This is a genomic window from Paenibacillus sp. J22P277 (genome assembly GCF_059383675.1).
This window is the reverse complement of the sequence record NZ_JBXENS010000003.1, coordinates 864,021-921,691: the sequence shown is the minus strand read 5'-3', so window position 1 is coordinate 921,691 and position 57,671 is coordinate 864,021. Positions and strand designations below refer to the sequence as shown.

Annotated in this window: 46 protein-coding genes and 2 tRNA genes (2 of these 48 cut by a window edge); 42 read left to right on the top strand and 6 right to left on the bottom strand. The window is 59.6% G+C overall.

The window, feature by feature from the left end; all coding sequences use genetic code 11:
- The 6 genes from hisA to AC50YL_RS13085 all read left to right on the top strand — a co-directional run.
- Positions 1–16, top strand: the 3' end of a protein-coding gene (gene hisA / locus AC50YL_RS13110) for a phosphoribosylformimino-5-aminoimidazole carboxamide ribotide isomerase (RefSeq protein WP_494832451.1). It extends 740 nt beyond the left edge of the window; the window shows 16 of its 756 coding nt (coding positions 741–756); its start codon lies off the left edge, out of view; its stop codon occupies positions 14–16.
- 131 nt (positions 17–147) lie between these two features.
- Entirely contained in the window at positions 148–705 is a 558-nt protein-coding gene (locus AC50YL_RS13105; protein WP_494832450.1) for a DEAD/DEAH box helicase family protein, read from the top strand.
- 107 nt (positions 706–812) lie between these two features.
- Positions 813–1,226, top strand: a complete 414-nt coding sequence (locus AC50YL_RS13100; RefSeq protein WP_494832449.1) for a DUF2500 domain-containing protein — start codon at positions 813–815, stop codon at positions 1,224–1,226.
- Positions 1,223–1,522: an antibiotic biosynthesis monooxygenase family protein gene (locus AC50YL_RS13095; protein ID WP_494832448.1), complete on the top strand. Its 300-nt coding sequence runs from the start codon at positions 1,223–1,225 to the stop codon at positions 1,520–1,522. Before AC50YL_RS13100 ends, AC50YL_RS13095 begins: the two co-directional genes overlap by 4 nt.
- A gap of 107 nt (positions 1,523–1,629) precedes the next feature.
- The gene (fdhA, locus tag AC50YL_RS13090) at positions 1,630–2,847 is read left to right on the top strand and encodes a formaldehyde dehydrogenase, glutathione-independent (RefSeq protein ID WP_494832447.1); all 1,218 of its coding nucleotides are present in this window, start codon (positions 1,630–1,632) and stop codon (positions 2,845–2,847) included.
- A 160-nt stretch (positions 2,848–3,007) separates the two neighbouring features.
- The gene (locus tag AC50YL_RS13085) at positions 3,008–3,454 is read left to right on the top strand and encodes a GyrI-like domain-containing protein (RefSeq protein WP_494832446.1); all 447 of its coding nucleotides are present in this window, start codon (positions 3,008–3,010) and stop codon (positions 3,452–3,454) included.
- Positions 3,455–3,584: 130 nt separating this feature from the next.
- Here the strand turns inward: AC50YL_RS13085 and AC50YL_RS13080 are convergent, their stop codons facing one another.
- Positions 3,585–4,223 (bottom strand): GntR family transcriptional regulator, encoded by a 639-nt coding sequence (locus AC50YL_RS13080; protein WP_494832444.1) that lies wholly within the window; start codon positions 4,221–4,223, stop codon positions 3,585–3,587.
- A gap of 438 nt (positions 4,224–4,661) precedes the next feature.
- Between AC50YL_RS13080 and AC50YL_RS13075 the strand changes: the two genes are divergently transcribed.
- The 7 genes from AC50YL_RS13075 (at position 4,662) to queC (ending at position 11,116) form a co-directional block, all read left to right on the top strand.
- Complete coding sequence (locus AC50YL_RS13075; protein ID WP_494832443.1) at positions 4,662–6,275, top strand: type 2 periplasmic-binding domain-containing protein; 1,614 nt, start codon at positions 4,662–4,664, stop codon at positions 6,273–6,275.
- A 45-nt stretch (positions 6,276–6,320) separates the two neighbouring features.
- On the top strand, positions 6,321–7,226 hold the full coding sequence (locus tag AC50YL_RS13070; RefSeq protein ID WP_494832441.1) for an ABC transporter permease: 906 nt from the start codon (positions 6,321–6,323) through the stop codon (positions 7,224–7,226).
- 18 nt (positions 7,227–7,244) lie between these two features.
- Positions 7,245–8,126 carry a carbohydrate ABC transporter permease gene (locus tag AC50YL_RS13065; protein WP_494832440.1) on the top strand — a complete coding sequence of 294 codons (882 nt, stop codon included), beginning with the start codon at positions 7,245–7,247 and terminating at the stop codon, positions 8,124–8,126.
- 226 nt (positions 8,127–8,352) lie between these two features.
- Positions 8,353–9,156: a PhzF family phenazine biosynthesis protein gene (locus tag AC50YL_RS13060; RefSeq protein WP_494832439.1), complete on the top strand. Its 804-nt coding sequence runs from the start codon at positions 8,353–8,355 to the stop codon at positions 9,154–9,156.
- A 77-nt stretch (positions 9,157–9,233) separates the two neighbouring features.
- Positions 9,234–9,716, top strand: coding sequence for a 6-carboxytetrahydropterin synthase QueD (queD, locus tag AC50YL_RS13055; protein ID WP_494832437.1), 483 nt, complete (start codon positions 9,234–9,236; stop codon positions 9,714–9,716).
- On the top strand, positions 9,706–10,416 hold the full coding sequence (locus AC50YL_RS13050) for a 7-carboxy-7-deazaguanine synthase QueE (RefSeq protein WP_494832435.1): 711 nt from the start codon (positions 9,706–9,708) through the stop codon (positions 10,414–10,416). The genes queD and AC50YL_RS13050 overlap by 11 nt, the downstream gene beginning before the upstream one ends.
- A gap of 1 nt (position 10,417) precedes the next feature.
- A complete protein-coding gene (gene queC / locus AC50YL_RS13045) occupies positions 10,418–11,116 on the top strand; it encodes a 7-cyano-7-deazaguanine synthase QueC (RefSeq protein WP_494832434.1) in 699 nt (232 codons plus the stop codon).
- A gap of 87 nt (positions 11,117–11,203) precedes the next feature.
- Here queC and AC50YL_RS13040 read toward each other — a convergent pair whose 3' ends face one another.
- Positions 11,204–12,406 (bottom strand): GGDEF domain-containing protein, encoded by a 1,203-nt coding sequence (locus tag AC50YL_RS13040; RefSeq protein ID WP_494832433.1) that lies wholly within the window; start codon positions 12,404–12,406, stop codon positions 11,204–11,206.
- Positions 12,407–12,553: 147 nt separating this feature from the next.
- Between AC50YL_RS13040 and AC50YL_RS13035 the strand changes: the two genes are divergently transcribed.
- The 3 genes from AC50YL_RS13035 to AC50YL_RS13025 are packed head-to-tail and all read left to right on the top strand — an operon-like array spanning position 12,554 to position 18,395.
- Entirely contained in the window at positions 12,554–13,705 is a 1,152-nt protein-coding gene (locus AC50YL_RS13035; RefSeq protein WP_494832432.1) for a glycosyltransferase family 4 protein, read from the top strand.
- A 2-nt stretch (positions 13,706–13,707) separates the two neighbouring features.
- Entirely contained in the window at positions 13,708–15,051 is a 1,344-nt protein-coding gene (locus tag AC50YL_RS13030; RefSeq protein WP_494832431.1) for a metallophosphoesterase family protein, read from the top strand.
- Positions 15,048–18,395: an AAA family ATPase gene (locus AC50YL_RS13025; RefSeq protein ID WP_494832430.1), complete on the top strand. Its 3,348-nt coding sequence runs from the start codon at positions 15,048–15,050 to the stop codon at positions 18,393–18,395. The genes AC50YL_RS13030 and AC50YL_RS13025 overlap by 4 nt, the downstream gene beginning before the upstream one ends.
- Positions 18,396–18,518: 123 nt before the next feature.
- On the opposite strand, the gene AC50YL_RS13020 is transcribed toward AC50YL_RS13025, so the two are convergent.
- A complete protein-coding gene (locus AC50YL_RS13020) occupies positions 18,519–19,562 on the bottom strand; it encodes a YkvI family membrane protein (protein ID WP_494832429.1) in 1,044 nt (347 codons plus the stop codon).
- Between the two features lie 115 nt (positions 19,563–19,677).
- Here AC50YL_RS13020 and AC50YL_RS13015 point away from each other — a divergent pair, with 115 nt between their 5' ends.
- The gene (locus AC50YL_RS13015; protein ID WP_494832428.1) at positions 19,678–20,964 is read left to right on the top strand and encodes an ArsB/NhaD family transporter; all 1,287 of its coding nucleotides are present in this window, start codon (positions 19,678–19,680) and stop codon (positions 20,962–20,964) included.
- On the opposite strand, the gene AC50YL_RS13010 is transcribed toward AC50YL_RS13015, so the two are convergent.
- Complete coding sequence (locus AC50YL_RS13010; protein ID WP_494832427.1) at positions 20,944–21,663, bottom strand: hypothetical protein; 720 nt, start codon at positions 21,661–21,663, stop codon at positions 20,944–20,946. The genes AC50YL_RS13015 and AC50YL_RS13010 overlap by 21 nt on opposite strands.
- A 189-nt stretch (positions 21,664–21,852) precedes the next feature.
- Here AC50YL_RS13010 and AC50YL_RS13005 point away from each other — a divergent pair, with 189 nt between their 5' ends.
- The 11 genes from AC50YL_RS13005 (at position 21,853) to AC50YL_RS12955 (ending at position 32,707) form a co-directional block, all read left to right on the top strand.
- Complete coding sequence (locus AC50YL_RS13005; protein ID WP_494832425.1) at positions 21,853–22,425, top strand: xanthine phosphoribosyltransferase; 573 nt, start codon at positions 21,853–21,855, stop codon at positions 22,423–22,425.
- A gap of 78 nt (positions 22,426–22,503) precedes the next feature.
- Complete coding sequence (locus tag AC50YL_RS13000; protein WP_494832424.1) at positions 22,504–22,824, top strand: hypothetical protein; 321 nt, start codon at positions 22,504–22,506, stop codon at positions 22,822–22,824.
- Between the two features lie 148 nt (positions 22,825–22,972).
- Entirely contained in the window at positions 22,973–23,182 is a 210-nt protein-coding gene (locus tag AC50YL_RS12995) for a hypothetical protein (RefSeq protein ID WP_494832423.1), read from the top strand.
- A 145-nt stretch (positions 23,183–23,327) separates the two neighbouring features.
- Positions 23,328–23,411 (top strand) — tRNA-Leu (locus tag AC50YL_RS12990).
- A gap of 258 nt (positions 23,412–23,669) precedes the next feature.
- Positions 23,670–25,478, top strand: a complete 1,809-nt coding sequence (locus AC50YL_RS12985; RefSeq protein WP_494832422.1) for a sensor histidine kinase — start codon at positions 23,670–23,672, stop codon at positions 25,476–25,478.
- On the top strand, positions 25,471–27,054 hold the full coding sequence (locus AC50YL_RS12980) for a response regulator (protein ID WP_494832421.1): 1,584 nt from the start codon (positions 25,471–25,473) through the stop codon (positions 27,052–27,054). The genes AC50YL_RS12985 and AC50YL_RS12980 overlap by 8 nt, the downstream gene beginning before the upstream one ends.
- Positions 27,055–27,326: 272 nt before the next feature.
- Complete coding sequence (locus AC50YL_RS12975; protein ID WP_494832420.1) at positions 27,327–28,676, top strand: ABC transporter substrate-binding protein; 1,350 nt, start codon at positions 27,327–27,329, stop codon at positions 28,674–28,676.
- 33 nt (positions 28,677–28,709) lie between these two features.
- The gene (locus AC50YL_RS12970) at positions 28,710–29,591 is read left to right on the top strand and encodes a carbohydrate ABC transporter permease (protein ID WP_494832419.1); all 882 of its coding nucleotides are present in this window, start codon (positions 28,710–28,712) and stop codon (positions 29,589–29,591) included.
- Positions 29,592–29,612: 21 nt separating this feature from the next.
- A complete protein-coding gene (locus AC50YL_RS12965) occupies positions 29,613–30,449 on the top strand; it encodes a carbohydrate ABC transporter permease (RefSeq protein WP_494832418.1) in 837 nt (278 codons plus the stop codon).
- A 62-nt stretch (positions 30,450–30,511) separates the two neighbouring features.
- On the top strand, positions 30,512–31,615 hold the full coding sequence (locus AC50YL_RS12960; protein WP_494832417.1) for a Gfo/Idh/MocA family protein: 1,104 nt from the start codon (positions 30,512–30,514) through the stop codon (positions 31,613–31,615).
- Between the two features lie 249 nt (positions 31,616–31,864).
- The gene (locus AC50YL_RS12955; protein WP_494832415.1) at positions 31,865–32,707 is read left to right on the top strand and encodes a phytanoyl-CoA dioxygenase family protein; all 843 of its coding nucleotides are present in this window, start codon (positions 31,865–31,867) and stop codon (positions 32,705–32,707) included.
- 205 nt (positions 32,708–32,912) lie between these two features.
- Here the strand turns inward: AC50YL_RS12955 and AC50YL_RS12950 are convergent, their stop codons facing one another.
- The gene (locus AC50YL_RS12950) at positions 32,913–34,532 is read right to left on the bottom strand and encodes a response regulator (RefSeq protein ID WP_494832414.1); all 1,620 of its coding nucleotides are present in this window, start codon (positions 34,530–34,532) and stop codon (positions 32,913–32,915) included.
- Entirely contained in the window at positions 34,507–36,348 is a 1,842-nt protein-coding gene (locus AC50YL_RS12945) for a cache domain-containing sensor histidine kinase (protein ID WP_494832412.1), read from the bottom strand. The genes AC50YL_RS12950 and AC50YL_RS12945 overlap by 26 nt, the downstream gene beginning before the upstream one ends.
- Before the next feature lie 64 nt (positions 36,349–36,412).
- Here AC50YL_RS12945 and AC50YL_RS12940 point away from each other — a divergent pair, with 64 nt between their 5' ends.
- The 14 genes from AC50YL_RS12940 to AC50YL_RS12875 form a co-directional block, all read left to right on the top strand.
- The gene (locus tag AC50YL_RS12940) at positions 36,413–37,864 is read left to right on the top strand and encodes an ABC transporter substrate-binding protein (protein WP_494832410.1); all 1,452 of its coding nucleotides are present in this window, start codon (positions 36,413–36,415) and stop codon (positions 37,862–37,864) included.
- A gap of 123 nt (positions 37,865–37,987) precedes the next feature.
- Entirely contained in the window at positions 37,988–43,837 is a 5,850-nt protein-coding gene (locus tag AC50YL_RS12935) for a sugar-binding protein (protein WP_494832409.1), read from the top strand.
- Between the two features lie 192 nt (positions 43,838–44,029).
- Entirely contained in the window at positions 44,030–45,577 is a 1,548-nt protein-coding gene (locus AC50YL_RS12930) for an ABC transporter substrate-binding protein (protein ID WP_494832407.1), read from the top strand.
- Between the two features lie 81 nt (positions 45,578–45,658).
- Positions 45,659–46,582, top strand: coding sequence for an ABC transporter permease (locus AC50YL_RS12925; RefSeq protein ID WP_494832406.1), 924 nt, complete (start codon positions 45,659–45,661; stop codon positions 46,580–46,582).
- Positions 46,583–46,594: 12 nt separating this feature from the next.
- Positions 46,595–47,557 carry a carbohydrate ABC transporter permease gene (locus tag AC50YL_RS12920; protein WP_494832405.1) on the top strand — a complete coding sequence of 321 codons (963 nt, stop codon included), beginning with the start codon at positions 46,595–46,597 and terminating at the stop codon, positions 47,555–47,557.
- Positions 47,558–47,599: 42 nt separating this feature from the next.
- Entirely contained in the window at positions 47,600–49,618 is a 2,019-nt protein-coding gene (locus AC50YL_RS12915) for an MGH1-like glycoside hydrolase domain-containing protein (protein ID WP_494832404.1), read from the top strand.
- Positions 49,619–49,767: 149 nt separating this feature from the next.
- Positions 49,768–49,854 (top strand) — tRNA-Leu (locus AC50YL_RS12910).
- Positions 49,855–50,112: 258 nt separating this feature from the next.
- Complete coding sequence (locus AC50YL_RS12905; protein ID WP_494832402.1) at positions 50,113–51,300, top strand: cytochrome P450; 1,188 nt, start codon at positions 50,113–50,115, stop codon at positions 51,298–51,300.
- A gap of 249 nt (positions 51,301–51,549) precedes the next feature.
- Positions 51,550–52,308, top strand: a complete 759-nt coding sequence (locus AC50YL_RS12900; RefSeq protein WP_494832400.1) for an N-acetylmuramoyl-L-alanine amidase family protein — start codon at positions 51,550–51,552, stop codon at positions 52,306–52,308.
- 110 nt (positions 52,309–52,418) lie between these two features.
- Positions 52,419–53,117: a response regulator transcription factor gene (locus AC50YL_RS12895; RefSeq protein WP_494832398.1), complete on the top strand. Its 699-nt coding sequence runs from the start codon at positions 52,419–52,421 to the stop codon at positions 53,115–53,117.
- A 4-nt stretch (positions 53,118–53,121) separates the two neighbouring features.
- A complete protein-coding gene (locus AC50YL_RS12890) occupies positions 53,122–54,582 on the top strand; it encodes a sensor histidine kinase (RefSeq protein ID WP_494832397.1) in 1,461 nt (486 codons plus the stop codon).
- Positions 54,579–55,736 carry a hypothetical protein gene (locus AC50YL_RS12885; protein ID WP_494832396.1) on the top strand — a complete coding sequence of 386 codons (1,158 nt, stop codon included), beginning with the start codon at positions 54,579–54,581 and terminating at the stop codon, positions 55,734–55,736. Before AC50YL_RS12890 ends, AC50YL_RS12885 begins: the two co-directional genes overlap by 4 nt.
- Before the next feature lie 207 nt (positions 55,737–55,943).
- Positions 55,944–57,416 (top strand): ABC transporter substrate-binding protein, encoded by a 1,473-nt coding sequence (locus AC50YL_RS12880; RefSeq protein ID WP_494832395.1) that lies wholly within the window; start codon positions 55,944–55,946, stop codon positions 57,414–57,416.
- Between the two features lie 24 nt (positions 57,417–57,440).
- Positions 57,441–57,671: the 5' portion of an ABC transporter substrate-binding protein gene (locus tag AC50YL_RS12875; protein WP_494832394.1), read on the top strand. It continues 1,230 nt past the right edge of the window; the window shows 231 of its 1,461 coding nt (coding positions 1–231); the start codon lies at positions 57,441–57,443; its stop codon lies off the right edge, out of view.

Sequence of the window (57,671 nt, the reverse complement as noted above, 5' to 3'; positions counted from 1 at the left end):
CTACTGCAATCGCTAGAAGGATTACGGGGAAGAAGCCAGGCTGCGTTCATGCGCGGGCTGGTATTTTGCCGTGCTTTTTTTGCGGAAAACCATTGCTTATCGGGACAATTGGAGGTATAATCTCCCAAATCAAGGAGGTGAGTGACTATGAAGTTCGTGCTGCTGTTCGGACCGCAGGCGGTCGGGAAAATGACGGTCGGCCATGAGCTCGAGAAGATGACCGGCTTGAAGCTGTTCCATAATCATATGACGATCGAGCTGCTTCATCCGTTCTTCGGCTTCAGCCCGGAGGCATGGCGCTTGACGGATCTTTTTCGCACGGAAATCATCAAAGCGGCGGCGGCGAGCGGAATGGAAGGACTGATTTTTACATACGTATGGGCTTTCAATATGCAAGAGGATTGGGATTACGTCGAGCGGATCTGCGAGATCGTGGAAGCGGGCGGCGGCGAGGTATATTTTGCCGAATTGGAGGCGGACCTGGAGACGAGGCTCGCACGCAACGGGACGCCTCACCGCCTGCTTCATAAGCCGACGAAGCGAAACGTCGAGCAATCGGAGAAGGAGCTGCTCGGCAGCTTGGACAAGCACAGGCTGAACTCCGTTCCCGGCGAAATCGACCGGACGCATTATATGCGCATCGACAACGGCCGGCTGATTCCGGAGGAGACCGCCCGTCGGATCAAAGCGAACTTCCGTCTATAAGTACATAGGGACGGTCTCCATCCATGCCGTATCGCGATGCCGAGTCTGCGGACATCGGAGTCGCCCGCGGCATCACCAGAACAGAAAGCAAAGGAGCACGAGAGCAAATGGGCATGAACGGACCTTCGGATCCCATGTTTACGATCGTTCCGATTATCGTGACGGTCGGCTTCATTATCGTATTCGGATTCATCATTTTCGCCATCGTCAAAGGTATCGCGCAGTGGAGCTCCAACAACAAGAAGCCGGTTCTGACGGTCGACGCCCGCATCGTCGCGAAGCGAACGGACGTCGGTTCGAGCAGGACGAACGGAGACCAACTCTCCTCCGGTTCGCGAACCGATTATTTCGTCACGTTCGAAGTCGAGAGCGGCGACCGCATGGAGCTTGAAGTGAGCGGCCAAGCTTACGGCATGCTGGTCGAAGGGGATGACGGCCGGCTGACCTTTCAAGGCACCCGCTATCAAGGGTTTCAACGTACCGGGGTATCCCGCATCGTAAAGGAGCGTACCGCGCGATGATCCTGGAAACCGCGATATTGCATGTCAAACCGGCGCTCGATCCCTCGTTCGTCGAAAGCTTCAAAGAGGCGTCCGCGATCATCGCTTCCATGCGGGGATACGTGCGGCACGAGCTGCGGCGCTGCGTCGAGCGGGAGCATCAATACTTGCTGCTCGTCTGGTGGGAGACGCTGGAGGACCACACCATCGGATTCCGGATGTCCGCGGAATACGAGGAATGGCGCAGGCTGCTTCATCATTACTACGAACCGTTCCCGGTGGTCGAGCATTATGAGGCGATCCGGCTCGGAGAATAGCGATATTCGACCAAAGAATGGATGGCATTTCCCGCTGGAAGCGATTACAATGAAAGAGTGAATGCTCGTCTTCATTTAATCTACGGTTAAGAGGAGAGGCTGACGAAATGGCAGGAAATCGTGCGGTAGTCTATGTTGAACCCGGTAAAGTCGACGTAAGCGATATTTCGTATCCGGAATTGATCTTGCGCGACGGTCCCGGCGTGAATCCGCTCAATGTTGGCAGAAAATGCGAACATGGCGTCATCCTGAAAGTCATTACGACGAATATCTGCGGAAGCGACCAGCACATGGTCCGCGGACGCACGACCGCCCCGAGCGGGTTGGTGCTCGGACATGAAATTACGGGCGAGGTCATCGAAGTCGGCCGCGACGTGGAATTCATCAAGAAGGGCGATCTCGTGTCCGTGCCGTTCAACATCGCTTGCGGACGCTGCCGCAACTGCAAGGAGCGCAATACCAACGTCTGTTCCAACGTCAATCCGGACCGTCCGGGCTCGGCCTACGGCTATGTGGACATGGGCGGCTGGGTAGGCGGGCAGTCCGAGTATGTCATGGTTCCTTACGCGGACTTCCAATTGCTCAAATTCCCGGATAAAGACCGGGCGATGGAGAAAATCCTCGATCTGACGATGCTGTCGGACATCTTCCCGACCGGGTATCACGGCGCGGTCAGCGCGGGCGTGCGGCCGGGATCGACGGTCTATGTCGCCGGAGCGGGCCCGGTAGGGCTGGCGGCGGCGCATTCCGCGCAGCTGCTCGGCGCGTCGGTCGTCATCGTCGGCGATTTGAACGCCGAGCGCCTGGCGCAGGCGAGAAGCTTCGGCTGCGAGACGGTCAACCTGCGGGAGCATGCGAACCTGGCGGAGCAAATCGATCAAATCCTCGGCGTGCCCGAAGTGGACTGCGCGGTCGACTGCGTCGGCTTCGAAGCGCACGGCCACGGCAAGGCGCATGGCGAAGCGCCGGCTACGGTGCTGAACTCCATCATGGAAGTGACGCGCGCCGGCGGTCGGCTCGGCATTCCGGGGCTCTACGTTACGGGGGACCCGGGCGCGGTCGACGAGGATGCGAAGATCGGCACGCTCAAGATCCGTTTCGGCCTCGGCTGGGCGAAGTCCCATACGTTCGTGACGGGCCAGACGCCGGTCATGCAGTACAATCGCGAGCTGATGAGCGCGATCCTGAGCGGCAGGGCGCAGATCGCCAAAGCGGTGAACGCCACGCTGATCTCGCTCGACGAGGCGCCGGCGGCTTACGGCGAGTTCGATCAAGGCGCGTCCAAGAAATTCGTCATCGACCCGCACGGATCCGTCAGACGCTAATCCAATACCGCATTGTCCGTCGAGGGCAATGCGGTATTTTACTGCTTGCGCGAATTCCTGCCGGGTTTGCCAATAAATGAATACCAAAGCTTCGGGCGTCATGGTACACTGTATTCGGGTCAACCTAAGCATTGACATTCTATGCGGGAGGTCATTCGCGATGAATAATTGCTCCTTGATTACCAAGCCGGCGATCAATATGGTTGGAATCAGCTACTGCGGTCCCTATTCCACGTTTCCGGATGAAGCCATTCATCTGCAGAGTGAGTTTCTCTCCAGGAAGCACGAGATCGAGGGCGAAGTGAAAACGACCGTGCTGTACAGCCCGTATTTCGGCAACGAAGTGTTCGCCACCTACTGGGCATGCTTCGAGGTCCCGCATCTGGAGCAGGTGCCGAAGGGCATGGTCCAGTTCACCGTCCCGCAGCGAACCTACGCCATGGCGGTCTGCACGAACGAACGCATCGGCGAAGGCTATGAGCAGTTGACGGCCTGGATGAACGATCAGAAGCTCTCGAAGCGCGAAAACGCCGTTTCGCTCGAAATTTTTTACATTGACGAACATTTGGATGCGGAACAGGTCGAGCTGCTCATTCCGATCGACTGAGGTAGTCCACAGGAATGAAGCGCGTAAACATAACTGCCCTGCCAGCGGCTGATTTCAGCCGCCGGCGGGCAGTTTTTTTTCGTCGTCTTAGCAGGTACGCGGTTCCGTGCAAACCACTGCCGTGATGCGGCTAATCCACCAAAATGCGTTTGCCGAATTCCAAATGCGAAACCATCGACGCAACGGCTTGATCCGCCTTTCCCGCGGTCATGGCGTCATAAATGTTGACATGATCCTGATAGGACACGCCGATGCGCTTATTATCCTTGCGGAGCACTTTCAGCGCGATCAAGAACAGCTTGTCCTGTAAATTTTCCATCGTCTGCACGATTTCCGCGTTATCGTAAACGGTCGCGAGCAGACGGTGAAACTCGGAATCCGCTTCCGTGAACGCGACATAATCGGCTAGCTCCACGCTTCGGCGCTGCAGCTCAAGGTTCCGCTTCAAGTCGCCAAGCTCTCGGGCATCCCATGCCCTGCCGGATAATTTGCGCACGACATGCGCTTCGATGGCGATGCGAAAATCGAAGAAATCGACGGCCTTCTGCAGGGAGAGCTCCGCCACGATCAGTCCTTTGTTCGGTTTATAGCTGACCAAGCCTTCGACCTCGAGTCGTTCGAGCGCCGCGCGGATCGGCGTACGGCTCATGTCCAGCTTATCCGTAAGCATCTTCTCCGTCAGCGCCTCCCCGGGCTTCGCCTCCCCCCTGATGATCAACCTGCGAATTTCGTCGTACGCGCGTTCCTTCAGTGAAATAGCCGTTACCATTCGTGCACTCCGATCTATGCGCATTTTTGTGTCGTAATTGATGATAGCGCATTCAAGACGGCTTTACAACGAGCGGGAATCGCAGGGGTTGAAAGTAAGTCTTTCAACTCAATTGACAGCGTATAGGTACGGAAATGAATTGTATTTGGATACCTATTGTATACAAAATATTTAAGATAAAATCAAGTATAAATATGACTATTTCGATGATATCGTTGTCGAAAAATATTTTAAAAAATTCGATAGTATTTTAATTGTATACTTATTGTATATTGAAAAACAATGGTGTATGCTTATCCCATTCACAAGTTCGAGGGGGCGAGCGGGGGGCTAATCAACGAATCGGTTCTATTTTGACAGCGCTGTCAAACGGATTGAACGAATGGCTGTACGCAGCGGTAATCCAACAAATTTCATGTGGGAAAAGGGGTAATCACAATGCGCAAGAAGCATGCAGCGGCAACGCTTCTGGCCGCGACGCTCATTCTTGGGACGGCGGCCTGCGGGAACGACAACGGCAATACGGCGAATACGAACGTTTCCAACGATCCGTCCGCAACCGAAGGCCCGATCGATATTCAATTCGGGAGCGGCGCGGATCCGAACGCGGAGTTCATGGCGAACTTGACGAAGAAGACGGGGGAAACCTGGGAAGATAACCGGTGGACCAGATTATATAAAGAAAAACTGGACGTCGTGACGCATTACAAATTGATGTCCCAATTCGCCGATTACAATACGAAATTAAAGCTCGCGATCACGTCGGGCGATCTGCCGGACGTGTTTCCGGTCAACGACAAAACGGATTTGAAGCAGCTAGCCGAAGGCGGAGCGATCTATGAAATGGGCCCGATTTACGATAAGTACGCGTCTCCGCTCCTCAAAAGCATCATCGAAGCCGAGACCAAGAGCATTTTCGACCCCGTGACGTTCGGCGGCAAAATCTACGGCATCCCGCAGAAAATGCCTTCCACGAACGGCTACAGCCATTTGTGGATCCGCGAGGATTGGCTGAAGAAGCTGAATCTGGAGCGTCCCAAGACGATGGACGACGTATACGACATCGCGACGGCGTTCGCCAAGCAGGATCCCGACGGCAACGGCAAGGCGGATACGATCGGTCTCGGCATCAACAAAGACGTGCTCTATTCTTCCCGGGGACTGTTCTGGGGCTACGGCGCTTATCCGGATTTCTGGACCAAGGACGCCGCCGGCAAAGCCGAATACGGAACGGTGCTGCCGGAGATGAAGCAGCCGCTGGAAATGCTCGCCAGGATGTACAAGGAAGGACTATTGGACAAAGAATTCGGCACCAAGGACGAGACGAAGGAAATGGAAAGCGCGGTTTCCGGGAAACTGGGCATGTTCTATGGCCCGCACTGGCTCGCCTACAGCGTGGAGAAGACCTCGGACATCGATAAGAACGCGAAGTGGGTCGCGGTGCCGCTGCCGAGCGAAGGCGGCAATGCCGTGCATATTCCGCTCGAAAACGCCACGGACGGTTATCTGGTCGTGAACAAGAACTTCAAGCATCCGGAGCTGGTCGTCGAGATGCTGAACCTGTACGTGGACTCGATGTTCGGCGAGACGAACCAATTCGATAAGTTCTGGTCGGACGGGGATATCGATTCCATCTGGAACATCGGTCCCGTCCATACGCTGATGCCTTCGCTCGACCTTGTCGGCCACCAAGACATCAAGAAAGCGCTGGCGGACAACACGACGGATCAATTGCAAGGCGTCGCGAAGGGCTTCTACAAGTCCATGCAGGACGGCGTCGTGGGCATGTCCATGATGTTCGGACCGACGGATACGCCGTTCGCCTACGTCGATCAAACCTATCCGGACAGCATCTTGTGGAGCGCGTTCAGCGGGGCGCCGACGCCGACGATGGTCAGCAGCTGGAGCTCGATGGTCGAGATGGAAGCGACGACGATGACCTCCATCATCCAGGGCAAGGAAGACGTGGACAGCGGCTTCGATAAGTTCGTGGACAATTGGAACAAGCTTGGCGGCAAGCAAGTCGTCGAAGAGGTCAACGCGCCGCAATAAGAAGCGATTCGCTTGCCGCGATCAAGAAGAAAGGAGGGAACGCCCATGTTCAAACGATACGGAAACCGGCGGGAGCTTCCGCTGCATCTGATGCTGCTTCCGGGTCTCGTGTTGCTGCTGATCTTCGCCTATGTTCCCATGATGGGCATCATGATCGCATTCCAGCAATTCAACCCGGTAAAAGGGTTGTTCGGGGATCAAAGGTGGCTGGGCTTGGATAATTTCCACACGATCTTCGCCATGCCCAACATCTGGAGGGTCATCGGGAACACGTTTCTGATCGCCGTGATGAAAATCGTTCTCGGCATGGTCGTGCCGATCGTGTTCGCCCTGCTGCTCAACGAAGTGAAACGGGTGATGTTCAAGCGCGTTACCCAGACGATCATCTATTTTCCTTATTTTCTGTCCTGGATCATTCTTAGCGGGATCATGATCGATATCCTGTCCCCCTCGACGGGACTCGTGAACGTCATGCTGTCCTGGGTCGGACTCGGCCCGGTTTACTTCCTCGGCGAGAACAGCTGGTTTCCGTTCACGATGGTCGCTTCGGATGTTTGGAAAAACTTCGGCTTCAACAGCGTCATCTATTTGGCGGCCATTACCAGCATCGATACGACGTTGTACGAGGCTGCGGCCGTGGACGGGGCGAACCGCTGGAAGCAGACCTGGCACGTCACCCTGCCGGGCATGAGGATGATCATCGTGCTCTTGATGGTGCTCAGTCTGGGCAATATTTTCGATGCCGGCTTCGATCAGATCTTTAACCTGTACAGCCCGCAAGTTTACCAGTCCGGCGATATTATCGACACGATGATCTACCGCCTGGGGTTATTGCAATCGCAGTACAGTATTTCGGCCGGGGTCGGACTCATGAAGTCGGGCGTGTCCTTCGTGCTGATCACGGTATCGTACTATCTCGCGTACAAACTGTTCAAGTATCGATTCTTTTAAGGGAAAGGGGTGAAGGGCATGCATGCGAAAGCAACCGTCGGAACCCGGATCTTCAACGTTTTCAATCTGATCGTACTCGCCTTGACCTGCATCGTCTGCCTGGTCCCGTTCATTCATATTCTGTCTTTGTCCTTCAGCGACAAGGCGGCCGTCATGGGAGGGCTCGTCAAGCTGTGGCCCGTAAACTTCACGCTTGATCCGTACCGGTATGTCCTGCAGCGCGATGCGTTCTGGCATGCCTTCGGCATTACGCTGGAACGCGTGGCGATCGGCGCGACCTTGAACGTCCTACTCGTCATCATGCTGGCCTACCCGCTGTCGAAGACGGGAGACAAGCTGCGGATGCGCACGCTGTACGTCTGGATTTTCTTCTTCACGATGCTGTTCAACGGCGGCCTTATTCCGAATTACATCCTCATCAAAGAGCTTCATATGCTGGATTCGGTGTGGTCGCTGGTCCTGCCCGGCGCCGTCGGCGTATTCAATATCGTGCTGCTGCTGAACTTCTTCCGGGAAGTGCCGTCGGAGCTGGAGGACGCGGCCTTCATCGACGGGGCGGGACATTGGCGGACGCTGTGGCAGATCTACGTGCCGATCTCGCTCCCGGCGATCGCGACGATTACGCTGTTCAGCATCGTCGGCCACTGGAACGCCTGGTTTGACGGGATGATCTATATGAAGGTCAGCCATTATCCGCTGCAAACGTACCTGCAGTCGATGGTCATCAAATTCGACTTCAATACGATGTCGCCGGAAGAGGCGAAGCGGCTGGCCAAATTGAACGACAGGTCGATCAAGTCCGCGCAGATGATCGTCGCGGTCATCCCGGTGCTGATGGTCTATCCGTACCTGCAGAAGTATTTCGTAACGGGCATCCGGCTCGGAAGCGTGAAAGGTTAACCGCAAGGCACGACGGAAGCGAACGGATCCGGCGCGGTCATTACCGTGTCAGTCAAGAGAGCCTCGGGCTTGTCCCGGGTCTCTCTTGGCTTTTTTTTGCGGGCAGAAAGGTAGGTAAGCGCCGCGGCATTCTGTAAGTTAGAGCAGAAGATGATACAATAGAAGAAGATATAATAGAGATAGAATAAACGCATGAAACCGGACGAAGACCAAGGAGGAGTGCAAGATGTCGACAGCGATCGCGATCATCGATGCGTTCGCATCCGCGCCGTTTCGCGGCAATCCGGCGGCGGTGTGTTTGCTGGAGGAGGAACGGGACGCCGCATGGATGCAGCAGGTCGCCGCGGAGATGAATTTGTCGGAGACGGCATTCCTGCGCGGCAATGGCGAGGACGGATACGGGCTGCGCTGGTTTACGCCGACGCAGGAGGTGGAGCTGTGCGGGCACGCGACGCTCGCAAGCGCCCATTATTTATGGACGAACGGTTTATTGGCGGTTGATCGGGAGGCACGGTTTCATACGCTGAGCGGCTTTCTGGCCGCAGCTAAGACGGAGGACGGCATCAGGCTGGATTTCCCGGCGGAAATCGCCGAGCCGGTCACGGCGCCGGAGGAACTGATTCAAGGACTGGGCCTCATTCCGCGCTTCACCGGGCGCAATCGCATGGATTATCTCGTGGAGGTCGACAGCGAGGAGACGGTCCGCACGCTTCGGCCCGACTTCGGCTTGCTAGCACGAGCGGACGCGCGCGGGGTCATCGTGACGAGCCGCGGCCGGTCGGGTTCGGAGCCGTCCTATGACTTCGTGTCCCGCGCTTTCTATCCGGCAAGCGGCGTCAATGAGGATCCCGTCACCGGATCGGCCCACTGCGCGCTGGCGCCTTATTGGCAGCGGCGGCTGCGAAAGGACGAATTGAGCGCCTACCAAGCCTCGGCTAGAGGCGGAGCGCTTCGCATCTCCGTACGGGGCGAACGGGTATTCATGACCGGGCAAGCCGTGACCGTCATGACCGGTCAATTATGGGTATAGCAAGATACCGCTAGATACCGTCATGACATTATGCTATAATCGTAAATTGCAGTTGCATATGGAGGAAGGTGTGAAACGTGACGTACGAGATTCCGAAGCAGATCCAGCAGTTCGGCACGGATATCGAAGCGCATCAGCTTCGCTATCATAACCGGCGGGTGCTCGTTTCCAAGGAGTTTACTTTTGACAGCGCGCATCATTTGCATCTTTACGACGGGAAATGCAAGAGCCTCCACGGCCATACGTATAAGCTTCAAACGATTTTGTCCGGAACGACCGATTCGCGCGGACTGACGATCGATTTTGCCGATATGAAACGAATCGCCAAGGAGCGGGTCATCGATAAGCTGGACCATCGTTATTTGAACGAGGTGCTGCCGCCGATGAACACGACGGCGGAAAACATGGTCGTTTGGATGTACGAGCAGATTCATGCCGCGCTGGTCGAAGAAGGCCATTATCCCAACGTGCGCATCGAAGAAATCCGCTTGTGGGAGACGCCGACCAGTTATGCGGCGGTCACGCGGGCATTCATGGAGGCGGACGAGCATGCCGGCTGACCTGAAGGACCCGCAACCGCGTTCCATTCGGTTGCCCATGGTGGAAATTTTCGAAACGGTCGAAGGCGAAGGCACGCGTGCCGGGTTTCCGACCGTTTTTGTACGTTTGTTCGGCTGCAATCTGCGCTGCGTCTGGTGCGACACGAAGTACAGCTATCCGCCGGCCGAAGCGGAATTCACGATGACGGTGGAAGAGATCGCGGCGCAGGTCGAAGAGAAATACAAAGCGGAGCACATTTGCATGACGGGCGGCGAGCCGCTGCTGTACGGCAGCCGCTCCGCCGCCTTGCTGGAAGCGCTCTGCGGCATCGGCCGCATCAAGGACGTGCACGTGGAAACGAACGGCGCGATCGACCTGGCGCCGTTCCTGCGCGACATCCATTCGCCGAAGGCGCGTTACATCATGGATTACAAGCTGCCGGATTCCGGCGAGAACGAAGCGATGCTGCACGCGAATTTCGCGCTGTTGCGGCCGCAGGACGAGGTAAAGTTCGTCATCGCGAGCGATGCGGATTTCGATTATGCCGTGAAGGTGCTCGCCGAGTATCCGACCGAGGCGCTCGCGCTGTTCAGTCCGGTATGGGAGAGCATGCCGCCGGCAAGGCTTGTCGAGAAAATGCTGGCTGCGGGCTTGACGGGGGTCAAGCTGAACATGCAGCTGCACAAAATCATTTGGGATCCGGCCAAGAGAGGTGTTTGAGTTGACGAAAAAAGCGGTCATTATTTTGAGCGGCGGTTTGGACAGTACGACTTGCATGGGGTATGCGAAGGAAGCGGGTTATGAATTGTATCCCCTCTCGTTCGACTACGGCCAGCGCCATGTGATCGAGCTGGAGAACGCGCGCGCCGTCGCCGAATATTACGGCACGGGCGAGCGGCATAAGGTGGTGAAGCTCGGATTCCTGCGCGAGTTCGGCGGCAGCGCGCTGACGGACGACGCGATCGACGTCCCCAAGACGGGCGAGGAGCCGGTGCAGGGCGAGCCGGGCGAAATTCCCGTCACCTACGTGCCAGGCCGCAATCTGCTGTTCTTGTCGATCGCGACATCCTACGCGGAAACGGTCGGCGCGGAAGCGATCTACATCGGCGTGAATGCCCTGGACTACAGCGGATATCCCGACTGCCGGCCCGAATTCATCGCCAAGGTGCAGGAAGTCATGGCCCTGGCGACGAAGGTCGGCGTCGAAGGCAAGCCGATCTCGATCGAAACGCCGCTTATCTACTTGACGAAAGCAGGCATCGTGGCGGAAGGGATGCGGATGGAAGTGCCGTATCACCTTACGACGTCCTGCTATAACGGGGAAGCGGAAGCATGCGGCGAATGCGACAGCTGCCGCCTGCGGCTGAAGGGCTTCGCCGAAGCGGGCTTGACGGATCCGATTCCTTATAAACAGCGATAAGCAAGATAAAAAAGACAGTTTCAACCGGCAACGACGCCTGGCTGAAACTGTCTTTTATTATGCCCCGGAGGCGGATGCGGCAGGCCCTCAGGCCTGCTTGTTCTGCTTCGCGGGAGCACCTTCCGTCGTGCGCGACCGCGTGCGCATGGACGCGTGGAGCGACACCTTGTTCTTGCCCGTCGTCTTGGACTGGTACATCGCTTCGTCGGCTTGGCTGACGACCTCGGCGATGGAGGAGCCTTCGCGCGTCGCGCTGACGCCGACGCTGACGGTCACCATCGTTTCCTTCTCCACGCGGCTGCGGATCGTCTCGGCCACGACCTCCGGCTTCACGCCCGGCGCGGCCACGAGTCCGAGCAGTTCTTCGCCCCCGTATCGCCCGGCCGTGCCGATGCCGGCGGTTTCTTCGCGCAGGATATCCGCCACCTGCTTCAGCACGCCGTCGGCCTTATGATGGCCCTGCGTATCGTTCAGTTTCTTGAAATTGTCGATGTCGCAGAAGATGATCGCGATCCGTTTCGTCTCCCGAAGGAGCTGTTCGGCTTTCTTCGTGAAATGGCGGCGGTTGTAGAGGCTGGTCAGACCGTCCGTGATCGAGGACTGGAACGTCATCAGCAGCCGCTCCAGCACCCATTCGAACAAGAGCAGGAACAAGAGCGTATAATAGACAACCGGCAGCAGATGGCCCAGGATGACAAGCATCGGCACTTTGCCATGAAAGACGTAATTGTCGGCCAAATCGGCAATCTGAGCCGTGAAGTAGACGATCAGGCTCGCGGAATAGCTGAACCGCTGGTCGATGCCGCGCAGATTGAGCAGGATAATGAAATTCAGGATCAGGCCGTAGAAGTCGAGCGCCAGAAAATCGATATGCGCCGCAGCGGCGGCATGCTCCGCGATGGACGGCGTGAAGGCCACTTGACCCGCGGTGACGAGCGCAAGGCCGGCGAACATGAGCAGGAACGGAAAGCCTTTCAATTTGGCCGCCGGGCCGGTATATAATTTCATGAACACAAAGTTTATAATAATAAACGTAAGCAGATCGAGGAAGGCGCGCGCGAGCTGCCAATACGGAGCCGCGGTCCGCTCGGAGCAGGCGACGTAAAGCACCGCGGCGCTCTGGAGCAGCACGACCGCAAGCACGGCGATCAGAAGCAGATACGTGCGATTCCTGCGGTAGCTCTTGTACAGCTTGACCGCCATGAACAGCATCAGGACGAGGATGGTCATCGAACAGGCGGATGCGAAGATTTGGCCGGATAGGCCGGCAAGCCAATGAATGAACGTCATGTTTTCAACCACCTAGGATGAGAGTATGCACATGGTTGATATCGGCCGAAAGCCGTCTTTTCATGAGCTTTACAGAAACATATGTTCTAGTATATCATGATTTTTGCGAGTCGAGAAGCAAAATGCAGTCGTTTGGGAGGGCTTGACATGAATATATTGCAGGCACTTTTTTTCCCCCCGGAGCAGCCGGGCGGCGTGTCCTCCATGGTTCCTTACATTCAAGAGCGGTTCAATAAACTCGGCTGGCCGATGGAATTGTTTTCATTGCCGAGACGGGTCAGAGGCAAGGGACAGGAACCCGTATCTTTCGAGACCTTCGACATCGCGAATTACGAGGGCAATCCCATCATCGATAAATATCTGCAAACCTACCGCGACTACGTCTGGTGGACGAAGCTTCGCATCAAGAAGAGCTACGACGTCATCCACGCGCATCATCCGATATCCGCGCTGGTCATGAAACAGTTGTATCCGGATACGCCGCTCGTGATGACGATCCATTCCAGCTTCGAGCGGGAGCTGATCCTGAACGGCAGAATCGTCGAAGGCGGCATGGAGCATCGGTTCCTGACCGCCGTTTACAAGGAGCTGGAAGCCAAAACGGACCGGATTCTGACGCCTTCGGAGTCGTTTCGGGCGTATCTTCGTCCGTACGTGAACGACGCGGACCGGATTCAAGTCATTCCGAACGGCTTCGACGAGAAGCGCTTCAAGCCGATCTCCCACGAGAACGCGGTCGTGCAGCTGATCACGGTCTGCCGGCTGGTGCCCGCGAAAGGGCTGGATGTGCTGCTCCGCGCCTGCGCGGAACTCAAAGCGCGGGGCCATAATTTCGTGCTTCATATTATCGGAGACGGGCCGAGCCGTCAGGAACTGGAACAGCTGGCGCTGGATCTGAACCTGTACGACGACATTATCTTCTACGGTTACATGCTGCATCCCGAGGAGTTCATGCCGTTCTTCGACGTGTTCGTGCTGCCCTCTCGTGCGGAGGCATTCGGCTCCGTCTTCGCCGAGGCGGCGCTGTGCTGGCTGGCGCTGGTCGGCACGAACGTCGGCGGGATCTCCGAGCAGATCGACGACGGCGTGAACGGCCTGCTGGTCGAGCCCGAGAATCCGACCGCGCTCTGCAACGCGCTGGAGAAGGTCGTGTCCGATCAGGACTACCGGTACAACATGGCCCGCGCGGCGTGGAACAAAGCGAAGAAGGTCTATTCCCTGCAGCGGGTTATCGCGCAGCTGAGGCAGGTCTATACGGAAATCAACCCGAACCCGGTCCTGCCGGAGCAGGGAGAGTAAGCATGGGCGTTAAATTTCGGTTTATTCACGCCGCGGATCTCCATGTCGACAGCCCGTTCCGGGGACTGGCGGAGGTGCCTTCCCATGTGCGCGAAGCGCTTCAGGAAGCGACCTTTCGGGCGGCCGGGCATCTTGTCGATACGGCACTCGCGGAGCAGGCTGATTTTGTCGTGATCGCCGGCGATCTGTACGATTCGGCGGACCGTTCGCTGCGCGCGCAGCTGGCCCTGCAAAAAGAATGGCGGAGGCTGCATGCCGGTGGCGTGCGGCTCTTTGTCATTCATGGCAATCACGACCCGCTCTCGGGCCAGCGGGCGAAGCTGAACTGGCCGGACGGCGTTCATTTCTTCGGGGCCGACCGCGTCGAGCAGGTGCCGGCGTATACGAAGCAAGGAGAGCTGGCGGCTTACATAACGGGCATCTCGTACGGGTCGCGGTCGGTGACCGAGAATCTGGCGGCGGGGTATCGGGCGAGACTGGATGGAAGCTACGAAATCGCGCTGCTGCACGGGAACGTGGACGGGAACGACGGCCATGACCCGTACGCGCCCTGCCGGCTGGACGAGCTGGTCGGCGGAGGCTTTCACTATTGGGCGCTTGGGCATATTCATCAACGTGCGGTATTGAACAGGTACCCGCATGTCGTCTACGCGGGCAACACGCAGGGCAGGCACGCCAAGGAAATGGGCCCGAAAGGCTGCTACGTCGTCGACGTGTCGGCTTCCCACGAAACGGAGCTTGAATTCATGCCGCTCGATACGATTCGCTGGGCGCATCTGCGCACGTCGATCGACGGGATCGCTTCGGAGCAGGCGCTGCTGAACGCCATGGAAGCAGCGGCGTCGGAAGCGGCCGCCGGCTGCGAAGGGCGATCGCTCATGGCGCGCTTCACGCTGATCGGCAGAGGTTCTCTGCATGACGGATTGGGCGATCCCGGACTGCTTCGGGAATTGCTCGAGGGCCTGCGGGAACGAATGGCCGAGAACGGCTGGCAGTCGGGGGCGGGAAGCCCGGACGGCGCTTGGTGCTGGATATCCGGCATCGAAGCCGCGACGGGGGCGGATCTGAATCTGGACGCGCTGGCGGAGGAAGACAGCTTCGTCGGCGAGTTGATCCGGGAGAGCGCGGAAGCCGGGAACCATGAGGCGTCATTCAAGGAACTGCTGGACGAAGCGCTTCAGCCGCTGCTCGGCCATGCCAAACTGCGCAAGCTGACCCGGGCGGCGATAGACAGAAAGGCCGCGGATTGGTATGCCCAGGGCAGGGAGCTGGCTGTCGGCTTGCTCGCGTCCGAGCCGGGCGCGCGCCTCGGAGGCAATCAGGGCCAGGGAGGGGACGGCAGATGAGACTAAGGAAGTTGCATGCGGAAGGCTTCGGCAAGCTGAGCGATTTCGCCTGCGATTTGGACGCGCCGTTCACGGTCGTCTACGGGCCCAACGAAGCCGGAAAGAGCACCATGCTCGGGTTCATCCGCACCATGTTGTTCGGATTCGCCAATAAAGGGAGCTTGACGGAGCGCCTGGAGCCGGTGAACGGAGGCCGTCACGGCGGACGGTTGTTCTTCGACGACGAATCAGGCCGTTCGCATGTCATGGAGAGATTCGGAAACGCCTCGGGCAAGGTGCTGGTCAGGCGCATCGCCGAAGACGGGGCACACGGGGATGTCGGCGAACGCGGAGAAACGCTTACGCAGCCGCAATGGGAGCGAATGTATCTCGGCGGCATAGGAGAGCGGGTCTTCCGCGAGCTGTTCGCCATCACGCTGACGGAGCTGCAGGCGATCGGGATGCTGGAAGGGGACGAGCTGGGCAAGCAGCTGTATCATGCCGGCTGGAACGGCGGAAGCGCGATCGTCGGCGCGGAGAAGCAGCTCCAGGGCGGCATGGACGAGCTGTTCAAGCCGCGGGGCAGCAATCAGCAGATAAGCAAGCTGTTGAAGGCGCTGGACGAGACGGAGGACGAGCTTCGCGGGCTGGAGGACGGGATCGCCGAATTCAACGGGCTTACGTCCGCGATCGAAGCGGCGGAGGACGAACTCGCCGAAGCGGAGCGAAAGCGGGGTCCGCTTCGCGAGACGACGGAACTGCTGGCACGGGCAGTCGATATCCGGCCGACCTGGCTGTCGCGGCTCGCGCTGCTGCAGGAGCTGGAAGGGCTGAGGGATGTTCCGCGCTTGGCGGGGGATGCCCGAGGCCGCTGGGAAGCGCTGGCGGCCGAGCTGAGGCGCGTCCGCGAAGAGCTTCGCGAGGCGGACGAGCTCGCCGCCGTGCTGGACGGCCGGATCGAACGGCTGCACGCCGATCAAGCGCTGCTTGCCCGCAAGACGGATATCGAGACGCTGATGCTGTCCGCGGAGCAGACCGCGGCCGCCCGCCAATCCGTCATCGAGTTGGAGGCGGAGGCCGGCGAGCATGCCGAAGCGGCGAGAAGGCTGCTGCGGCGCATCTCGCCGGCATGGACGGAAGCTTCGCTGCGCGTCTTCCATGCCGGCGTCGCCGACCGGGAGGCGATCCGCGTCCATCGGACGGCGCTGCAGGAAGCGGAGAAGGCGCTGCATTTGGCCGAGGCCGCGCATCGCGCGGCGGCGGAGCGCGAACGGGAAGCGGCCCGGCAGTTGGCGGATCCGGAATCGGAAGCGGGTGACGGGGCTCCGGCCGGTTCAGCCGGACGAGCCTCGGCAGAGCGCGAATGGCATTCGCAAGCCGGCGGCGAAGCGCTGGCGGAGATTTTCCGTCTGCTGCCGGCGACGGCGGACGCGCTGCGCTATGCCGCGCGCCAGTTCGAGGACGCCTGGCGGGAGCTGGAGCTCGCGGAGCTGCGCGAGCGCCACGAGGCCGAGGCGGCGGCGCCGGCAGCGCGCAGCCGAGGCGCCGGCTTTGGCGGCGGCGCCGGTTATTGGGCGGCCGCCGGGGTCTTGGCCGCCGGCGCGGCGGCGCTCGCGGCCGCAGGCATGCCCGCCGCCGCGGCCGCGGCAGGCGCCGCCGCGGCCGCGCTGGCCGCGCCGGCGCTGCTGCGGCTCGCGCGGCGGCGCGAATCCGGCCGCGAGGTCCGCCGCGGCCGTTCCCGCGCCGAGCCGCCGGCGGCGGCCGGGCACGCCGCGGCCGCGGAGCAGCGCGTGCTCGCGGCGCTCGGCGCGCTCGTCGCCGCGCCGGGCGCCGCGCTGCCGCTGCTGGCGCGCGCTGGCGAGCGTCGGCGCGCCGCGGGCAGCGCGGACGCGGCTGCGGCGCCGCGCGAAGCCGCCGCGGCGAGCCACGGGCTGCCGCGGCGCGGCGCTGTGCCCGCCGCCGTCGGCCCGGCGGAGCTGCTCGCGCGGCTGCGCGCCGCGATCGACGCGCGCCAGGACGAGCTCCGCGCGCAGGCGAGCCTTGCCGCGCGCCGCGGAGAGCTCGCGCACGCGCATGCCCGTCTGCGCGCGCAGGAACAAGCCGCCGGCGCCGCGGCGGAGGTCGCGGCGCAAGCGGCCGATGCCGTCGCGGCCGGCTGGCGCGACTGGCTGACGGAACGGACGCTCCCGCCGGCGCTGTCGCCGGAAGCGGCCATGGAGACGCTCGATCTCGCCGAACAGGCGCAGCTTCGCGTCCAAGCGCATGACCGCGCGGCGGACAAGGCCGCGCGGCTGCGAAACGGCATCGCCGCGTTCGAACGGTCGGTCGGCGCGCTTGCGGACGCGTTTCCCGAGCTCGCGTTCCGCGATGGCGGCGACGCCGTCACCGCATTGCGGCTGCTGCAGGCGGAAGCCGACAGACAGGCTGCCGTTCGCGCGGAGCGGGAAGAGCAGCAGAAGAAGCAGGGCGAGCTCGCCATACGCAGGAACAGGCTCGATCATACGCTGTCGGAGCTGGCGACGCAGCAGGAGCATTGGTTCGCGGCGGGCAAGGCCGAAGGCGAACTGGCCTGGCTGAACGCGCTGGAACGATCGGAACGGCTGGCGGAGATCGAACAGGAGCTGTTCCGCCTGAACGCGCTGCTGAGCGCCGGACTGTCGGAGACGGATCAGGCCCGTCTGGAGAGCTGGTACGCCGGCATGGACGAAGCCGCGCTGCGCGGAATGCGTGCGGATGCGCAGCGGGAATGGACGCAGGCCGAACAGGCGCGCGCCGGTTTGTTGGAGAAGCTCGGAAGGAAACGGCAGCGATTGGAGCAGCTGCTCCGGGACCGGGACAGGCAGCGCTTGATCGGCGAACGCGAACAAACCGCCGCCGCCTTGGAGGAGTTGATTGGCAGGTACGCGGTGCTGTCGATCGGATTGACGATGATCAAGCGGACGAAGCGGATCATGGAGGAACAGCGCCAGCCCGGCGTGCTGCGCGAAGCGTCGAGGCTGATGAGCCTGCTGTCCGAGGGACGGTACAAACGGATCTCCATGCCGGAAGGAGAGCGGAAGGTCGCGCTGGAAACGCACGACGGCCGCATCGTGGAGAGCGGTTTTCTGAGCCGGGGAACGGCGGAGCAGCTCTATCTGGCGATGCGGTTCGCGCTTGCGGACGAAGCCGCCGCCTCGCATTCGCTTCCGCTGCTTCTCGACGATCCGTTGGTCAATTTCGATTACGGCCGGCTGCAAGCGGCGGCGGGCGTGCTGAAGGAGCTGGCGGAACGCCGCCAGATCGTGTTCTTCACCTGCCATGCCCATACGAAGGATCTGCTGCTGGAGCGCGTACCGGGCGCGCGGCTGATCCGGCTTTCCGGCTGATGGCTGCATGAACTATATGCTTGATTGTGCTATTTGCATGGATAATTCCGTTCAGGACGAATCATTCCACTCGTTATTGCAAGAAAACTACGCCGGCTCAAGATCCGCCGCCGAGCGAGCGTTTTATCGGCTTCGGATCGGGGGCTTATGGCGGATGAGCAGGATCAGCCAGCCCAGGCTGATCAAGCCGAAAATCGGATAGAGCGTGGAGAGCAGCGGCCCGAAGCCGATCTGGCTCGCGATGTAGCAGGCGCCGAGCGTGAGAATGGTGAGCAGCGTGCGGGACAGCTTCACGCGCTTCTGCAATTGCAGCGTGAGCCCGTAAACGTCCGCGATCAGCGTGGTGAAGATCTCGGCGAAGATCAGAAAAATATAGATCCACTGGATGCCGTGCCCGAGCTCGCGGGCGATCCCGCCCATCGGGATGGCGAACTGCTGGATGCCGGGCATGTAGACCGACAGCGCGATATGGCCGGCGATCAGCATGAAGCCGATGCCGATGCCGCCGACCCACGAGCCGTAGACGATCGCTTTGCGGTCTTCGATCTCGCCTCCGAGCGGTACGAGAACGGCCTGCGCCATGGCCAGGTTGAAGGCGGCGTACAGGAACGGGGAAGCCCATACCGCGAACGGCGAGAAATCGCTCGACAGCACCATCCAGCGGGCCGATCCCGGCGTATGGACCGTATCGATGATGATCAGCACCGTGAACAGCAGCATGACCGGCACGACGATCGAATTGACGGTCAAGATCGCGTTCATGCCCTTGCGCAGCAGCAGGAAGCAGCCGGCGATCGTCAGCAGCAATCCGGATTGATACGAGATATTCCAGTTTTCCGAGAAGATCGCGCCCGCCCCGGCGAGCATGACCGCGCACACGCCGAACAGGATAATTTGCATGAAATGGCTGATCCAGCGCCCGAAGCGTTCGCCGAACAGCACCTGATTGACATCCTCGTACGATTTGGCCTTCACGTCGTTCGAGATCAGCATCATCTTCGTGCCGAGCCATACGAACATGATCGTGGCCAGCAGGATCGTCAATGCGCCCATTACGCCGAAACGGGTAAAAAATTGCAGGATCTCCTGCCCCGTCGCGAACCCCGCGCCGACGACCGTTCCCATATACGTAAATGCGATTTGCATGACTTTATTGATCCGTTTCATCTTTCATTCATTACCTGCCTTTCGTGGACGGCCTATTTTAAGGGTATGTCCGAGCGGGGACAGGCATGACTAATATCCATATCCATTATCCGAGGAAAGCAGTTGATCTTATCTTATGGCTATGGTTTTGGCCATCGGCGTCTTTACGGTTTCGCTTGCGCTGATCATATGGAAGCCGAAAGGGCTTCACGAAGCGCTGACCGCCTTGACCGGTGCGGCGCTGCTGTTCGCCGCGCGCCTGCTGGTGCCCGGCGATGCGGCCTACATCTGGCATTTCGTCTGGGATGCCACCTTCTCGCTTATCGGCATCATGCTGTTTACGTCGCTCCTGGACGCGAACGGCTTCTTCCGCTGGGCGGCGCTCCATATCGTGCGGCGGTTTCACGACCGGCAGCTGCGGCTGTTGATCGGCTTATGCGCGCTTGCGGCGGGCATCACGGTTTTCTTCAATAACGACGGCACGATTCTGATCATGATTCCGATCGTGCTGGAGGTTACCGCGCTGCTGCGGCTGACGCGCAAGGCGAAGATCGCGTTCCTGCTCGGCGTCGGCTTGATGGCGGATACCGCGAGCGCGCCGCTCATGATGAGCAATTTGACGAATATTTTGACCGCGGATTTCTTCGATCTGTCATTCGAGGATTACGCGCGCACGATGCTGCTCCCGGGTCTCGCGGCCATCGTCGCGACGATCGCGGTCACGGCAGGGTACTTCGGCAGAAGCATTCGTTCGGAGGAAAACCGGCTTGAAGCGCCGCATGCCTTTCCGGAGCCGGCCTCGGCGGTCTCGGACCGGAAGCTGTTCCGGCTGTCGTGGCTCATCGTCGGCTTCATGATGGCGGGGTACTTATTTTCGGGGAGACTGGGGATTCCGGTGGCGTTCATCGCGCTTGGCGGAGCGGCCGTTCAGTGGGCGGCGAGCATGGCTTCGGGGATGGGAAACATTCGCGCGACCATTCGGCGAACGCCGTGGTCCATCGTCGTGTTCGCGTTGTCGATGAACCTGATCGTGTACAGCCTGTACCTGCATGGCGCCGTTGATTGGTTTCCGCGCGCGCTGGAGCCGATGACGGACAGCGGTTCGTTCGCGGGCATTCTCGGATCGGGGGCGTTGTTCTCGCTGCTGAGCGCGGGGGTCAATAATTTACCGGCCGTGCTGGTGTCTTCGCTGGCCATTCAGGAATCCGGAGGTCCGCATTACTTGCCGTACGCCAGTCTGCTCGGCACCTCGGTGGGGGCCAAGCTGACGCCGATCGGTTCCCTTGCGACGCTGCTTTGGCTGCAGCTGCTGCGTAAGGGCGGCATCGATATGTCCTGGCGGGAATATGCCAAGTACGGAATGGTGCTTACGCTGCCGATCTTGTTTTGCGCCTTGTTGACCTTATGGCTGGTCGTCGGCTGAGAAGAGCTTGATCGAGAGAATCCGGCTGTTCCGCGGGTCGAGATCGAGCTTCAGCAATGCGCCTTTCGCTTCGTAGGCAAGCACGCTGGACGTATGCGTGTCCGGTTTACCGAGCTTCTTGACGGCGTCCGCTTCGTTATCGCCGATGCGAAGTCCGCCCAAGCCGGCAGCCGCCGTCTTGTCGAACACTTCCACGAACTTCACCGCACCGGCGGAGGTGTAGCCGAGCGCGAAAGCCGCGTATTCCTCGACCGTCAATTTGCCGTCCCCGTCGTCGAGCGCGTAGGTGTCGTTCGGCTTGCCGAGCTTCTTGACGGCCGCCGATCGGGCGTCGCCGATCCCGATCCCGAGCAGCTTGGGCGATTCGGGATGCCAAGCATCCTCGGCTTTGACCGCCGGCGGGGAGGGTTTGCCGGGTTTGCCGCCCGAGGATTCCGTGGTGGCATCGGTGGTCGCGGCGTTAATGCCGGTATCCGGAAGGTTGTCCGTTACCGGAACGACGGAGCCGTCTTTCGTATCATAGGTTTTCTGAGGGCTGTCCGATCGGACGTCAGGGTTATGCGCTTGCGCGGCAGCATCGCCGGCGGCGGCATCGCGTCCGGCCGGACCGGCATAATCCAGCCGGCAGCCCGTAACGGCGATGGCCAACAGCACGGCAGCCGCCGCGATCGCGACATGTTTAGCCTGAAGCGTTTTCATGACGAGATAACCTCCTGCTTAGGCAGTGGAATGATTTTGTAAGGACTTTGTTATATAGTAGACGCAGCGGTTGGAAAAAAGTTGCAGCCGGCGGCGCGATTCGCGTTATTTTTAAACGCCATCGGTTGCGTGAATCCCCTGCCATATGGTAACTTTAACGGAAAAAGATTTTTGGTGGAGGGAACGCGAATGGAACTGTTAAAAGAACGCATTCTGCGCGAAGCGACGGTTATCAATCAAGATGTGCTGAAGCTGGATGCGCTGCTCAATCATCAGGTCGATCCGCAGTTAACGCTGGAGATGGGCAAGGAATTCGCGCGCCTGTTCGCCGAGACGCCAATCACGAAAGTCATCACCGTCGAATCGTCCGGCATTCCGGTCGCGTTCGCGACCGCCATGGCGCTGAACGTTCCGCTCGTGTTCGCGCGCCGCAAGAAGACGCTGATCGCCGATCCGGATTCGTATTCCGAACGCGTCCCTTCGTTTACCAAAGGCATCGTAACGGACATCATGGTTTCCCGTCAATTTCTAACGGAGCAGGATACGGTGCTCTTCATCGACGATATTATCGCCAACGGGGATGCGGCGCGGGGCCTGATCAAAATCATCGACCGTTCCGGCGCGAAGCTGGCCGGTCTCGGCATCGTCGTGGAGAAATCGTTCCAGGCCGGCGCGCGGACGATCCGCGAACAGGGCATCCGGGTGGAATCGCTTGCGAGGATCGCTTCGCTCGAAGGCGGCAAAATCCGCTTCGAAACCTAGGTTCCATAATCAGCATCTTTCCGAGTCACGCGTTTTGACTTATAATGTTCATAAGTACGGATGGGGGAGGCACAAAATATGGCTAATCTATCAGCTGAGTATTTATTGACCAAGTTGTCGGACGCGAAAAACCATTTTGAACGTGCGCTCGATTGTAAGCATACGGAGTTTGATGACTTGTATCCTTATATGATCGAACATCCCCAGTTTTTCTGGTATAAGCGCTACGTCGCTTGGTCGGAGCTTTTGACGATCGTCAAACTGTCGGAAGAGATCGAGATTGACTGGAAGGGCCAATTCACGGAGAAGCAGGCGGATTACATTACAACTCGCGTGATGTCTTCCCGCGTGCTGGACGAATGGTACGAAACGAACGATTCCAAGGAACACGTCAGCTAAATCGGAAACGAACGGGAACCTCAATGCCTGCGCAAGCCGCGGGATTGAGGTTCTTTAAACATGCGGGGGCAAGCCGGGCTGCGTACGGAATGCGGAACCGGCAGTCTACGCAAGGCCGGAATTCAGGAAGAAAAGGGCGGGAAGACGCATGATTACGGATGAACAACTGGATCGCTATCGGATCGAAGGCACGCCGCTTCGCGTCGTCCGCGACAATATCGAAACGAACGACGTGCTCGGGATCGTCGTCGCCTGGGACGCGGAAAGCGTCGTGATTCGCAAACGGAGCCGCAGAGTGGTGAAATTAAGCCGCAGCTACGTCTATGAGCCGGTCACCGCGCCGCGGAGCGAAGTCTAGCGGCCGCGGGACCGCCGATTCGGTTCGCGCGATCGTACGCTATTGTTTGAAAATTTGAACTTTGCGGCTTGTCTTGACTTAGATGGCGGCTGGATGCTACTATAAAAAACGTGATTGCGGCTTAGCCGCGGTCGATCTGCCAGATGCGGTCGTGGCGGAATTGGCAGACGCGCTAGATTCAGGTTCTAGTGGTGTAACAGCCGTGGAGGTTCGAGTCCTCTCGACCGCATATCCTCATCAACAACAAGCTTCCGATCTGCATATTCCGGCAGGTAGGGAGCTTTTTTTCATATCTGCCGCGCTTGCGATTCTGGCAGGCATCCTCCCCAAACGTTGAGCAATAAAGTCGAGTCCCGTTCCTCGGTTCGTTCCATTCTGGTAACGATTTCAGCACGGCAACCCAGACAAGAAGCATATGTAATGTAAGCGCTGTCCCATGCTCGTCCTTCACCGAAAACGATCGCAATCGCAGGGAGGAGATTCGAGAATGAAGCTGTGGTCGCTGCTGGCGCTTCCTTTTCGCCGTTTGCTGATCCGCAACAAAATCATCGTCGTCTACATACCGCTCATCCTTATTCCGCTGTTCGCGCTGGGCTACTTCACCAGCCACTTGTTCACCGATTCCCTGATCGCCATGACGAAGGAAAACGTGCAGGACGAATCGACCTTGATCCTGACCAGAATCGATTCGATGATCCGCAACGCGGAAAGCAGCGCCAATACGATGATGGAGGATTTCAACCATATCTACGAGAATTTCCCCGCTCCCTTGACGCCGTTTCAAGAGAATCAGCTGCGCATCCAAATGCAGGCGCAGTTCAGCGTCGATCTGCTTAATTTTCCCGATATCGATTCAGCCGCCTTCATCGATTCGCGCGGCCAGCTGTATACGTCGTATTTTCCCGCCAGAGACGGGGACCGCAAGGTCTTCGGCAGCGGGCTGATCGCGAAGATCGACGAAATGCCGAGCTATGGCGTCAACAATTGGTTCCCGATGCAGCGGCGGCAGTATCTTGTCACCGATCCGAACGTGCCGGTGCTGTCGATCGGCAAACAGATCATCGATCTGAAGTACGGCCGCTCGCTCGGCATACTTATCGTCAACATCAAGGAGAGCGCGATCTCCGCCGTCTACGACAAAATGGGCGCAAGCGGCAGCGAGCATTTCATGATCATCGACGCTCAAGGAACGGTCGTTTCCTCCCCCGATAAATCGGAGCTTCTGCAGCCGATGCGGGACGAACGACTGCGCGGCTTGATTCAATCGAAGCCGTCGTTCTCGGACATGCTGCGCACGCAGTCGGGCGAGAATCTCGTCACGAGCGCGGCGTACGAAAAGCTCGGCTGGAAGCTGGTCAATATCGTGCCGCAGGCGGCGATTACGGCGGATATTCGCAAAAATATCCGGATGACGGTCCTCATCGGCGCGATCTGCCTGGTGTTCGCGCTGATCGGCGCGGGCCTGCTCTCGCACGTGATCGTCGGACCGCTGCAGCAGCTGGCGAAGGCGATGCGGCGGGTGAAGGAGGTCGATCTGGCTGCGGCGGTTCGAAGCGAGACGGCGGACGAGATCGGCCTGCTGGCGTCCGTGTTCAATTCGATGATCTCGCGCATGAAGGAGCTGCTCCAGCGGGTGGAGGAGGAGCAGCGGAGGAAGAAAGAGTACGAGCTGGCCCTGATTCATGCCCAGATCAAGCCGCATTTCCTGTACAATACGCTCGATCTGATCTACCTGTTGAACGACATGGGCCGCAGCCGCGAGGCGCGGGACACGACCAAATCGCTTGCCGACTTCTATCGCGTCGCGCTCAGCAAGGGCAGCGAAATGATCACGCTCGGCGAGGAGATCAAGAATGCCCGCGATTATCTGACCGTTCAGCATACCAGATACCCGGACGTGTTCGATTTCCGCGTCGAACTGCCGCCGGACGTGCTGCGGGCGATGATTCCCAAGCTGTCGATCCAGCCGATCGCGGAAAATGCGATCTACCACGGGCTGAAGTTGAAAGGGTGTCCCGGTACGCTGCGAATCGGCGGCTACCGCGACGAGCAGACGGTGACGATCGTCGTCGCGGACGACGGCATCGGCATGACGGAGAGCAAGCTGAGCGCGATATGGAACCGGCAATCCGGCGGCGAGCAGCCCGTCTCGTTCGGGATCTACAGCGTGCATGAACGGATTCGGCTGTATTTCGGCGAGGAGTACGGCGTGACGATCAGCAGCGCGGAGGGACGCGGCACCGAAGTTCGCATCCGGCTCCCGCTGGAGAGGCAAAGGAGGGATTGGCATGCATAACGTCATGATCGTGGACGACGAGCCGTTGTTCCGGGAATATTTGCGGACGAAATTCAACTGGGCGGCGCTCGGCATGACGGTCGCATGCGAAGCCCGTCACGGTCTGGAGGCGTTGGAGCTGGCGAAGGCGCACCGGCTGGACATCGCCTTGGTCGATATCAACATGCCTTTCATGGACGGGCTGGCGTTGTCCGAGCAGTTGAAGCTGAGCTATCCGGACATCTCGATCGTGCTCGTGACCGGGCACAATGAATTCGAGTACGCCCGCAGAGCCATCCGCATGGGCGTGAAGGATTATTTGCTCAAGCCCTTCGACGAGGAGGAGTTCGAGGTGACCCTCGGCAAGGTGAAGAGCTTCATGGAGGCGGCGCGCGCGGACCGGACCGGCATGCAGTTCGACCTGCTGCGAGAGAGCTTTCTGCTGAAGCTGATCAGCCGGGACGCGGATAGGAAGCGGGAGGACGTCGAAGCCGCCATGTCCCGGTTCCGCATCCCGGAATCGCCGGGCTGTTATCTCGTGGCCGTCACGGAAATCGATAACATGCAAGCCATTGGCGATGCCGCCGAGCAGTCGCTGTGGAAGCATACGCTGGACAATCTGCTCCGCGATCTCTTGACCGTTCGCGGCGCGCATCATCTGTTTCGCGATGCCGACGGACGGGCGGTCTCGATCGTCGCCTTCGACGACGCCGCGGACGGCGCGGAGTTCGACGGGCAGGCCTTCTCGCGGCTCGGGCAGATGGTGGAGCGGCATTTCAAATTCACGGTCACGGTCGGGATCGGACGTTTGACGAGGGATTTCATGGCGCTGAGCGTCTCCTATCGCGACGCGCTCATGGCGATTCGCGGCAAGCTGACGTCGGGACAGGGCGGCGTCATTTGGTTCGAACGGCTCGGCGAAAGCCCGGAGCGGTTCGAATTCTTCTCGGTGGAGCTGCAGGAAAATCTGATCTACTGCCTGCGAATGAAGGATCGGGACGGCGTCGAGATGCGGCTCGACCAAGCGTTCGCCGATCTCGGCAAAGCGCCGACGACGGTCGATAACGCGCTGACCGGTCTGATGGGACTGGTGTCGCTTATCTTGTCGTTCGCCATCGAATCGGGCGTCGTCATCGGCGACGTGCTGGGTCCGGACTTCGCGCCGTACCGCGAGCTGCGGCAGCTGTCGACCATCGGGCAGTGCAGGGAGTGGATGACCGAGCTGTACCGGCGGGTCATGGAGGCGAGCTTCGGCCAACGCGCTTCGAAGTCCGTCAAGTTGTACGAAGCGGCGAAACGGATCATTCACGAGCGCTTCGCCGATCCGGCACTGTCTGTCGAGACGATCGCCGGCGCGCTGTACATCGATTCGAGCTATTTGCGCAAAATCTTCAGGCGCGAAGGAGGCATGCCGGTGTCCGATTATTTAACCTACGTGCGAATTCAGCGAGCTAAGGAGCTGATCGGCAGGGGAGAGCTGAAGCTGGCCGTGATCGCGGAGCAGGTCGGCTATAACGAGGCAGGCTACTTCAGCAAATGGTTCAAGAAGCATTTCGGCGTCTCGCCGACCGAATACGAGAACCGGAAAAGGCCTTGAACCCGAGCAGGCGGCCGGTGTGCAATCGGATGCCGCGACCGATGCGCTTATCTTGCCAATCGGCCATGCCAGTCGGCGGCGATGACTCGGGCGAGCCGCGCCGCCGCCGCGCCAAGCCGCGAATGACGTTGGCCCGTTTTGCGCGGATATGGCCCGGTTATGACATTCTCTTCGGCGGCGCCGGAAATTTATAATGGGAACGAGCCGATGTAATCGCTTGCAAAAAGTCTCCCGGCTCAATTCGCTTTTCATGGAGAAAGAAGGGGAATGTATTGAGAAAACAACGCTTCACGGTATTCGCTTCGACGGCAGCGGCGCTGCTGATCCTCTCCGCCTGCAGCAGCGGCGGCGGAAACGCGAACAACGCGAACAACGCGGCGACTGCGCCCGAGCCGGCCGAATCGGCAACGAACGACGGCGCAACGGCCCCGGCAGCGGAAGAGCCGGTGAAACTGCGCATTTACGCCGCTTATTTCGACGACGACACGAAGAAGCCATACGACTATGCGGTAGCCGAGCTTAAGAAAGAGATGCCGAACGTCGAGCTGGTGCTCGACCCTTCGATGCAGGACGACGGCCAGAAGCTGCGCACGTACGCCGCTTCGGGCAACATGCCGGATATCTTCCAGGCCGATTACAAGACGATGAAAGCGTTTGCGGCCTCGAAAAACATCGAGCTGCTCGACGACGCGGCGCCGACCGCGCAGTTCAAGAGCGACCTGAATCCCGGCAACGAGCCGGTCATGATTACGCCGGACGGCCATGTGTACTCCTACCCGTTTGCCGGCATCGAATTCCAGATCCTGTATTACAACAAGAAGATCTTCGCCGATGCGGGCGTGGAGGCGCCGATCAAGACGTACGATCAATGGAAGGATGCCATCCAGAAATTCAAGGCCAAGGGCATCGTGCCGCTGGCGATCTTCTCCAAAGAAAAATGGATCGGCAATTCCTTCTTCAAAGGACTGTTGACGAGAGAAGAGCCGCAGGGCTACGCGGCGTTGACCGGCAAGGAGCTGCCCGACGCGTTCAAGCTGGCAGCGAAGCAGTTCAACGATCTGAAGGATGCGGGGCTGTTCGATCCGAATGCCACCAACACGAACTACGACCAAGCGTCGTCGATGTTCTACACAGGCAAGGCGGCGATGCTCGTCAACGGCCAGTGGGAAATTTACAGCGCGGATAAGAACCTCGGCGCGGACGTCGATTGGATGTACTGGCCGGCCAAGGACGAGGCGACGTACGAAGCGAGCAAGTTCAACATGGACGGCTCCGGCGAACCCGGCGGCTTCTCCGTCTCCCCGACCAGCAAGAACAAGGATACCGCGATCGAAGTCGCCGCGTTCCTGGCGCGCAAATACGCGGAATTCAAATATACGCAGCTCGGCAACCCGATCGTCTCGGTGAAGATCGACAAGCCGGTCGTCGCCAAGCCGCCGGCCATGATGCAGCGACTGATCGACGAGACGCTGCCGAACGTCAAGAACTTCGCCAAGCTGAACGAGAACGTCAAGATCAACACCGCCATCGACGACAACACCCAGAACCTGATCGTCAAAGGCTTCAGCGACCAGGACTTCGCCAAAAACATGAATCGGGTGCTGGCGAGCGAGAACAAGTAACGAGGACTAACCCATGGATTGGAATGAGCAACGATGAGACATTATTTCGGCAATAAATGGGCGATTGCGGCGTTCGCCTTGCCGGCGCTGCTGCTGTATTCGCTCGTCGTCTCCTATCCGGTGGTACAGAGCTTGTACCGCAGCTTCTTCGAATGGGACGGCATCGGCGCGGGCACCTTCAACGGGCTGAGCAACTACGCCGAGCTGTTCCGCGATCCGCTGCTCGTCACGTCGCTTCGCAACGGCGGGATATTCGCGCTCGTGCTCGTCGTCTTTCAGATCGGGCTGGGCACGATCCTGGCCTTGGTCTGCGCGGATATGAAGATCAAAGGGCGCAAGGTGCTCAAGGTCGGCTATTTCATCCCGGTCGTGCTGTCCGTGACCGTCGTCTGCCAGCTGTGGATCGCCATCTACGATCCGACGAACGGGCTGGTCAACCGCTTGTTCGAGCTGGTCGGCATCCCGTACCGGCAAAATTGGCTGACCTCGCCCGCCGTCTCGATCATCGCGATCGCCTTCGTCAACGCGTGGCAGTTCATGGGGTATCAGTTCAGCCTGCTCTACGCCGGCATCAAATCGATACCCGAGCAATACGTGGAGGCCGCGATCATCGACGGCTGCACGAAGTGGGGCGCGCATCGCAGAATTACGATTCCGCTGATGGCGGAGACGTTCAAGTTCTGTCTGATCGTCGCCATTACGGGAGGCATCGGCGCGTTCGTCCAGATGCTCATCATGACGAGCGGCGGTCCGGGGACGACGAACTTCACGCTGACGTACATGATTTACCGGTACGCCTTCAGCGAATTCGAATATGGCTACGCCTGCGCGGTATCCGTTTTCCTGGTCGCCATCAGCCTGCTTGCCACCGTCATCATCAACCGGTTGTTCCGTCAGGAACGCATGACCTATTAGAAGGGGGCAGACGGCACACTCATGCTGACCAGAATAAAACCGGGTTCCATCCTGCTGCAGGGCCTGTTGTGGATTTATTTTCTCGTCTCCGTCTATCCGCTTTTCTGGATGATCACGTATTCGCTCAAGAACAACGACCAGATCTTCGTCACGAATCCGTTCGGCATCCCGCTGCACATGCATTTCGAGAATTACGTCAACGCCTGGGAACAATTCAACGTGCCCCGATATTTCGTCAATTCGCTGGTCGTCTCGGCGATCAGCACCTGCGGCATCCTGCTCCTGTCGGTCATGTTCGCGTACACGGTGGCGAGAATGGAGTGGCGCTTGCGGGAAGCCGCGCGCATCTACATGATCATCGGGATGTTCATCCCGCTGCAGGTCATCATGATTCCGCTCGCCATACTGGTCAAAAACTTTCACCTGACGAACACGTACGGGGCGCTGATCGTGCCGTACATCGCCTTCGGCCTGCCTTTCTCCTCGCTGATCTTCTACGGCTTCATGCGAACCATTCCCGTCGAGCTGGAGGAGTCGGCGTGCATGGACGGGGCGAGCATTTACAGGACGTTCTTCCGCATCATCGTGCCGATCGTGCGGCCGGCGGTCGCGACGATCGCGATCTTTCAATTTTTAGGCGCGTGGAACGAGTTCCTGCTTGCGTACATCCTCATCTCCGACGAAGCAATGAAGACGCTGCCGCTCGGCCTGCTGTTCTTCCAAGGGCAGTACAGCACCGATTGGGGCGGGATGGGCGCCGTGATGACCATCGCCAGCCTGCCGATGGTCATCATGTTCTTGTTCTTCAGCGATCAGGTCGAGCGGGCGCTCACGGTCGGCTCGGCCGTCAAAGGGTAAGAGGCAGGCGGCTTGGACAACGAACCGTCTAACGCAGACTAAACGAGGGAAGTGACGAGAGGATGAGCAATCCACTTGGTATCGGCGTCGTAGGGGCAGGAGCCATCGCGACGCGGCTGATGGCGCATCTCCGGCTGCCGGATACGGCAGGGAAGGTCAGACTGGCGGCGGTATGCGATCCCGTCCCGTCCAGGGCGGAAGCCGCGGCAGCCAAATACGGGGCGGCGGCGGGGTACGAGAGCTACGAGGAGCTCCTGCGCGATCCGAGCGTGGATATCGTGACGATCTGCAGTCCGATCGGGCTCCATTACGAGCAGGGCGTCATGGCGATCGAAGCCGGCAAGCATGTCCACTTCAACAAGACGATGACGACGACGGTGGAGGATGCCGACGATCTGATCCGCCGCGCCGCCGCCGCGAACGTGCGTCTCGTGGCCTCGCCGGGCATGATGATCGATCCGGCGTCCCGCCGCAAGCGCAAGCTTTATCTGGAAGGCGCGCTGGGCCAGCTCGCCTGGGCGATTACCGGCACGACGATGGGCGACGGCGCTTACCATCTGAACGAAGACGTCCGCACGGGCAGCGACGTGCTGAGCAACGTTAACCCCGGCTGGTATTTCCGCAAGCCGGGCGGCGGGCCGATCTACGACGCGACCGTCTATCCGCTCCACGAGCTGACGGGCATTCTCGGACCGGCCAAGCGCGTGACGGCGCTCTCGGGCATCGGCATTCAGGAGCATTGGTTCGGGCAGGAGCGAATCGAGACGGAGATGGACGATTCGACGATTTTGCTGCTTGATTTCGGCCGGGCGGTCCATGCCGTCGTCTACTCGACGATCGCGGGCGCCGCGACGGAGTGGGCCCCGAGCATCTACGGCACCAAAGGGGCGATCGTCGGCTCGAAATTCGGCGACGAGCCTTTGAAGCTGGAGGACGACCGGTTGCCGCATGTATCGGGCGAGCACGCCGAATTGCGCGAGGCGCATGTCTACGAGGACATCATGCAGCTGGTCCGGTGGGTGAGGGAGGATATCCCGTCCGTTGCCAACGCCGAGCATGCGCGCCATGTCATCGATATCATCGAATCCGGCTACCGGGCGGCAGAGACCGGGATGACCCAAGAGCTGCGCACGACCTTCGAGCCGCTCGCGCTGTCCGAACTGTAGGTCGGCTGCGCGAGCGGCGCGCCATCGCCGGCCCATGCGGGCTGCCATGACCGATTGCAACGGAAAGCGGCAGACTTGCCGTGGCGCTTCGGAGCCGGTGCCGTATGGGCTGCCATGACCGACCGTTCGCGCCGGCCCGCGGCGGACTTGCCGCGGTACGGTACGGCTCCGGCGGTTGCGATGAAACCGAATGGCTGCCGTCGTTCGCTTTCTTTCCACGAATACGATTCAACGGAGGTTGGGATACCCATGCAAATCAGTCCATCCGAGCTGGCCGGCGGCAGATTGCTTCCGGAGACGCTCGAACTGGCCGTCAATCTGATCGAGGTCAACGGTTATGTCATCTTCGAAAAGGTACTGACGGAAGAGAAGATCGAGAGGATTCATCGCCGTTATCTTGAAATTCTGGAACCTTATCTCGAGGCGCATTACGAGGAAGTGTACAATCCGGACAACGGATTCAATGATGGGACGAATCATATCCGATTGTACCTGCCGTTCGAGATGCCTTTCATCGACGAATCGATCATCGCGCATCCGTTTGTCACGGCGGTGCTCGACCGGCTGTTGGGCGAGGACTGCGTGCTGCATTATTTGGCAACCAATACGTCGCTGCCCGGAGGACGCAACAGCCAGCCGGTGCATGCCGATACGGGCTCGCACTTCGGCGACCGCTGCGCCTTGAACCTGCCGATCTCGAATCTGATCGTCAATTTCCCGCTGGTCGACACGACCGAAGAGAACGGCCCGATGGAGATCTGGCCGGGCGGAACGCATCTGCTGCCGGACTACCGCTACGGCTCCAAGTCCTACAGCAAGTCCAAGCTGGCCGAGCATATGCATGTCGTCAAAGCGCTCATGCCCGCCGGCTCGATCATGATCCGCGACGACCGGATGTGGCATCGCGGCACGCCGAACCGTTCGGACCGTCCCCGCCCGAACATCGCGATGATTTACGCCCCGCCGCCGAACGCGCCCCGCAAGGGCAGCATCCACATTCCGCAGGAAACGTACGATTCCCTCTCGGAGCGCGCCCGCAGGCTGCTGCGGATGGAGAAAATCGGCTTCCCTGTGACCGCGCCGTCCCACTGAACGGCAGCCAAGCACAAGGCGCGAGCCGGATGTTTCCCGGCTGCATACCGCTGCGCAACCGACTGCGCCCGTCGGCGAAGCGGACGACGAACGTTCTCTCGCGTCCGCTTCGGCTCGCATGCTTTCTTCGATCAACCCTTCCGCGGAAGGGTTTTTTCGTTATGGGCAGCCAGGCGAACCGTGCGGAACCCGGTGAAGAAGGGGCTCAGTCCCCGTGAAACAACGCGCGGTATTTCTGCGGATGCATGCCGGCATGCTTCTTGAAGACGGTGCTGAAATACGTGGCGTTCTCGAAGCCGACCATCTCGGCGACCTCGAGAATTTTCAAGTCCGGCGATTTGAGCAATTCCTTCGCGGCTTCCATCCGTACCTTCGTTACGTACTCGGTGACGCTTTCCCCGGTCTCCTGCTTGAAGATCAGGCTGATGTAGTTCGGCGACAGGAAGACCTGCTCCGACAGCCTCGACACGGTGATGTTTTCCATGTAGGAGCGCTCGATGATCGATTTGATTTTAAGGATCGTCCGGCTGTTCTTCTGGGTATGCTTCCGGGCGAAGTACCCGGCGAGCTCGCCGAACAACCCCAGCATCGCGTCGCGGAGCTCGGCTGCCTCGCGTTTGTCGTAGATGTCGAGGTAGATGGAAGAGTAGCCGGGAACGATGTCCCGGATGTTCTCGTCCATCTCGACGATCGCCTTGTCGGCCATGTTGATGAGCTCGACGCAGACGCTCTGCACATAGCCGATCGGCAGGCGGCGGTTGTCGCACAGCGTATCGAAGATGAACCGCACGGTAGCGGTTGCCTCGTCCATGCCGCCCAGCTTCATATGGCGGATCAGTTTGGTTTCGGCGTCGAACAGCTTCGGAAATTCCAGCTCGTCCGCGTCGACCTGGAAATCCCCGATGAACAGCACCGAGTTTTTCCCCGTGTAAAATTTGAATTTGATCGCCGCGAGCGCTTCCCGGTAGGACCCGTACAGCTCGACCGCGTTGCGCACCGGATTGCCGATGCCGAAGGAAACGGACAACTTCAGGAACGATCGGACGCTGTCCGACATCTCCCGGCAGAGGTCGGCCGGGCCGGGGGCTTCCGGGTTCCGCAGCCGGAACAAGACGACATGCTCGTTCTCGTTCATGATGAAGGCGAGGCCGTTCCCGCCGCGCGAGACGATCTCGTCCAGCACGTTGTTCACGGAGAAGCCGAGCAGCTGCTTGCGGACGTCGCTATAGCGCTCGATCGCCTTCTCGTATTCGTCGATCTGCATCACCGCCGCCGTCCATTCGCCGTCGCCCTCGAGCGGAAGCCCGTAGGTCGCCAGCTTGCTTCGCGCGTCTTCTTCGTTCGCAAGCATGCCCATGACGAGCTGGGCCAGAAACTTCTCGCGCAGCACCGGCAGGTTCTCGTGCAACTGCTGCCGCAGCTGCACGGTCTGGGCCTCGCGGCTGCGCTCCGAGGCGATGGAGGCGACGACCTTCCGGACGGTCTCCTGCAGCTCGGCGATCTTGATCGGCTTCAGGATGTACCCGTCCGCGTTCAGGCTGAGCGCCGTCTTGGCATAGCCGAAATCCTCGGCTCCGCTGATGATGATGATCCGCACGGGATCGCCGGCTTTCTTCAGCTTGAGCGCGGCTTCCAGCCCGTCCATCATCGGCATGCGAATGTCCGTCAGCAGGATATCGGGCCGCAACCTGCTGCACAGCTCGAACATTTCCAGGCCGTCCGCGGCGTCCGCGATCACTTCGATCCCGAGCTCCTCCCAGCGCACGACCTCCTTGAGTCCCTCCCGGACGTTATATTCATCATCGGCGATGATCATCTTGAGCATCTTCATTCTCCTCCCATGTTGTCACGGCCGGCATCGTCACGGTCACGAGCATGCCCGGTCCTTCTCTGCTGCGGTAGCGAATGCCCGCCTGTTCGCCGAATACTTGCTTGAGCCGTTGGTCCACGTTGCGGGTGCCGAACGAATCGGTCGCGCCTTCTCCGCCGGCCAGCATGGCATTCAAGGCGTTCGCGTCGGCGCCGACGCCGTTGTCGGCGATTTCGATGACGATCCGGTCCCCGATCTTACGGGCGTCGATCTCGATGAAGCCTTTGCCGTGGCGTTTCTCGATGCCGTGCAGGATCGCATTTTCGACGAGCGGCTGCAGGATCAGCTTGACCGTCAAGTGGCCGTAGACCTCGGGCTCTACCCGAAGCGCGTAATCCAGCTTGTCCTTGAACCGGAACCGGTGGATCGACAGATAGCTCTCGACCTGGCGCAGTTCGTCCTCGATCGGGATGATGCTGCGGCCTTTGCTGAGGCTGTACCGGAAAAAATCCGACAGGCTCGTGACCATGTTGCTGATGTCCGGCACGTCGTGGCGCAGCGCGATCCAATTGATGGAATCGAGCGTATTGTACAGGAAATGCGGATTGATCTGCGACTGCAGCGCCTTGAGTTCCGCTTCTTTCTTCTTGACCTCGCTGACGTACAGCTTGTTGATCAACTCTTTGATCTGCATTATCATCTTATTGTATTGGCTGAACAGGTACGTGAATTCGTCCTTCCGCCGATATTGGACCTGGATGTCGAAATTGCCTTCTTGGGCATAGGACATCGTCTTGATGAATTTGCGGATCGGCTTCGTGATATTGTTCGAGAGCAGGAGCGCAATGGCGAAGGCAAGCACCATGCAGAGCGCGAGCACCGCGTACATCGCCCGCCGGAAGGACACCAGCTTGCCGTTGAGATCGCTGATCGGCGACACGGAGACGACGGTCCAGTCGAGGTTGTCGATGCGCCGGAAGGATACGAGCTCGGACCGACCGCCGATGCGTTCGTCGAATGAGCCCACCGGCTCCGGCAGCTTCAGCAGCTTCGGAATATAAGCATCTGCCGCCAAGCTGCGCCCGAGCAGATCAAGGTCGGGGCTCACGATCACGTTCGCTTTGCTGTCGACGATGAAGATGGAGCTGTTCTCGGAAGGCTTGAGCTGGACGAGCATGCCGTTGAAATCGTTGATATCGGCATCGATCGTAAGCAGGCCGACGTAAGGAATCGTCATGTTTCTCAGGCCGAAGAGCCGCTTGGCGAGCTTGATCGTATAGGACGTGCCGCCGGCCGTCGTATCCGCCTGCAGGCCGACGATGGAATATCGGGCTTTCTGCGGCAGGGCGACGTACCACGGCTCTTTCTCGATCTCGCTGATCGTCGACACGTTGCGCGAGAAATTATATTGCACGTATTCGGGCCGGTCCAGCATGTACAGCTTCGGGACGAACTGTTTGGCCGGACCTTCGGGCTGCGCGTAGATATCGAGAATCTTGTTCAAATTGGCCAGCTCGTTCACGAACCCGACCTGATCGGACGGGCGTTCGGCGGACAGCATGTCCAGCATGTCGGGATTGAGGTAGATGGAATTGGCCACGCCGTCCATTTCGTCGAATTTCTTGACGAGCACCGTTTCCATCATCGCGAGGTTCTTCTGAACCGAGGCATTGATGTTCTCCGTGATGGTCTGGTACGACTCGTTGTAGATCGTCACGGAGATGATCGACGTCGGCAGAATGACGAGCAGCAGAAAATAGAGCAGCAGGCGGTATTTGAGGCTTACCCGGTTGAACGGAAGCAAGCCGTATGCTTTACGGAGCGTGAGCATGGGAACCCGCTCCTTTCCACGATTTGATGACAACGGTTACACACCATTATAAGGGGATTAGAAAATGATGAAAAGCGTCCATTTTGGCAAAGTTCGGCTTCTGGTCGCGGGCTTGGTCCTCGTCGCGGCCTCCGGCTGCGGCCGCGACGGCCAACCGCAGCAGGCGGCTCCCCAGGCGGCAGGAGGGACGGAAGAGCAGGAGACGCTCGCTTTCGCCGTGCAGGATACCGCCGAAACGAAGGACATCGAACGCTTGATCGCGGCATTCAACAAGGATCACCCGGATGTGCCCGTCAAGCTCCTCAGTCTGCCGCGCGACACGTACGACGAGTCGCTGAACATGCTCATGACCTCGGGCGAAGGGCCGGACGTCTTTCAGATCGGCACCGGCTGGCTGACCAGCTACACCTACAAAAACTGGCTGCTCGACTTGTCGGATGCGGCGCCGGATGACGTGCGCCGGGCGTTCCCCGGATGGGCGGCCGACTATACGAAGCTAAACGATCATTACTATGCGATCCCCTCCGGCATGCTGACGGTGAGGCTCATCTATAATAAGAATTTGCTGGCGGGGGCCGGTTGCGATCCGGACAAGCCTCCCGCGGCGCTGGCGGAATTGAAGCGCTGCGCCGTCGGGATATCCAAGGCGGGCACCGGCTATCGCAAATACGGCTTCGCGCTGCCGGCGAGCGAAGACGAGGCCGGCTTTCAGCAGCCGCTCGAGATGGCAGGCACGTACAGCGGCGCGTATTACTACGATTACGCCAAAGGGAGCTACGATTTCTCGGTCTATTTGCCTTGGTTTCAAACGGTGCTCGACATGAAGCGGGAGGGCGGGCTGTTTCCGGGTGAGATGTCGCTCAAGACCGACACGGCGCTGACGCAGTTCGCGGAAGGGAACATCGGGATGATGATCGTCTCGAGCCGGGACATCGCGGCGCTAGAGCGCATGCAGCCGGGGGCGTTCGAATGGGGAATCGCGATGCCGCCGTTGTTCGAGGCTTCCGATAAGGGCAAGGGAGCATTGATGATCGAACCGGAGCCGCCTTATGCCATCAACGCCCGCACGACGCATAAGGAGACTGCGGTCGAGCTGTGGCAGTATCTTCTTTCAAGAGGCTTTCTCGGAGAACTGTACAGGCAGAGCGATCTCATTCCGGCGCGCGAGGACGTGACGGACGACGTGCAGTATCGGCCGGATCTGCCGAGAATGCAGGAATTCCTCCCGACCCCCGAGGAGTCGATTTATCCCAAGGAGCCCAAGTTCATCTTGAAGAACGTGCCGAAGCAGTTCGATCCCATCAATCTCGGGGATGCCGTGCGGATGAAGGCGTACCGGGATATTCTGCAGGGAATCCGCGACCCGAAGGAGGCGCTGGCGGAGTTGACGGCGCAGTATAACCGCTCGTTGAACGATGCCGCTAACTTGAATCCGGTCATTAACCTGAATGATTTCGTCTATCCGTCCTTCGATCCGAAGCATCCGCTGCAGTCGGTGAAGCGGAATTCGGGTTGATCCGCGGAAAATCCTAGAAACTCGATAGAAAATTGAAGTCCGCAATAGATAATTTTATGTAGCTTACAGATGTAAGCGTATACACTTGGAGGTGGAAACGCACGCAGAGGAGGAGATTGGTTAATGAGATCGTTGAAGTTGCGAAAAACGATCGGCGTCGCGCTTGCGGCGCTGATCGCGTGTTACGGCTTGCCCGCCAAGCCGGCGGGGGCGGAGGCCGCGCCGGCGTACGACGTCACTGTATCGGGCGTCGACCAGCAGACGGTGAAGGGCTGGGGCATATTCCCATCCTGGAACCGCGCGGACTGGAACCGCGATTTTACCGACAAGACGGGGGCGCAGCAAGCACTGTTCGAGGACTTGGGCGCCACGATGTTCCGGGTCATGATTCCCGCCGTGGCCGGAGACGGGGACGGCAATCTGATCGACGCCAAGATGCAGGAAATTTACGATATCGTCCATGCCGGCGAAACGAGAGGGATGCACGATTATATCGTCTCGGTCTGGTCCCCGCCGATCGGGATGAAGACGCTGCCGACCGTAAACGGGTGGACGGGCTCGGAGCACGTGAGGCTTCGCACCGATAAGGAAGCCGCCTACGCGGATTACCTCGTCAAATCGATTCAATGGCTGGCGGCTCATGGGGCGAGCGTGCCCAAGGCGCTCAGCTTCCAGAACGAGCCGTTGTCGCAAATCATCAGCGAATGGTGCTATTGGGGCGGAGACAACGGCACGCAGTACCAGCGCGTCGCCAAGCTGCTGCGCGCCAAGCTCGACGCCGCCGGGTTGAACGGCGTGGAGATACTGGGTCCGGAAGGCGCGGCGTATCACGAGAACGAGCTGCTGCTCGGCGAAGATTTCTCCGCGCTCCGCAGCGACCCGGAGCTGAACGCCGCGATCGGCGGGCTGGCTTCGCATAGTTATTTCGCCAAGGGCTTCGACAACAACGACGTGTACAAGAACTATCGCGCCGCGCTCGATCAGGTGCCGGACAAGGACCTGTGGCAGACCGAGTACAGCACGCTCATCGCCGGCGTCTCGGAGATGGACATGGCGATCAACGCCGCCCAGCGCTTGGCGGGAGACATGGCGCTCATCAAGGACAATTATTGGTACTGGTGGCTGGGTTGGGCGAACGGCAGGCATCCGACCGACGTCGGCGAGGTGCTTCTTGACGGAGACGGCTATACCGTGACCAAGTCGAAAGCGTTCTACGTGCTCAGCAATCTGTTCCACAACGTTCCCGTCGGCTCGACCGTCAGACGGGTCGGCGCGGATCCGGCTTCCGGTTTGACGACGACGGACGCCGTATGGATGGACGCGGTCGCGTTCGTGAACGGCAGCCAAACGACCGCGCTGCTGGTCAATCCGACGAATGCCGCGAAAACCGTGAACGTGAACGGCCTGACCGGCACGACGGCAAACGTGTATCAGTTGACGGACGCTGTCGCCAAAGGCCAGGATATGCAGCTGGCGGCTTCCCGCAACATCCAAGGCGGCAAAGCTTCCGCGGTCGTGCTGCCGGCCAGGAGCGTGTCCGTCATCGTCACTTCCGACGAAGACGCGGCGCCGCCGCATATCGTATTCGATCAATCCGGCAGCACGTCCGCCAAGGATGCTTCCTATGCCGTGAGAGACGCGCAATTCACGGTTTCCGGGCATTTGGACGAGGCGGGCACGCTTCTGATCAACGGACAAGCCGTGCCGGTCGCGGGCGATAACAGCTTCAGCACGACCGTCACGCTTGCGCTTGGGGATAATACGATCACGGCCGCGGCAAGGGATGGCTCGGGCAATGAAGGCAATCCCGTGACGTTGTTCGTCAGGTATGATCCGGCTTACCTGGGGCTGACCTTGGACCAGAGCGGACTGCAATACGTCAAGCAGGGCGCCTATACCGTTTCGGGCCGGACGAACGGCAGCGCGGCGGTGACCGTGAAGCAGACGGCCGGCGGCGAAACGGTCAAGCAGGAGACGATCCAAGTGGGAACGCCGGATGAAGGCGGCGGTCAGGCAGGCGACGTCATCCGGCAGATCCTGAACGATAACTACGTATCGTCGGGAGCGGGTTTATCCAGCGCGCAAGGCGGATTTACGACGAACGCTCAGGTCGTGTGGGACAGTCGATCGGTATTCGCGCCGGCCGAAGGGGAGCGCTCGCTCCGGTTGAAATTAACGGCCGGCTTTGCACGCGCCGGCTTGAATTTCCTGAATTCGGCGAATCAAGCGGCAGCGGAGGATTATGCCGCCGTCAAGGACACGGCGGCGCTCCGATTCCAGGTGTACACGAAGAGCAAAGTGGACAGCTTCTCCGCCGTGCTTATATCGGATAACGGCGGAACGGCAGTCGAAGCAAGGCTGCCGCTCTCGAGCTACATCGCCGCCGCGGATTACGGGGCGAAGTGGACGCAAGTGACCATTCCTTTGTCCGATTTCGACGCGGCTCCTCACTTCGACGCGGCGACGGGCGAAGCAAGCTCGCTGCCCGTGCAATGGGGCAGCGTCAAGGCAGTCGGCTTCGAAAGCAATCATACGGCTTATTACGATCCGTATATCGACGACTTGAAGATCGTATCGACCGGCAGCCCGGACGACGGTTCGGACGGCGGCGACGACGGAGACGGCTCGGCGTCGCTTGCGTTCAGCACGGTCTTGAACTTGAGCCAAGGCGAGAATGCGATCGCCGTGACGGCGTCCAATCTGTTGAACCAAACCGCCGTGCCCGCGTCGGTGCGGGTCGTCTACGATCCGAATCCGCCGGTGCTGACCGTGCCTTCCGAAGGCTCGACCTCGGGCACCAGCTACGTGCTGAACGGCAGCGTGAACGAGGATGCCGTGATCACCGTCAACGGAACGCCGGCGGCACTGAAACCTGACCGGACGTTTACGGCCGTGGTCCGCGTGGCCAAGGGCGAGAATACGATTACGGTCACGGCGAAGGATCCCGCAGGCAACGAATCGCAGGCTGCCGTCATCGTGACCGCCGATCCCGTCGAAGACGGATCGCTGGCGCCGGGCGTCGCGGTCTCGGACCGGGCGGCGGCCGAGCCGACGATCGACGGGGATCTGTCCGAACCGGGCTGGGCGGCGAACAACCGGGTCGAGAAGATGATTACCGGCGCATCCGATAACAATGTCACGTTCGGCTCGATGTGGGACGACGACAAGCTGTTCGTCGCGATGAAGGTGCTGGACGCCAATCTGGTCAACGATACGGCAGGAGCCCTGACCTATCAGGACGATTCGATCGAAATCTACCTGGACGGGGACAATGCCCGCGGCTCCGTGTTCGGCACGGACGATCATCAGATTACGCTCGGCTGGCATGATGACCAGCTGTCGGTCGGCGGAGATATCCCGGGCATCACCTTCGCGCAGAAGGATATCGACGGCGGATTCACGGTCGAAATGGCCATTCCGTGGAGCGGAATCGGCATTCAACCCCCGGCGAACAATGCAGTTATCGGCTTCGACGCAGCCTATAACGACGATGACGGCGGCAACGGCGGATTGCGTCAAAGCCAGCTGATGTGGCGAGGCAACGCGGACAATTGGCGCAGCACGGCCGCCTTCGGCAGCTTGTACTTGAACGACGGCAAGAATGCCGCTGCCGCAGTGGAGCCTTCCGGCGCGCTGACTGTCGATGGGGCGCTTAATGAGCCGTCCTGGTCGCTGAACGGCAGCGTTGCCAAAGCGATTACCGGCACCTCCAATAACAGCGTGAGCTTCGGCACGCTCGGCGATGCGCAGAATTTGTACGTCGGGATTGAAGTGCTGGATGCCGATCTGCGCAACGATACCGCCGGCGCCCAAACCTATCAGGATGACTCGGTGGAGGTCTATCTCGATGCCGATCATAACCAAGGCGCCGCATACGATGCGTACGACCATCAGCTGACGCTCGGCTGGCATGATACGCAGCTGTCCATGATCGGCAATTTGGCCAACGTGCAATATGCGCAGAAGGACATTGCCGGCGGTTATACGGTCGAGCTGGCTATTCCGTGGGCATCCCTCGACATCGATCCGGCGCGCGATATTACGCTCGGTTTCGATGTCGGCAACAACGACGACGACGGCGGAAATGCCGGGAACCGCGAAAGCCAGGTCCTGTGGAACGGAACCGGCGATAACTGGCGGGACACTTCCGGCTTCGGGAACCTGTTGAACCATAATTTGAGTCTCGCGCTGCCGGACGACGAGACGCCTGATCCGGACGGACTCGCCTTGTTCACGGATAATAACGCGGATCTGAGCAAGCTGTACGCGAAATCGGCCCATATCGTAAACGCCGCCGGACATCCGGAGAACTTCGCGGACGATGCTACGCGGATCACGCATAATATCGATAATCCGACAACGCCGGAATATGTCGTATACCAATCGCCGGAAGGGGATATTTACTCCTTCGATATTACGACCGGCCTGTTCTCGGGCACGCCGCAATTCGCCTTCTACGGCTCCGCGGACGGCGTGAATTTCACCAAAATCACGGCGGCTTCCAAGCTGACGGGCGGAGCGAACGGTTATGCCGTATTCAGCAATACCGCGAGCGGCTTGCCGGCGGGAACCAAATACTTGAAGATTGAATTCCCCGGTCTGGAGAATTGGAAAGAGCAGCTGATGAACGTCGGCTACAAGTACTTCGGGGCGACGACGCCTCCGGATGAAGGCGAAGTCTCCACCTTCACGGACGAAGCGGCCGACTTGTCCAAGCTGATCGGCAAATCGGGCCATATTACCAATGCGTTCGGGGGTCAGCTTGAGAAATACGCCGGCGACGGCGACCGGATCATTCATTCGAACGACGACAGCCTGGAACCGGAATATGTCATCTATAAATCGCCGGAGGGCGATATCCGGTCCTACAATGTGAACGTTTCGAATTGGACCAGTCTGCCGAAGACAGTCAAATTCACGGTTTACGGTTCCGCGGACGGACAAAGCTTCACCGAGCTGCCCGTTCATTCGCAAATTCTCAGCAATGCGTCGGGCTACGACACGATCGGCTTGACAGGGGATGATCTGGCGAGCGGGATCCGCTATCTGAAGATCGTCTTCCCTTACGGCGATCCGGCGTGCGACAACTGGACGAGCACGATCAACAAAGTCACGTTCACGTATGCCGGCGATTCGACTCCGGCGGAAGGTCCGATCTCCGCTTCCGCGGTCTTGTCGGGAGCCCCTTCCGTTACGGCTGGTCAAACGTATACGCTCAATTATGGAGTGTCCGACCTGCAGGGCAGTATCGCGGCGGAGGACCTGAAGCTTCAATACAACCCTGCCATGTTCGAATTCGTGTCCGCGAGCGAATCGAAGACCGGGTTCTCCATTGCCGGACAGTCGGCCGTTCCGGGAACGGTGCATGTGATTCTGGCGGCCGCCGGTATTGCGAATGCCGTGACCGAGGACGGTGATATCCTTCAATTCACGTTTAAGGCGAAAACGCCGGAAGCAGCAGTTTCCTCAGCGTTTTCAATAACGAACAACGTCGTCTCCACTGTTGGCGGCGAGGAAACGCAGCTGGAGAATGCCGCGCATAACGTCCAGATCGTCATCGTCGACAAGTCGGCATTGTCCGAGGCGATTGCCCAGGCGCGGGCTGTGCTGAATGCCGCCGTAGAGGGCACGCATGCAGGGCAACACCGAACGGGCTCCAAGGCGATTCTGCAAGCGGCGATTGCTGCCGCTCAAGCAACATTGAATGATGCCGCCGCAACGCAGGCTCAGTCGGATGCAGCCGTCTTGACGCTGCAAGCAGCCATCGAGTCGTTCGCGCAATCGGTCATCCAGACCGGCGATTTGAACGCCGACGGCAGAATCAGCGCCGGGGATCTCGGCCTGGCGACCGGCTATTATGGAAAAACCTTGAATGACGAAGGCTGGGACGAGACTTATCGAGACGCCGACATGAACGGCGACGGCATCATCGATACGGCTGATTTCGCCGCGCTGGCCGCTTATTTCCTGTAAGGCTTGGTCAAAAGGGCGATCCGCTATACGGGATTGCCCTTTTGCTTTGCTGGAGCATCCGTGCCATTGCATATCCGATAGAATTTTGAAGGCCGTTGTAGATAATTTGATTCAGCCCGGAAGCGAAAGCGTCTACAATGGGAACTGTTACAGGATATCGTTATCGCTTACACAAACAAAGGAGGGTTTTACATGCAACGCAAATCTAAAATCGCCACCACGCTCCTTACCGTCGCGTTCGTTTCTTCGCTCGCGCTGACGGGCTGCGGGAATTCGAACAACGGGAACAACGCGAACGCGGCGGAGCCGGAGACCGCGAACACGAATGCGAATGCGGCGCAAACGGAGAACGCGGCGCCCGCGGACGACAAACCGGCCCTGGATCCGGTAGAGCTGTCGATCTACTATCCGGGCACCGAGCAGAAGGACGTAGCCGCGGTCGAGGAAGAAATGAACAAGGAGCTCAAGGACAAGATCAACGCCACCGTCAAAATCAACGCGGTCGACTGGGGCAACTGGGCTCAGAAAATCAACCTGATGGTCGCGTCCGGAGAGCCGTTCGACCTCTTGTTCACGGCCGGCTGGGATAATTTCAGCGGCAATGTCGCCAAGGGCGCCTTCCTCGACGTCACTTCCCTGATCGACCAATACGCCCCGGAAACGAAAGCGCAAATGAATCCGGAGCTGCTGACGGGCACGGCGATCGACGGCAAGAACTACGCGGTGCCGGTAGAGAAAGAAATGGCAAGCGAATTCGGCATCGTGCTGAACAAAGACCTCGTGGACAAGTACAGCTTCGATATCAGCACGATCAAGACGTACGAGGATCTGGAGCCGATGCTGCAGACGATCAAAGAGAAAGAGCCGACGGTTGTACCATTCTGGGGCGGCAAAAACAACGTCACGCTCATTCCTTTCGAGCAAATCGGCGCCGTACCCGGGGCGATCAAGAAGGACGGCAGCACGACGGTCGTCGACCAGTGGGAATCGCCTGAAATGCTGCAAACGCTCAAGCTGATGAAGGACTGGTATGGCAAAGGCTACTTCCAGAAGGATCCGGCTACTCAAAAAGACGCAGCTGCGCTCAACAAGGCCGGTACGGTGTTCGCGCAATGGCAGCAGCTCACGCCGGGTAAAGACAAAGTACTCAGCCAGCAATGGGGCCATCCGATCGTGCAAGTGGTCATGACGGAGCCGTACACGACAAGCGGCGATCTGAACGGCGCCATGACGGCCATCTCCCGGACATCCAAAAATCCGGAACGCGCCATGATGCTGATCAACCTGCTGCACACGGACGCCAAGCTGCTTAACACGCTCGTGAACGGCGTGGAAGGCAAACATTTCGCGAAAGCAAGCGATACGGTCATCAAGCTGCCGGACGGCGTCCAAGCCGGTCAAAGCGGCTATACGCCAGGCAACAACTACATGTTCGGCAACCAATTCCTTAACTACCTGTGGGATAACGAGGATCCGCAGAAGTGGGAAGCGTACAAGGCGTTTAATGCTTCGGCCAAACCGTCGCCGATCGTCGGCTTCAGCTATAACGCGGAACCGGTCAAAAACGAAGAAGCGGCTATCACCAACATTTTCAATTCGTTCATCGACGGCCTCAGCACGGGCGTCATGGATCCCGACAAGGACCTGCCCGACTTTATCGCGAAGATGAAGCAAGCCGGACTCGATAAAGTCATTGCGGAGAAACAGAAGCAAGTCGATGCCTTCCTAAGCAGCAAGTAAGCTCTGCCTGCAGGCGAATAGCGAGGCCGGCGCCGTTGCGATTGCCGGCCTCTTCAATTGATCGTGAAAGGAGCGGAGCTCATGAACCGTCGCGCTGGCTTGCTGTTCAATCTCGTGAAATACCGCGCCTTGTTCCTGATGCTGATCTTGCCGGCAGCGGTACTGGTGTTCAATAACTATATCCCGATGTTCGGGGGCATCGTCGCCTTCAAGAACTATAATTTCGAGGGCGGCATCCTGGGAAGTCCTTGGGAAGGGTTCGACAATTTCAAGTATTTGTTCCAAACGGAAGATGCCTTGGTCGCGACCCGCAATACCGTGCTCTACAATGGATTGTTTATCGTCATCAATACGGTCGGCGCCATACTGCTGGCCATCGCGCTGAATGAATTGCGAAGCCGGAAGCTGGCCAAGTTCTTTCAAAGCAGTCTGCTGTTCCCATATTTCTTGTCTTTCGTCGCCGTCAGCTACCTGGCCTACGCGTTTCTCGGCGGATTCGGCTTTATCAATAAAGCGATTTTGGAGCCGCTCGGCTTCCATGACATCTCGTGGTATACCGAGCCTAAGTACTGGACGTTCATTCTACCGCTCGTCAACCTATGGAAAAATGTCGGCTACGGGATGGTCCTGTATTTGGCGGCCATCATCGGAATCGATCAGGAATATTACGAGGCTGCCGTTATCGACGGGGCTTCCAAGTGGCAGCAGATTCGGAAAATAACGATCCCGTTGATCGTCCCGGTCATCATCGTGCTGGTTATTTTGCAAATCGGCCGCATCTTCAATGCGGATTTCGGCTTGTTTTTCCAGGTGCCGCTCAATACGGGCGTGCTCTACCCGACGACAAACGTGATCGATACGTTCGTCTACCGGTCGCTGCTCGTCAGCGGCAACGTGGGGATGTCGGCAGCCGCTTCCTTATACCAGTCGGTGGTCGGGTTCGTGCTCGTGCTGCTGACCAATCTCATCGTGCGCAAGACAAGCCGCGAAAACGCGCTGTTTTAGGAGGGAACCGAAATGAATGCTCACGCCGACTCTCAAGCCTCGGCCGGCCGTCCTGCGGAAAAGAAACGCGCGGTAAGAAAGCAACAGGCAAGCAACGGCTTATCGGGCTGGGCGAACGCGATCCTGGTCGCGGTGTTCGCGGTGCTAAGCTTGGCGTGCTTGTATCCGGTGCTTCTCGTCGTGGCGGTATCATTAACCGACGAGCAATCAATCGTGACTCATGGCTACAATATTATTCCTCGGGAATTTTCAGTGTACGCGTACCGGTATTTGTTCGAAGACGCGACGCAGATCTTCCGCGGCTACGGCGTATCGATCCTGGTCACCGTGGTCGGCACGGTCGCGAGCCTCCTGCTGACTTCGCTGCTCGCCTTTCCGCTTTCCCGCAGAGACATGCCTTACCGCAACGTCATCGCATTTGCCGTGTTCTTCACGATGCTCTTCAGCGGCGGGCTCGTGCCGTGGTATCTCGTCTACAATGCGGCCGGCCTCAACAACACGCTGCTGGCGCTGATCGTTCCGCATTTGGTGGTGCCCTTCAATGTCATCATCATGCGTACCTTCTTCGCGAATACGATTCCGGTGTCGCTGATCGAATCGGCCAAGATCGACGGCGCGGGCGAATTCCGGATCTTCGCCCGGATCATCCTGCCGCTCTCCTTGCCGGTCATGGCGTCCATCGGCTTGATTCAGACGCTGGCGTATTGGAACGACTGGTTCACGAGCTCGGTGTTCATCAGCGACAACCATCTGGTGAGCCTGCAGTACCTGATGTACAAGACCATCTACAATATTCAATATTTGAATTCCGGCTTGGTCGACGCCTCCGTTGCCGGCACGGCCTCGGCGGCGATTCCGACCGAGACGGTCCGCATGGCGATGGCGATCGTCGGCATCGGGCCCATCGTATTCGTCTATCCGTTATTGCAGAAATACTTCGTCAAAGGCTTGACCGTCGGAGCCGTCAAAGGCTAGCCGGCCGGCGGATATCGGACGAGAATAAGGAGGCAGCCGCACGTGAACGACCCGTTGGATAATTACGCGCTTGATCTTCGCAAAAGCACGGCTCCGCCCAATCATATCGCGGTGAGCAGCCTGTACAGCGTTACGGCTCCCCGGCACGGCACGGTGACGGGCGTACAAGGCTGCTACTCGCCGCCCTACGCGGCGGGCGGGCTGGAGCTTGGCTTGGACTTTATGGCCGATGGCATCGAGATCGAAGACACCGGCAACCTGGGCAAACGGGACTGCGGTCTGCTGTTTGCTGGAGCCGTCTGGCGGCCTGACCGCATCGTGCGCCGCGGAACGTACCATTGGCTGAAGGATAGGGGGCTCGTATCGCTCGGCGTCGTCAGCGACCTGGTGCCGCTCACCGGACGGGCCGGCTTCATGATCGCGGTGCGGGTCACGAACCGGTGCGGCAGAAGCATATTGCTCGATATCGCGCCGCGGCTCGAGCCGGGCAGCGTCCGCAAGGTTCCGCTCGGCGCCTGGAACTTCAGCCCCCCGCAAGGCGGGCAGGTGCCCGCACGGCTAGACGTCGGGAACGCTTGGGAAAGCGGCGACGTGCGGATTACGCTCCATCATGACCGGCTTTCCGCCGCGATGGCGCCAGGGCAGGAACGCGTCTTCCGCATCGCCGTCGTCCTGACCGATGCCGGCCGCGCGAGTGCCGCGCCGGCGAGCCTGGCCGACTGGGAAGCGGAGACGGAGGAGCGCTGGCTGGAGCTTATCGCCCGGTCGGAAGCGGCCTTGCCGCGGCTGGAGACCGATATTCCCGGGCTCGAGGCATATTATCGCCGGTCGCTGATCAGCGGCCTGATCTGCCTGTGGGATCACCCGGACTTCAAGATCCGCCCGTTTCCGGTCACGTCCGGCATCGACGGCGGCGGGATCAACAACTATCCGTGGGACGCGGCGGGCTACGTGGGCCAGACTCTGACGATGCTGCTGGGCAGCGAAGGATCGCAGCACTATCTGCGCTTCATGGAAGAGGGCGGGATCGACCGCCATATCTGCTTCGCGCCGGACGGCACGGGCGATGAACCGTTCGCGTACTCCTACAGCTTATGGGCGTTCTTTCATTTTGCGTGGTCGCTCTTCAGCCAGCACGGCGTGATCGCCGAGTTTTATCCGGTACTGAAGCGCGTGCTGGAGATCGACGAGGAGCGGCTGCTCCACCGGGGCGAGCTGCTCGATTACGGCAATCATCATCATCTCCTGGAGATGCGCGGCAGCGGCTACGAGCACGTGGTCGCGAGTCCGAACGCGGAACGCGCCTGGTGCTGCGACAGGCTGGCGGATCTCGCGGCGCATCTCGGCCTGGAGGAGGCGGAGGACTGGCGCGACAAATCCGCGCGCATTCGCCTCGCGATCCGGGAAGACTTGTGGGACGACGAGGCGAATTGGTTCCGCAGCCTGTACCCCGGCGGGCACCGGGAGATCATATATTCGGTCCAAGCGTACGACGCGCTGCGGATGGGGGCTTGCACGCCCGAGATGGAGCGCGCGTTGTTATCGCATTTGCGCGACGGGGCGTTTCTCGGGGACTTCGGCATATCCAGCATATCCGCGGAGGATGAGCTTCACTACGAGCTGAACGATCCCGACTGGTCGGGCGGGGGCAGCTTCGGCGGCGAAGGTCCGATACTGGCGCAGACGCTGTGGGAGATCGGCCGGCCGGAGCTGGCCTGGGACGTCCTGAAGCGCCATCTGTGGGTCGGCGCCCGCTTGCCTTACGTGCCGCAGGAGCATTATTGCGATCGTCCGGCGGCGCCCGCGCACAAGCGCGCCAACAACATCTCCGGCATGGCCGGCGCCCAGGCGGTGATCTTCGGGATGGCCGGCATCCGTCCGCAGCTGGACGGCCGCCTGCGCATTCATCCGCAGCCGCCCGAGGAAGGACGCGTCTCGATCATCGGCTACGCCTTCCGCGGACATCGCTACGACGTGCACATGGAGCCGGGGCATTGCCGGATCCTGCGCGACGGCAGCGAAATCTACAGCGGCGTTCCGGCGCTTCGGACGATCGGGTAAGCGGCGGCCGTCCGCGGACATTAAGCTTCGGTTGGGAGACGGCGCCGTCGTCCGCAATTATTTGTGAAGAAAATGTTGACATCGCCACCAGCTTCATGGTATTTTAATAAACGTTGCTTCCGAAATACGAGAAACGACATCTGCCAGATGCGGTCGTGGCGGAATTGGCAGACGCGCTAGATTCAGGTTCTAGTGGTGTAACAGCCGTGGAGGTTCGAGTCCTCTCGACCGCACCAACTTCACACATCCAAGAAGCCCCCGCTTAAAGCAGGGCTTCTTTTTTTGTCGTCGTCGAAGCATTGACGGCGCCGATTATCGCGTAAGCTCGGGCAAGCCGGCGGCGCATGACGGGAACCGCATCGACGCAGCCGGGAAAATCGGACGCGAGACGCTAGATTTCCTTTATCCGGATATACTACGGGAGTTACTACTATGGAAAGGCAATGACGTCGTCGCCATGGATGCTTGCCTTGTCAACTAAAGGAGGAATTCGGATGAATAACGTCAAATACGCCAATATGCTGGTCATGCCGGAGCTCGACACGACGGAGAAGCGTCTGCTCCCGTTCGGGATCCTGTCGCGCTTGCGGGAAGAAGCGCCGGTCCGTTACGATGCCGTTCGCGATTGTTGGGAGGTTTTCGCTTACGAGGAGGTCCATCTGGTGCTGAAAGACCATGGGCATTTCTCGTCCGCCCGCGGCGCGAGCGCGGGAGAAAGCGTGTTATTCTCGGATCCGCCCAGACATACCCAGCTTCGCGATCTGGTCAACAAAGCGTTCACGCCGCGCGCGATCCAGGAATTCACCCCGCGAATCGAATCCATCGTCCATGATTTGCTGGCGCATGCGGACGGCAGCGGCATGGATATCGTCCATGATTACGCGACGCCTCTGCCCGTCATGATCATTGCCGAATTGCTCGGCGCGCCGCAGGAAGACCGCGACCGCTTCAAACGATGGTCGGACGTGCTCGTCGAAAGCGCGCAGAACGATACCGAGGAGGCGTTTCGCGGCGTGATGGAGCGTCGGCAGCAGGCGATAGCGGAGCTGTCCGCATACTTCACGTCCTTGCTGGAGCTTCGGGCGAAGCGCCCGCAGGACGATCTGATCTCCTTGCTGCTCATGGCCGAGATCGACGGGGAGCGGTTGACGCCCCGGGAATTGATCAGCTTCTGCGTCCTGCTGATGGTGGCCGGGAACGAGACGACGACCAATCTGATCACGAACGGCGTGCGCCTCCTGACCGAACAGCCCGACTTGCAGCGGGAGCTGAGACGGAATCTTGACCTCGTTCCCGAATTCGTCGAAGAAACGCTGCGGTTCTATCCGCCGGTCGTGGCCATCGGCCGCGTCGCGAAACAGGATACGGCAATCGGGTCCTCGCAGATCAAGGCGGGCGAACAGATCATTGCCTGGGTTGGCGCGGCCAACCGCGACCCGGGGAAATTCCATGACCCGGATTCGTTTCTGCTCGGACGCAAACCGAACCATCACCTGAGCTTCGGCTTCGGTATTCACTTCTGCCTTGGGGCGCCGCTTGCCCGGCTGGAAGCCAAGCATGCCCTGGGAGCGCTGCTCCGTCATGCCGAGGCGCTCGCAGCGGCGCCCGACCGGCCGCTGACGCCGATCGCGAGTTCGTTCGTGTTCGGCGTCAAAAGCTTCCCGGTCGCGTTCCGATCGTGATCGCCGCCGGGAACCGGCATGCCGCGGCGGCTGCCGATTCCGCGCCTCGCCCTTCCTTCCGGAAGGGCTTATTGCGTTATCCGATCCCGATTGACATGTATTTCCGAAAGGTTGGAGACAATTTGTTGACATTTTGTCAACTTTCCGATGACATTCGAACGTTATAACTAAGAGACGAACATCAACGATTGACATTCGAACGTTATAACTAAGAGACGAACATCAACGATCATCCGTCGGGAGGACAACATGAAGAAACGCAGGAGATTGAGAAGACCGGTCCGACTGGCGATAACGGTCATCTTGTTATTCGTGATCGGCGGTTCTCTGGCTTCGCTGCTGCGCCATCATGCGGAGGATCCGAGACCGCTGGAGGGCAGCCCGTCCGGCAGCTTGACCGCGGCGGACGGCGATGATCCGCCGGATAACGTGTACCGCATCGTCATCGATCCCGGGCACGGCGGCAAAGACCCGGGCTCCGAGGGAAGCAGCGGCCAATGGGAGAAGGACAGCAATTTGTCGCTCGCCATGAAAATCTATGATTTGCTCCGACAGGACCCCGCATTCGCGCCTCGTCTGACCCGCTCGGACGATACGTTCGTGGAATTGGCGGACCGCGCGGCGATCGCGAACGATTGGCACGCGGACGCGCTGCTGTCGATCCACGACAACGCGTTCGAGGATTCGAGCGTCGGGGGGACGGAAACCTATTATAAATATGCCAACGGCATGCCGCTCGCGATGGCGATTCATCAGCAGGTGGTGGCGGCCTTGGGCTTTCCCGACCGCGGCGTGAAGGAAGAGCAGCTGAAGGTGCTTGCCTTGAGTCAGATGCCGGCGGTCCTGGTCGAGCCCGGCTATCTCACGAATCCCGGCGAGGAATCCGTCATGCTGAGCGAGGATGGACAGACGAAGGCGGCACAAGCGATCGTGGACGGCTTGAAGTCCTTTTTACAGGCTTCAGGATCGGGCGCCGATTCGCCAACCGACGCGGTCTCCGGGCAATGAGTACCCGCCGACACGCGCGGACGGCGTTTCATGTCGCGTAATTAAGCAGGCTTGCCAGCGTTGATATAAGCTTCATTTCCCCAGGGCGATGAACCAGATTGGAGCACGGCATGGATAAAACGAAAATCCTCATTATCGAAGACGAAGAAGCGATCGCCGACCTGCTCGCCTACGGGCTGGGCAAGGAAGGCTTTCTCGCGCGGACGGCGGCGAACGGCGCCGAGGGTCTCGCCGAGCTGGACCGGTTCCGGCCGGACATGCTGCTGCTGGACTGGATGCTGCCCGATCAGAGCGGCCTGGATATCTGCAAGAAGGTGACCGCGAACTACAACATCCCGATTCTCATGATCACCGCAAGGTCCGACATCACGGATAAGATTCTCGGCCTGGAGTTCGGCGCGGACGATTATATCACGAAGCCGTTCGACCTGCGGGAGGTCGTCGCGCGGATCCGCACGATTCTGAGGCGGCTGGCGCAGGCGAACCAGAACGTCGAAGAAGCGGCGGGGAAGGCGGCCATGCGCTTCAGGAATATCGTCATCGAGCCGGACGAGCGGCTCGTGACGAAGGACGGCGAGCCGGTCGAGCTGACGCCGAAGGAATTCGATCTGCTCACGACGCTATTAGGGCACCGCGGCAAAATTTTCACGCGCTCGGAGCTGCTCGATTTCGTGTGGGGCTACGATTTTCCCGGCGATACGCGTACCGTCGACACGCATATCCAACGGCTGCGCAAGAAGCTCGATGCCGGCGATCTGATCACGACCGTGTTCGGCATCGGCTACAAATTCGAACGGCGGGCGGATTGACGGGATGTTCCGGACGATTCGGGCCAAGTTCGTCGTCGGCTTCTTCCTGATCTTCTGCTTGTCCTTTCTCGTGCTCAACGGAACCCTCAAGGAAGTCATCCGGACGAGCAACCAGAAGATCATCACCTCCGATCTGATCGGACTGAAAAACAACAGCAACGTCTACGTTCGCCAAGCCTTCCTCATTAATCACTTTACGAACAACGATCTCTATTTCGGGCAGATGGCCGAGGAAATGGTGGACGACCTGCACCACGCCACCTCCAGCGACGTCAGCGCCTACACCGTCGACGGCATACTGCTCTATTCGTCCGACCGTCAGGTGTTCGCCGGAAGCAATACCGACGACCTCAAGCAGGCGCTAAGCGGCAAGACCGCCTATACCGTGACCTATGAAGGAAGCGCCGGCTCCGTGCTGTATTCGTACCCCGTCGTCATCGACGGCGTCAAGGTGGGCATTCTGCGGTTCGCCAAGGATTTCTCCCCCTTGTACGAGCAGAGCGGACGCATTCAGAACCTTATCTTCTACGTCGCGCTGACGATATTCGCGGCGGCTTTCCTGTTCTCCTACATGCTGTCGCGGCATATCACGATTCCGCTCGTCAAGCTGACGCGCGCCTCGACGGAGGTCATCGGCGGCAACCTGGACGTCCGCATCGGTTTCCGGAGGAAGGACGAGATCGGGCGGCTGGCGGCGAATTTCAACGACATGATTCGCCGCATCAGCAGCCAGATCGCGACCATCGCCCGCGACCGGGACCGGTTGAAGGAGCTGAACGAACAGGAGAAGCGGTTCTTCGATAACGTCACCCACGAGCTCAAGACGCCGCTTACCTCGATTCTCGGCTATGCCGAGATCATCCGGGAGAACGGCGAGAGCGACCGGGCTTTTTTCGAGAAGGGCATGAACCATATCGTCGAAGAAAGCCGGCGGCTGCACGGCATGGTGCTGAATTTGCTGGAGGTGTCGCAGCGGAACGCCGCACGCGGGGACGTCGAGCTCGTCGAGACGGGCGGCATCCTGCGCGACGTCTGCGACGCGATGGCGATCCGGGCGCAGCGCTACAAGAAACGCATCGCGCTGGACGCGGCGGACGGGCTGTACGTGCTCGGCCAGCCGGACCGGCTTCGCCAGCTCTTCATTAATCTGCTCGACAACGCGATCAAGTACAGCTCGCCCCGATCGGAAATTTCCGTTCGGGCCGAGGCGGCCGCCGACCGCGGGACGGTGCGGTTCGTGTTCGCCAATACGGGGCCCGGGCTGGCCCCGGAACAGCTGGCCAACGTGTTCGAGCCCTTCTATTCGGCGGACCGCAGGTTCAAGGAAGAAGGAAGCGTCGGCCTTGGGCTCAGCATCGTGAAATCGATCGTCGACGATCATGGCGGGATGATCCGCATGACGAGCCAAGACGGATGGATAAGCGTAAGCGCGGAGCTTCCCGCCGCGGGATCGGAGCGAACATGATGAATATTCGGCGCAACGCCGTTCTGACGGCGGCCTTCGCGGCGCTGCTCGTCCTGATGGCGGGATGCATGGGCAGCCCGCGCTCCGAGACGATCGTCATCCCGGGCACGGCGGACGATCGCATGAGCGGCTCGGCAGGCGCGAACGGCGCGAACGGGCAGCCCTTTCAAGTCAAAACAATCTACCGCATGCCCGCGTTGAACGGGCAATTGCTCGGCTGGTCCGGCCCGGGGGCGGTGCTCGGTTTAACCCGCGGCAGTTCCCCTTCGCTGGATGCTTCCCTTCGATTGGAGCGTTTGTCCGCCCCGTACGACAAAGCCGAGCTGCTGCGCGGCGTGGACATCAATACCGACATATTCGAGCTGTCGCCGGACGGGAAATCGATATCGGGCATCGCGAAACAAAAAAGCGGCAACTTGCTGGAAGTCCTGTCGGTGGCGGACGGAACGAGCAAGTCGGCAGCCTCGCCGGACGGCATGCAGTGGAAGCTGTACTCCCGCGGCCTGAAGTGGTCGGGCAACAGCCGGTACGTATCCTTCCTCGCGGCGGGATCGGCAAGGGGCCAAACGAGCATCGCGGTGTACGATACGCAGGCGGGAACGGTCAAGAGCTACCCGTTGACCGGCGTGCTGCGTCCGGCAAGCTACGCGCAGTCGGTCGTCTTGTCGGACGATGCCGGCGGCGCGCTGATTCAAACCGAGGATACGGTCATGCTCGCGAAGCGCGAAGGGAACGGTTATCGCGTCCAATACGATCATCCGAGCGGGGCGGAACAGGCCGTCTGGGTCACGAACGATCAATTCGCGTTCCTTGGCGGAGACAGCACCTTGTTCGAGTACGACCGGCGCAACGGGGAGCTCTCCGTCCTGTTGGAGAAGGTCGGCAGCTTCCGCATCTCTTCGGACCGGGAAGCGATCGCCTATACCCAGAACGAGAAGGATACGATCTACGCAGGCAAACTGCAGGGCAACAACATCCTGTATCGTAACGTCGTCTATCAAGGAATCGTCCCGTTGCAGATGCATTGGAGCCCCGGCAACGATGCGCTGCTCATCGACGGCTGGAAGCAATACGCGCGATCCGCGGAGCAAAGCATGCCGTCGGCGGCCGCGCCCGAAACGGCGAATCAACCGTTTATTATCGAATTCCAATAGGAGGACCGGCGAAGCGGGCCGGCCGCTCCCGCATGGCTTGCCCGCAATTGGCGGACCGGACGGATTTTTCGTCCGGTCCGCCGTTTTTGGTTTGGAGACAATTTGTTCACAAGCGGATGAAGTTTTGGAGACATGTCTTCTTTATAGTCGGATAGAGCAAGTCGGGACGGAAATGTCCCGAAGCCGAATACGAAGGAGATAGCGCATATGAAAACATACGGAATAGGCATCGCCGCGAGCTGCTTGCTCGTGATCGCATTGACGGCCTGCAGCGGAGGAAACGCGAACGGCGGCGCGAACGGCGGCGCTCCCGCCGAAAATGCCGGCGGCGGCGGAACCGCGTCCGGGTCGAATGCAGGATCGAGCCCGGGATCGAATGCCGGCGGTACGAAAGGCGGCACGACAGGCGATGCGCCGGATTCGGGCGGCAAGAAGACGATCGTCTTCTCGAGCTTCTGGCAGGATGCCAGGTTCGAGGACACGGTCAAGAAGTACGAGGCGCTGCACCCGAATATCGATATCCGGCTGGAGGAAGGCACCTACGAGAATGCGACGCTCGACACGGACATCGACAAATACTTGACCGCGACGAACACGGCGATGCTCGCCGGAAAAGGCCCCGATATTCTCGCGATGGACCTGCTTCCGGCCGACAATTACGTACGGCATAAGCTGCTGGCGGATCTGAATGCGTTCATGGAACAAGATTCGAATTTTCATAAAGACGATTATTTCGCGAACATCATGGACAACGTGCGGACCGGCGACGGATTGTACAGCATGCCGCTCACGTTCTTCCTGAGAGGCTTCGCGGGCGACGTCGACGCGATCGCGGGCACCGGCGCGAAGTTCGACGATCTGACATGGTCCTGGAGCGATTTCGCGAAGACGGCGGAGGAAATGGTAGCGAAGGGCACGCTGCCGTCGGCGTTAACGTACGAAGGCCCCGAATACCTGCTCGGCGAGATGGTCAGCGACAATCACGACTTGTTCATCGACGACGCCGAGCACAAGGCGCGCTTCGACTCGGCGTCCTTCACCGGGCTGATGAAGCAAGTCCAAACGCTGTTCGACGAAGGCGTCGCCGCCAAGACGGGGCGCGGGACGAACGCATATTTCCAAAGCATCCAAATCAATTCGCCGAAGGATTATCTGGAATCGATGCAAGGCTATAGCCTCGGCGTGAAGCTGTCCAACAAGCAACTCGGCGAACACGTCAAGCTGTACGCGAAGCCGCATGCGCAGGACACGGCGGCCGGCGGGTACTTCCAAACGTATCGCAGCGTCGCGATCAACGCGAATTCGAAGGTTCAGCCGGAAGCTTGGGATTTTATCGCGTTCCTGATGTCCGAGGAGATTCAAGCGCCGCTGACGACGACCGGCTTCCCGATCAACAAAGCCGCGTACGCCAAGCAGATCCAAGCGGTGAAGGACATGGGGACGATCAAGGGCAACGCCGAAGGACCGCTGCAAGGAGCGGCTTTCAAGGTGGACGACGCGATGCTGGATGGACTCAGCGGCTATGTGAACGGAGCGGTCCACCGGGTCGGGGAATCCAAGTCCGACAAGCTGTGGCAAATGATCGTCACCGACTCGAAGGCGTTCTTCGCCGGGCAGAAATCCGCGGAGGACGTTGCGGAGCTCATTCAAAACAAAGCGACGACCCTCCTCAACGAATAAGAGCCGACCAAGGAGGAAACGGAAATGAAAGCAATCGGAACGACGATGCTGGCAACCGCGTTGATCGCGCTGTCCTTGACGGCATGCGGCGGCAATGCCGCGAACGAAGGCAACGCCGGAAACGGAGGCGGCGTCGGCAATGGCGGCAACGCCGCGACCGGCGGGAATGCAGGGACGGTCCAGGATGAAAGCCCGGCTGACGGCAACGCGGGAGGCACGGACGCGAGTGCCGGAGGGGATTCTTCGGCCGGTAGC

What these genes read in the sequence shown, in the direction of transcription:
- AC50YL_RS13040 (WP_494832433.1), bottom strand. Translation starts at nt 12,406, where the DNA reads ATGACGTTCATTCATTGGCTTGCCGGCCTATCCGGCCAAATCTTCGCA.
- AC50YL_RS12905 (WP_494832402.1), top strand. Translation starts at nt 50,113, where the DNA reads ATGAATAACGTCAAATACGCCAATATGCTGGTCATGCCGGAGCTCGAC.
- AC50YL_RS12940 (WP_494832410.1), top strand. Translation starts at nt 36,413, where the DNA reads ATGATGAAAAGCGTCCATTTTGGCAAAGTTCGGCTTCTGGTCGCGGGC.
- AC50YL_RS12885 (WP_494832396.1), top strand. Translation starts at nt 54,579, where the DNA reads ATGATGAATATTCGGCGCAACGCCGTTCTGACGGCGGCCTTCGCGGCG.
- AC50YL_RS13010 (WP_494832427.1), bottom strand. Translation starts at nt 21,663, where the DNA reads ATGAAAACGCTTCAGGCTAAACATGTCGCGATCGCGGCGGCTGCCGTG.
- AC50YL_RS13065 (WP_494832440.1), top strand. Translation starts at nt 7,245, where the DNA reads ATGCATGCGAAAGCAACCGTCGGAACCCGGATCTTCAACGTTTTCAAT.
- AC50YL_RS12955 (WP_494832415.1), top strand. Translation starts at nt 31,865, where the DNA reads ATGCAAATCAGTCCATCCGAGCTGGCCGGCGGCAGATTGCTTCCGGAG.
- AC50YL_RS12945 (WP_494832412.1), bottom strand. Translation starts at nt 36,348, where the DNA reads ATGCTCACGCTCCGTAAAGCATACGGCTTGCTTCCGTTCAACCGGGTA.
- AC50YL_RS12925 (WP_494832406.1), top strand. Translation starts at nt 45,659, where the DNA reads ATGAACCGTCGCGCTGGCTTGCTGTTCAATCTCGTGAAATACCGCGCC.
- AC50YL_RS12965 (WP_494832418.1), top strand. Translation starts at nt 29,613, where the DNA reads ATGCTGACCAGAATAAAACCGGGTTCCATCCTGCTGCAGGGCCTGTTG.
- AC50YL_RS12960 (WP_494832417.1), top strand. Translation starts at nt 30,512, where the DNA reads ATGAGCAATCCACTTGGTATCGGCGTCGTAGGGGCAGGAGCCATCGCG.
- AC50YL_RS12980 (WP_494832421.1), top strand. Translation starts at nt 25,471, where the DNA reads ATGCATAACGTCATGATCGTGGACGACGAGCCGTTGTTCCGGGAATAT.
- fdhA (WP_494832447.1), top strand. Translation starts at nt 1,630, where the DNA reads ATGGCAGGAAATCGTGCGGTAGTCTATGTTGAACCCGGTAAAGTCGAC.
- AC50YL_RS13085 (WP_494832446.1), top strand. Translation starts at nt 3,008, where the DNA reads ATGAATAATTGCTCCTTGATTACCAAGCCGGCGATCAATATGGTTGGA.
- AC50YL_RS13035 (WP_494832432.1), top strand. Translation starts at nt 12,554, where the DNA reads ATGAATATATTGCAGGCACTTTTTTTCCCCCCGGAGCAGCCGGGCGGC.
- AC50YL_RS13015 (WP_494832428.1), top strand. Translation starts at nt 19,678, where the DNA reads ATGGCTATGGTTTTGGCCATCGGCGTCTTTACGGTTTCGCTTGCGCTG.
- AC50YL_RS12950 (WP_494832414.1), bottom strand. Translation starts at nt 34,532, where the DNA reads ATGCTCAAGATGATCATCGCCGATGATGAATATAACGTCCGGGAGGGA.
- AC50YL_RS12985 (WP_494832422.1), top strand. Translation starts at nt 23,670, where the DNA reads ATGAAGCTGTGGTCGCTGCTGGCGCTTCCTTTTCGCCGTTTGCTGATC.
- AC50YL_RS13100 (WP_494832449.1), top strand. Translation starts at nt 813, where the DNA reads ATGGGCATGAACGGACCTTCGGATCCCATGTTTACGATCGTTCCGATT.
- AC50YL_RS13105 (WP_494832450.1), top strand. Translation starts at nt 148, where the DNA reads ATGAAGTTCGTGCTGCTGTTCGGACCGCAGGCGGTCGGGAAAATGACG.
- AC50YL_RS12880 (WP_494832395.1), top strand. Translation starts at nt 55,944, where the DNA reads ATGAAAACATACGGAATAGGCATCGCCGCGAGCTGCTTGCTCGTGATC.
- AC50YL_RS12900 (WP_494832400.1), top strand. Translation starts at nt 51,550, where the DNA reads ATGAAGAAACGCAGGAGATTGAGAAGACCGGTCCGACTGGCGATAACG.
- AC50YL_RS12930 (WP_494832407.1), top strand. Translation starts at nt 44,030, where the DNA reads ATGCAACGCAAATCTAAAATCGCCACCACGCTCCTTACCGTCGCGTTC.
- AC50YL_RS12995 (WP_494832423.1), top strand. Translation starts at nt 22,973, where the DNA reads ATGATTACGGATGAACAACTGGATCGCTATCGGATCGAAGGCACGCCG.
- AC50YL_RS12935 (WP_494832409.1), top strand. Translation starts at nt 37,988, where the DNA reads ATGAGATCGTTGAAGTTGCGAAAAACGATCGGCGTCGCGCTTGCGGCG.
- AC50YL_RS13095 (WP_494832448.1), top strand. Translation starts at nt 1,223, where the DNA reads ATGATCCTGGAAACCGCGATATTGCATGTCAAACCGGCGCTCGATCCC.
- AC50YL_RS13080 (WP_494832444.1), bottom strand. Translation starts at nt 4,223, where the DNA reads ATGGTAACGGCTATTTCACTGAAGGAACGCGCGTACGACGAAATTCGC.
- AC50YL_RS12895 (WP_494832398.1), top strand. Translation starts at nt 52,419, where the DNA reads ATGGATAAAACGAAAATCCTCATTATCGAAGACGAAGAAGCGATCGCC.
- AC50YL_RS13030 (WP_494832431.1), top strand. Translation starts at nt 13,708, where the DNA reads ATGGGCGTTAAATTTCGGTTTATTCACGCCGCGGATCTCCATGTCGAC.
- AC50YL_RS13005 (WP_494832425.1), top strand. Translation starts at nt 21,853, where the DNA reads ATGGAACTGTTAAAAGAACGCATTCTGCGCGAAGCGACGGTTATCAAT.
- AC50YL_RS13020 (WP_494832429.1), bottom strand. Translation starts at nt 19,562, where the DNA reads ATGAAACGGATCAATAAAGTCATGCAAATCGCATTTACGTATATGGGA.
- AC50YL_RS13060 (WP_494832439.1), top strand. Translation starts at nt 8,353, where the DNA reads ATGTCGACAGCGATCGCGATCATCGATGCGTTCGCATCCGCGCCGTTT.
- AC50YL_RS13070 (WP_494832441.1), top strand. Translation starts at nt 6,321, where the DNA reads ATGTTCAAACGATACGGAAACCGGCGGGAGCTTCCGCTGCATCTGATG.
- AC50YL_RS13025 (WP_494832430.1), top strand. Translation starts at nt 15,048, where the DNA reads ATGAGACTAAGGAAGTTGCATGCGGAAGGCTTCGGCAAGCTGAGCGAT.
- AC50YL_RS13050 (WP_494832435.1), top strand. Translation starts at nt 9,706, where the DNA reads ATGCCGGCTGACCTGAAGGACCCGCAACCGCGTTCCATTCGGTTGCCC.
- AC50YL_RS13075 (WP_494832443.1), top strand. Translation starts at nt 4,662, where the DNA reads ATGCGCAAGAAGCATGCAGCGGCAACGCTTCTGGCCGCGACGCTCATT.
- AC50YL_RS12970 (WP_494832419.1), top strand. Translation starts at nt 28,710, where the DNA reads ATGAGACATTATTTCGGCAATAAATGGGCGATTGCGGCGTTCGCCTTG.
- AC50YL_RS12920 (WP_494832405.1), top strand. Translation starts at nt 46,595, where the DNA reads ATGAATGCTCACGCCGACTCTCAAGCCTCGGCCGGCCGTCCTGCGGAA.
- AC50YL_RS13000 (WP_494832424.1), top strand. Translation starts at nt 22,504, where the DNA reads ATGGCTAATCTATCAGCTGAGTATTTATTGACCAAGTTGTCGGACGCG.
- AC50YL_RS12890 (WP_494832397.1), top strand. Translation starts at nt 53,122, where the DNA reads ATGTTCCGGACGATTCGGGCCAAGTTCGTCGTCGGCTTCTTCCTGATC.